Genomic DNA, 57,671 nt, shown 5'->3' with positions numbered 1-57,671 from the left:
GTTGGGCTAAGTCTATCCTGTTTAACGCACAAGCTCGTGAACAGTTCCAAGCCTTCTTCAACCGTGAAGAGACGTTCTCTTTAGGTGTATGTAACGGTTGTCAGATGCTATCAAACCTGAAAGAGCTGATCCCAGGTGCAGACTTGTGGCCACGTTTTGTGCGCAACGAATCTGAGCGTTTTGAAGCGCGCTTTAGTCTAGTTGAAGTTCAGAAATCTGATTCTGTATTCTTCGACGGAATGGCTGGTTCGCGCATGCCAATCGCGGTTTCCCACGGTGAAGGGCGTGTAGAAGTACGTGATGCAGAGCACCTAGCAGCGATTGAAGCATCAGGTACGGTTGCGGTTCGTTACGTGGATAACCTCGGTAACCCAACACAACAATACCCGAACAACCCGAATGGTTCGCCAAATGCGATTACCGGTTTAACAACAGCAGACGGTCGCGTAACTATCATGATGCCTCACCCAGAGCGCGTATTCCGCACAGTTGCAAATTCTTGGGCTCCGGAAGGTTGGGGTGAAAATGGCGCTTGGATGCGTATGTTCCAAAATGCCCGTAAGAATATCGGTTAATTAACCAAAGGTTAATCTAGCTTAAGTAAAGCGTTGGTTGAGAGACCAGCGCTTTCTTTTTTCTTATCACTCTTTTTTCTTCGTCGCTCTTTCTAGTGACTTGGCGAAACGTTGCTTTGTTCTGCCTCTTCTTTGTCATCTATTATCTAGCGTAAAAAACTTGCAGCGTTTAGATTACTTTTATGCTCTAATACCGCGCTTACCAAGGGATGGTGTTAAACAGCTCAGCTTAGATGGAGTTATCAAGTTGACCGAATCCCTGATTGATCCCTAAATCCCTTAGGAAATGAAAGAAATGTCTAAGAATCCAAAATTTGCTATCCGCGTCACTGAAAAACGTAACGGCTGGAGCGCAGAAATCACTCGCCAAGTGACATCTCGTAAGACTGTAGTATCAAAGCGTGAAACAGGCTTTGACAGCGAAGAGAAAGCACAAGCTTGGGCTGAACAAGAACTGGCTGGATTTATCCAAAACCAAGTGGTTCGTAACGAGCGTAAAGCAGCGCAACGTCAAGAGCGTGAAGCAGAACAACTAGCGGCAAAAGTTCGTAAAGAAGAAGCCCGCAAAGCACGTGAAACCGAAGTAGACACTGACGAAGAATAAGTTTAAATCGGTGAGATGGTGACGTTACCCATCAAACAAATAGTGAAAATGCCCTGAGTTTTGTCTCAGGGCATTTTTTATTTATATCGGCTAAAAACAATCCGACGATACGGACAAGCTAAACGTGCCGTCTTCAGGGGCTGCAAATTGTTTATTGCCAGGAAGAAGGTGAGGGTTATTAGCATAAGTGCGATGTGTCGATTTGACCTTTGCAGAATGTCTTTCCGGTAAATCAAAGTGTTGTAAGCCGTCAGATAGATCGTTTGCTTCACCGTAGTCGAAATGTGTTGCGACGTCTTTGGGCTGCTTGGCGTAACGACAGTGATCCGGCTTACCATCTTCGTGCCAAGTTAAAGAGTTAGTTTTTGCATCTAGATTCAGGTTATTTGCTGTTGGCTGTGCGTAAAAATCTTCTGAAACTTGGTGCTTGCTTTGCTCTTGTAAGTAGTCTGCAATGTTCTCAGAAGCTTGCGCTAGGCTACCTACAGGGAAGAAGCAAATCAGAAGAAGCCGTGTTTTTAGATTGTTCATAATGTGTATACAAGCAAAAGGAAATGATAATACTGATAAATAAAACGGCGTGCAATTATAGCCATTGGATACGATATAACAGGGCAGTTAATGTCTGCCCTGCATCTTTTAGGTATGGTTAGTATTGATAAGTGAGGTGCAGTTTGACTTCACGACCAGGCGAAGGCACGCCATTAGATAGGTATGCTTCGTAGTAACGATCGGTTAAGTTTTTCACAACCGCGCCAACGCTCAAGCCTTCGACTTGTTGTATCTCCCAAACCACGTAAGCGTTTTGTAGCGTGTATTGCTCACTTGGCGATTTCACTTTTAAATTGTTACCGCTTGCCTTGGTTTTGGTTTGCGCATCATACCAACGGACTTCCCAGCCCGTACGTAAACCAGGAATCCATTCGTAACCTAAACCCAGATTAATGTTTAATGGCGGTACATCAGGATGATCATCATCTGAACCTGTAGAGTCAGATAGGCTACCTTTGTTTTTGCCGCGAATGTAACTTGCTGAGAAATTACTGTAGAAATCTTCAATCCGGTATTGTGAAATTAGCTCAAAGCCATAGTTTTTAAAGCCATCTAGGTTTGTATTCCAGCTTTGTAACTCAGTAGTATTTTTGTCGAGGTTTTCGCCCGTTCGTATATCAACTGTGTCGCTAACATCGTTATAGAACATAGTTAACTCTGTTGCGAGGTTATCGCGAGAGTTCACCAGCCCTTCCGTTAAGTTGATAACGCTTGCTTGATAAGCATGGATACGAGACACGTCCAGATTCAAAGCAGTAGCCGTAGCGGTAGCTCGCGCATATTGCACTGAGTAGATGTTATCAACGGTTGGTGCTTTTAAAGCGTAGGCGTAGGAGGCGTTTAAACGCGTATTATTGCTCGCATCAAAGTCGATATCCAAACGTGGGCTAAAGCCTTTATGCGTCGTTTCACCGTAGTTATGTCCGGCAGCTGGATCATTATAATCCGGCGCTGCGTTCCCTTTTCCTTCACTCTTGATGTATTCGTAACGCAGAGAAGGTGTGATTGTTAGGCGGTCTGTTGCTTGATAGTGATCAGCAATGTAAGCGGCATAAATTGACTGCGTGCCAGATGGTTCGTAGTAAGGGGTGTACCAACCGTAATTTTTTGCTTCATTACTGTCGTATGATGCGTTGAATACTAACGAGTCTCTATCGGTTTTTTGATATTGAAGCCCAGTGATTAGAGTGTGGTCTCCGAATTGTGCTTGGTTAAACACATCAACGTAGTCACGCTCGTAACTCAGCCATGACTCATGACCGTAACTGCCAACAGAAACGAACATTTTCTCGAATGCTACGTCAGGGCGAACCCAATGACGATCGTTTTCGGAACGTGCCATTTTGATATTGAAATCAATATACGGGTTAGTCGGCATGTAGTGGTAAGAGATGGTCGTGGTGTTGTCCGTGTATTTGTTATCGACGGTGTAAGCGTATTGGGCTTTTTCTAATGAGCCGTATTTCTTGATATTGTATTCGGTGATGTTAGGCATTTTTCCGCGGCGGTTAGCCCAAGGTTTACGACCTTCATCTTTGTAGCGAGTGTGGCTAATTTCAAACTCGTGATCGTTGTTTTCATAACCGACCTTTACGAGCATGTTTTCTTGCTCATAACCTGAGTAATCCAGCGTTTCACCACCTCCGACTTTAATGTCATCAGAATCTTTTACCGAGCCATTCGCTAGAAAATAAAAACCAGTATCGTTTTTACCATAGAGTGTTAGCGTGTAGGCGTTCTCATCGCCGTTGGTGTTGTATGCACTTGAGATGCGAGCACCAAAGTTTCTGTCGCCGTACAGGAGATCATCGACACTTTTGGTTTTAATGCGAATGGAGCCACCAAACTTCCCGTTGAGTGCTCGATAGTCGTGCGCGCCCTTGATAATTTCTGCTTCGCCAATTAAGAACGGATCAAAAAAGAAGGTACCGTAGCGGTATTGTTGAAAGCCAATTGGAGCGCCATCGACAAACACGGCGATATCGCTTGGATCATCAAAACCACGAATGTTAATACGTTCGCCACCAGAACGACCGCCACCATCTATTGATGCACCGGGAACGGCATCGATCATTGAGGCAAAATTAGAGTACTGTTGCTCTTCAATCTCTGACCAATTAATGGTGGTTTGCGCAGGCTCAGCAATGGTAATAGGTTTGGCATAACGAACGCCTATGACTTCAAGCTCTTCATTTGGCGCTGTCTCGGCATATGAATAAAGAGGGAAGAGCAAAGCCAGTGAAATGAGATTTACTTTGAATGGATGACTTTTTAATCGTTTCATATTGATGATTTATAGTGTTTTTTATGAAGCTGGGATTATAAGAACATTATTACGATTAATAAATGATAATGAGATTAATTATCAAATGTGTTTTTGCGACGGATTGTAAAGTTTTTTATCCATTCTTGGAAACTACGATAAGTATCGTTAGCGTACGTAAAACAAAAAGCCCAGCATCATGGACGCTGAGCTTATTGGCTTTAAACAAGATAGTGCGAGCACTGTTGCTCCTTTTGAGCTAATCAGGCGCCTACTTGGTAGGAATTACTGAGTTTCTAACGGTATCTGTCCGGTTGTCAGCGGCTCGGCATCGAATTCAGTGAGGCCTTCAATATAGCTTTCGACTGCTTGCTCTAAAGCATTATCACCTTGGTTAAAATAGGCAAGGTGGAAAATTGCATCGCCTTCGTTCACCAATGGTAATGTTTGTTGACCGATAACTAAACCACGCTTCGGGGCTTTTAGTTCTATCTCATCATGACCAAGAGGAGAGCTAATATAAGCGAGCGTTTCACCCTGTTCTACTTTGTCTCCCAGATTAACGACAGTACGCAAAATGCCGTTACCTGACGCGCGAACCCAGCTGGTGGACTTCGCTATGATAGGCTCAGGCAGCTTTTTCCTGCTCGCACGCAACATACCAATGGCTTGCATTACGCGCCGAACCCCGAGTACACCAGCGCTTATCGAAAGTGGATCAAAACGCAATGCTTCGCCAGCCTCGTAGGTGAGCACTGGAATATCGCATTTTTCTGCTTCACTGCGTAAAGAGCCATCACGCAATGCTGAATCAACAATCACTGGCGTTGCAAATGCTTGAGCAATACGCAGAGTTTCTGGGTTGCTTAAGTTTGCGCGGATCTGTGGCAAGTTCGTGCGATGAATTGCCCCTGTGTGTAGATCCAAAATGTAGTCACAACGCTTGGCAATGTTGTTAAAGAACCCGTGTGCCATACGAGATGCAAGTGCGCCTTTTTCACTGCCAGGAAAGCAACGGTTGAGATCTCGTCGGTCGGGCAAGTAACGAGATTTATGGATGAAACCAAAAACGTTAACGATAGGTACTGCAATGACAGTGCCTTTCAGTTTTTGTGGATCCAGTTGGTTAATGATCTGACGAACGATTTCTACGCCATTAAGCTCATCACCATGGATAGCAGCATTCACCATTAACACTGGTCCTTCTTGTTTCCCATGGATGATTTCCACAGGAATAGATAAAGGCGAATGTGTATATAGCTTCGCTGCTTCAAATTCGATCTCTAATCGTTGCCCTGGTTGTATTTGATGTCCTAAGAGCTCAAACACTTTGCTTTTTTTACTTCTGGCCATAAACCATCTCTGTCAAATGCGTCATCAGCAATGTAACAATTGCTGCAAAATCGCACTAATCATTCTCATTAAGGACACGACAAATTACTTTAATCGTCATGCGTGAAATTTTGGTATGTGTGAAGTTTTTGTTTTCAATATGATCTTTTCTATCAGTTTAATACATAACAAGACATAGAGAAGAGAGCGCAATAATAGCCTTAAAAAATGTGACTGTACTAAAAATAATACTGTTCATGAGGACAAAAAAACGGACTTTTAACCCTACTTTTTATCCGATAATATCCGCGCCGAATTTGAGGTTTCACACTTTCTAACTAGAGGTTTTGATGAAAAAGGCAATTGCTAAAATTGGTGCATTGACTGCGGTAGCAGTTTCACTTTCAGGTTGCGTAGGTAGTAATGCCGTGACAGGTTATGTCATGGGGTTTAACTTGAAAGCTGTTGACAACCGTTACGCTCGAGGTGGCCTAAATATGCTTTTAGCGCCTGTTTATGGTGTCGCGATCGCAGCGGATTATATCGTGTTTAACTCTCTAGAATTTTGGACGGGTAAGAACCCGTTAAATGGTAAGCCACATATCTTCGATACAAAGGTAGATACTTACATTGATGTCAATCACCAGTTAGATAAATCGTTAACGACGGCACCAATTGCACCATTAGCGTATAACCGTGTCATTGAGCAGGGGCGAATGCAGCAAATCGATGAGAACACTGTTCAAATGGATATTACTTACAGCAACGGTGAAAAGGCGACACTCATGGGTGTACGCGATGGTGAGTTTGTTACTTACTACATTGATGGTGAAGTTGCTGCACAAACCTCAATGGATGAGTTAGCCGCTTACGCGCAAAACCGTGTGTAGTTGGGTTCAACTAAACCAAAAAAAGGGTGCCGTATGGCACCCTTTGTCGTTTTTCGTGATTGAATTATGCTTTCTCTGGAATCGCTTCTAAAAGCGCGACCATCTGTTCCCAGTACAACTGAACAGTATCAATCTTCACTTTCTCATCTGGAGAGTGAGGGAATTTTATTGTTGGACCGAAAGAAACCATATCCATGTGTGGGTATGGTTCTTTAAATAGGCCACACTCAAGACCAGCATGGATGACCATGATGTTCGGCTTATGACCGTAAATGCCTTCATACATATCACGGAAAATTGCCATGATCTCGGAATCTGCATCTGGCTTCCAGCCAGGGTAAGCGCCTGAGAACTGAATTTGTGCGCCAGCTAGCTCAGTAATCGAGCGCAGCATGCTTTCCACTTGGCTACGGCCAGAGTCAATGAGAGAACGAATCAAGCAAAGCACGGTGACTTTATTTTCTTCTGTGCTGATCACACCAACGTTTAGAGAAGTTTCAACAACGCCTTCCACCTCATCACTCATACGGATTACACCGTTTGGACAAGCGTTAAGTGCCGCAATGAATCGTTGCTGATCGGCGATTGAAAATACTTGCGCGTCAGTCGTGATCACTTCATTAAAGGTTACGATACCTGTTTCGATTTTACCCAATTCAGTTTTAAGCAGCTCAGTGTAGTGGTTGAACAGCTCAGCAAGCTTGTCTTGGTTTTCGACAGGAAGCGCGACAGTAACAAACGCTTCGCGAGGGATTGCATTACGTAAGCTACCGCCACGGAATTCGACTAAACGTAAATCAAGCTCTTGAGCATGACCGGCAAGGAAACGACCAAGTAATTTGTTGGCATTACCGCGACCTGTGTGAATGTCACAACCTGAGTGACCACCTTTTAGGCCTTTCAGCGTCAGTTGGCGTGTTACAAAACCTGCAGGCGTTGATTCTCGAGAAATATCGAAAGTCATGGTGCCATCAACGCCACCTGCACAACCCATGTAGACTTCGCCTTCTTGCTCAGAGTCTGTATTTAGAAGAATCTCACCCTCTAACCAACCAGCTTCAAGGCCAAATGCGCCAGTCATGCCTGCTTCTTCATCAATCGTCAGCAGAACTTCGAGTGGACCGTGCTTAATATCTTTAGATGCCAATACAGCAAGGCAAGAAGCCATACCAATACCGTTATCTGCACCAAGCGTCGTGCCTTTCGCAGTTACCCATTCGCCATCGATGTAAGGTTGGATTGGATCTTTGGTGAAGTCGTGTTCAGTGTCTTCGTTTTTCTGCGGCACCATGTCGATGTGTGCTTGAAGTACAACAGCCTTCTTATTTTCCATTCCTGGTGTCGCGGGCTTTTTGATGAACACGTTACCGGTTGGATCACGGCGAACGTCAAAGCCTTGCTCTGTTGCCCAGTTGATAATGTACTGTGCTAATGCTTCTTCATGTTTCGATGGATGAGGGATAGAACAAATCTTATCGAAAAACTGCCAAAGTGGAGCAGGTGATAAGGTACTGATCTCAGAATGGAACTCAGACACGGAGGACTCCTTTTGATGTGCTTTGCCAAATATATACCGTAAAAATGTTGTCAAGGTAGCATTAAATGCTAGACGATTTGGCCTTCAAATTGCCGTTAGCATACCACCAGATATGGAGTACGAGTAGTCGCGATCACAAGGATTTCTCTCAGAACTGTCACAGTTTGTGAATACAATAACAAGCACTATGTGTTCTCTATCATACATTCTGAAAGTGGCTTTATTTTTTAATTCATAAAATTGTAATTTAATTACATATAAACTTTGATAAAGGTCAATTTATGTATTTTTTGTGATTCCAATCACTAAAATGCTTGTAATTAAATTTCTTGGTGGTATATTTGTAACCAGCTTCTGAGAGAAGAATGAAATGCTCAAAGGATGAGTCCGTTTTATCGCCTCCAAGGAACCGAGAAATCAACGAATGTTTAATTGATTTAAAAGGTGATAGTTATGAAAGGTTTACCAAGTACAATGTTCTGGAATAGCAAGTCTGTTTACACCGGTAACTTTGTATACCCAACAAGCTTTGGCTACTAAGTGAAGTCAACGCATGTGACTCGAACAGTTTGTTCACCCCTATAAATTGGAATTTTTTTTCAGTGATAGTGCTGACATGATTCACCGCCACCCAAATTGGGTGGCGTTTTTTTATCTCTATTTTCTCTTCCTGACTCACTTATTGCCATCAAAGCCTTCTTCTATTCCCCATTCTTCGGTTTTATCGACTTTTCCATCAAATCTGTTAGATACCATGTTTAAAATGGGCCATTTTCATCTGAAAGTTTAGTACATTGCTCAGTTTTTATTCTCTTTTAGAGAACTGTGTTATCTGGGTTACCTATTGTTTTATAAGAATATATTTCTTTACTTGCTTTGATAGATTAGAGAATGTGTTTCATATCCAAAGAAAAAAAACGCATTAGAGTGAAGATTCTATCTAGAATTTGCTATTTGATAACTTTATAATTCCCGCCAATCGATTACGCAACCGTTTACTTTTTACCTTTACAGGATTCGATCATGCTCGAGAGGCTTTTTAAACTCAGTGAAAATGGCACAAATGTGCGCACTGAGATCATTGCAGGTGTTACGACCTTCCTAACTATGGCTTACATTATTTTTGTAAACCCAGCGATCCTGTCGGATACCGGTATGGACCGTGGCGCCATTTTTGTCGCGACTTGTCTTGCTGCCGCAATCGGCTGTTTTATCATGGGATTTGTTGCCAATTACCCAATCGCACAGGCACCAGGAATGGGCCTGAACGCATTTTTTACTTACTCTGTTGTATTGGGAATGGGTTATACGTGGCAAGTTGCGTTGGCGGCTGTATTTGTTTCTGGCCTTCTGTTCATTCTTTTAAGCGTATTTAAGATCCGTGAGTGGATTATTAACTCGATCCCGCATTCTCTACGAACAGGTATTTCAGCTGGTATTGGTCTTTTCTTAGCGTTTATCGCATTAAAAAATGCAGGTATCGTCGTTGATAACCCAGCGACATTAGTTTCTATGGGAGAGATCACATCATTGCCATCTGTATTGGCCGCGATTGGCTTCTTTCTTACGATTGCACTGGTTCACCGTGGTGTGAAAGGTGCGGTGATGATCGCCATTCTTGGCGTTACAGCGCTTGGTCTTCTATTTGGTGATGTGCAGTGGGGCGGTATTATGTCAACGCCACCAAGCATTGCGCCAACTTTCATGCAACTGGATTTCTCTGGTTTGTTTGAAGTAGGCATGATTTCCGTCGTATTTGCTTTCCTATTTGTCGATTTATTTGACACCGCAGGGACGCTCGTTGGCGTTTCTCAAAAAGCTGGTCTAACTGATGAGAATGGTAACATCCCTCGTTTAAACAAAGCGTTACTTGCAGACTCAACAGCAACGTCAGTAGGTGCATTACTTGGTACCTCCAACACGACATCTTATATTGAAAGCGTTTCTGGTGTAGCTGCGGGTGGGCGTACTGGTCTAACAGCCGTGGTTGTTGGTGTACTCTTCCTACTTGCTCTATTGTTCTCACCACTTGCGGGCATGATCCCTGCTTATGCAACGTCAGGTGCGCTATTCTATGTGGCGATCTTGATGCTGTCTGGGCTAGTAAGCATTGATTGGCGTGACCTAACTGAAGCGTCCCCAGTTGTTGTGACTTGTTTAGTTATGCCGCTAACATTCTCGATTGCAGAAGGTATCACGTTAGGCTTTATCGCATACGCGGCGATCAAGTTATTCAGCGGTAAGGGCCGTGAAGTGTCGATGAGTGTATGGGTGATGTCAGCCATCTTCATCGTTAAATACCTCGTCGGTTAATTTCTCGAGCAAAAAGCCAGTGTGGATTTATTCACGCTGGCTTTTTCTTTTTTTACGTTGTTCACAGAAGACGGTTTTTCTGCGGAATAGGCAGAGAATTTTGATATCACCGTTGGTATTAGCGGTGTGTTTCGGTAGAATAATCGTTTGCGCAGCTTGAAATCCTCGTCTCCAAACATTTTGGAGAAGTTAGTGAGCATTCCGCTTTTGAGTGACTTCGCTAGATTTTGAGGATGCATATTTTCAAATTATTAGGTTATTACAATGAGTAAAAAATTCATTATCACTTGGGATGCAATGCAGACTTACTGCCGTGAACTGGCTGAAAAACAAATGCCAGCTGAGCAATGGAAAGGAATTTGGGCGGTAAGCCGCGGCGGTTTGGTTCCTGGCGCTATTTTGGCTCGTGAACTGGGTATTCGTTACGTTGATACAATCTGTATTTCAAGCTACGACCATGATCATCAGCGCGACATGACGGTACTAAAAGCACCTGAAGGTGATGGCGAAGGTTACCTAATCGTTGAAGACCTAGTAGACAGTGGTGATACAGCGCGCAAACTACGTGAGATGTATCCAAAAGCGAAAATGATCGCTGTGTGTGCGAAACCATCAGGCAAAGAGCTGCTGGATGATTACGTTGTAGATATTGCTCAAGACACTTGGATCGAGCAGCCTTGGGATATGTCAATCCAGTATGCTGAGCCAGTAAACCGCAAGCAAAAATAAGCGCGGTTAAAGAATATTGAGAAATGCCCCTTTATAGGGGCATTTTTTTTATTATGATATTAAATCATGCTAATAGCCTAGGGTTCTTCCTATGTCTGAAGACGTCAGTAAAAATCTTTCCGAAACTTTGTTCGTGAAACATAAGCAAGCAAAAGAAACCTCCGCACTTACCCAGTACATGCCGACCAGTAAAAAAATACTTGATGAACGAGAAGCGCAGGGTGATCGTGCTTGGTATCGTCATTTGCGTCGCTTGCAATGGGCTTGGCAAGGATTGTCTCCGATCGAAATGGAAGGCGTACTGTCCAAAATTGCTTCATCTTCTCACTCGCGAACCAATGATGATTGGTTAGACACTGTAATGGGTTATCACAGTGGTAACTGGACATTTGAGTGGATCAAGCTTGGTATGGATCATCAGAAGCGAGCAAATGAAATGCAAGGAGAAGAGGCAGCGGATGAACTCTTCACTGCTTCTTTGTGTTTTAGTATTGCAGGCTACCCACATTTAAAAAATGACAACTTGGCATCGCAAGCTCAAGTTCTGGCAAACAAAGCGTATTCTGACGGCGCAGAAAAAACTAAGTACACCATCAAGCAAATTGAAGTGCCTTACCAAAATCGCAAAATCATCGCGAACCTCCATTTACCAAGAACGGATAAACAGTTGCCTGTGGTCATGGTGAGCGCTGGTTTGGATACTCTACAAACCGACATGTGGCGTTTGTTCCGTAATCGTCTTGCACCGCGAGATATTGCGATGTTAACCGTAGACATGCCTTCAGTAGGGCATAGCTCTCATTGGCCCTTGACCGAGAATTCAAGTTGCCTACATCAAGCAGTATTGAATGAGCTTTACTCGCTACCTTGGGTTGATCATCACAAAGTGGGGTTAGTTGGGTTTCGTTTTGGTGGTAATGCCATGATCAGACTCTCTTTTGTCGAGCAGGAAAAGATCAAAGCTTGTGTCGCTTTAGGCGCACCCGTACATGATATTTTTACTTCCCCTCAGAAGTTACAAAAAATGCCGAAGATGTATTTAGATCTTTTGGCTTCCCGTTTGGGGAAAAATGCGGTTGATATTAATAGCATGGCTGGTCAGATGATGGCGTGGTCATTGAAGGTTCAGGGCTTCCTGAGCAGTCGAAAAACCAAAGTGCCTATTTTGGCTTTGAGTCTTGAGGGCGATCCAGTGTCGCCACACAGTGATAATCAACTTGTTGCTCTATTTAGCCAGTATGGTAGAGCGAAAAAAATCAGTTCCAAAACAATTACAAAAGGATATGAGCAATCCCTCGATTTAGCCATAAAGTGGCTAGAAGATGAATTATTAGGGTGACAATTCTCCTAAATTAGTTAAGAGTGATATATCTGAGCAAAAAATAAGCTCATGATAATTAAAAATAATAATCATTCTTGGGTGTTTACTTTTAACTATGAAAACGGAGATTCATATGTCAGAGACGACTCAGGGCCCGACTCACTTTCGCTTGATGTCTAAGTTGAAGGCGATAGGGCCTTACCTGCGCGAACCACAATCGCAAGAAGGGCGCTATTATTTTGATTGTTTATCTGTATGTGTAGACGACAAAAAATCGCCTGAGAAGCGTGAATTTTGGGGCTGGTGGATGGATTTGGAATCCATCGAGGGAGGCTTTACTGCTAAATATCATATTGGCAAGTACAACAAAGAAGGGCAATGGGTATCTGAAGCCCTTCCCAAAAAAGTGGTAGAGGAAGTGTATCTAACGCAGAGCACATTCCATCAAAAGCTGGTTGATACTTTAGAAGAACACTTCAAATTAGAAGTCGAATATCACACGGAGTCTTTCGATTTCGCTTAATTTGGTTGTTTTCATTTAATACCAAACAAAAAGGTGCGAAAACGCACCTTTTCTCTTGTTAATTCCCTATTTGATTGTTAAAACATCCTCTCTTTATTTGTTTTTCACTTCAGAAGACATCATGACAACGAATCAACAAAATGCAGTTGTTTCACAACCACAAACTGTCGTTGTGAAACTGGGTACAAGTGTGCTGACAGGCGGCACTCTGGCACTCGACCGTGCACACATGGTTGAGTTAGCACGCCAGTGTGCTGAGCTTAAAAAACAAGGCCATTCAATCGTAATGGTTTCGTCTGGTGCTATTGCAGCAGGCCGTGAGCATCTTGGTTACCCCGCATTGCCCAACGAGATGGCGAGTAAGCAGTTACTTGCCGCGGTGGGGCAGAGCCGCTTGATTCAAACATGGGAGTCTTTGTTTGGTATTTATGGTATCAAGATCGGCCAAATGTTACTAACCCGTGCCGATTTAGAAGATCGTGAGCGATTCCTTAACGCGCGTGACACTATTAATGCGCTCGTTGCGAACGATATTGTTCCTATCGTAAACGAAAATGATGCCGTTGCGACTAGCGAGATTAAAGTTGGCGATAACGACAACCTTTCCGCTTTGGTAGGCATTTTATGTGGTGCAGATAAGCTCTTGCTTTTAACGGACCAAAAAGGTCTGTTTACTGCTGACCCTCGTAAAGATCCGAACGCAGAGCTTATCAAGGAAGTAAAAACCATCGACGACACGCTGCGTAAAATCGCAGGTGGAAGCGGTACAACATTGGGTACTGGTGGTATGGCAACGAAGCTGCAAGCCGCAGACATCGCTCGCCGCGCAGGTATCGAGGTTATTATTGCTGCTGGTAGTGCGCCGAATGTTATCTTTGACTCTTTAAGTGCTGAACCTCAGGGCACGCGCTTCCTACCTTGCGCTGAAGCCTTAGAGAACCGTAAACGCTGGATTCTAGCGGGACCTGCGGCATCGGGCGACATCGTTATTGATGATGGTGCAGTCAATGCTGTGGTCGGCAAGGGGAGTAGCCTACTTGCTAAAGGGGTCATCAAAGTTAGTGGTGACTTCGCACGAGGCGAAGTGGCGCGTGTAACAAACGCTCACGGTAAGTTGGTGGCTCGTGGCATCAGCGCCTACTCAAGTGATGACCTAATTAAAATTACGGGCAAACACAGTAAAGATATCATCTCTATTTTGGGGCATGATTATGGCTCTGAGGTGATTCACCGCGATGATCTGGTCGTCATTCAGGAATAGAATTAGAGGGAAGCAAAGTGGATTTAACGAATATGGGTAAAGCTGCTAAAGATGCAGCTTTCGAATTAGCGACAGCGTCAACTGCGCAAAAGAACCAAGCATTAGCCATCATCGCTGATGAGCTAGAAGCAAACTCCGCTGCTATTTTGGCGGCAAACGCTAAAGACATCGAACTTGGCCGTGAAGCGGGTTTAACCGATGCGCTGCTCGATCGCCTTTTGCTTAATGAAGAACGATTGACTGCAATTGCGAATGATGTTCGCAACGTCATTAGCTTGAACGATCCTGTAGGCAGCGAAATAGACAGTAAGGTACTGGAAAATGGGATGTCACTGTCTCGTCGTCGTGTGCCGCTTGGTGTCGTAGGCGTAATTTATGAAGCGCGTCCAAACGTAACCATTGATATTGCAGCGTTGTGCTTGAAAACCGGCAACGCAAGCATTTTACGTGGTGGCAAAGAGACATTTTTCTCGAATATGGAATTAGTGAAGGTTATTCAGTCTGCGCTCGCAAAGGCGAACCTTCCAGCCGCTTCTGTGCAATACATTGAAAAACCAGAGCGTGAGCTTGTTTCTCAATTGCTTAAGTTGGACGATTACGTCGACATGATCATTCCACGCGGTGGTGCTGGCCTACACAAAATGTGTAAAGAAAACAGCACGATTCCGGTGATTATTGGTGGCTTTGGTATCAGCCATATCTTTGTCGACGAATCCGCTGATCTAGAGAAATCCCTGAATGTGGTTGAGAACTCTAAAGTTCAACGTCCATCTGCGTGTAACTCATTAGATACGCTGCTCGTGCATGAAAAAATTGCAGCGCAATTCCTACCAATGATCGTAGAGCGCATGAACGATAAAGTGACCTTCGTGACAGAGCCTAAGGCAAAAGCACTGATGGCTCAAGCAACACAAATTCGCGATGCTGTTGAAGGTGACTTTGATACGGAATGGTTGAGCTACACTCTTGGTGTAAAAGTTGTGTCTGATGTGAAAGATGCCATTGATCATATGCGTGTCCATAACGCGAGCCACTCAGATGCGATCATGACCAATAGTTTGGAAAACTCAGAACTGTTCATCAATTCTGTCGGTTCGGCGGCGGTTTATGTGAATGCTTCAACGCGCTTTACAGACGGTGCGCAATTTGGCCTTGGCGCAGAAGTCGCAGTATCTACGCAAAAGCTACATGCACGCGGTCCGATGGGCTTAGAAGAGCTAACTAGCTACAAGTGGGTTGGTAAAGCGAACTACTTAGCACGCAGTTAACACATTCGACGAGATCTTGAGTGAAAAAGGGGCCTTTGCGCCCCTTTTTGTTTTGTCTAACATACCAATTCCGCTACACTACATGAGCTTTTATTTCGGTTTGAAAGCGTTATACCCAAATAGCTTTAATAGAGTCCGTATAACCATGAACGCGTGGTTATCCGTGATTGCTCATGAGGTTATTTTGGTATAGATATGGAGGTGATATGCATTGTCCTTTTTGTTCCGAGAACGATACCAAAGTTATTGATTCCCGCTTAGTGGCTGATGGCCATCAAGTTCGACGTCGCCGTCAGTGCTTGGCGTGTAGCGAGCGTTTCACTACGTTTGAAAGCGCAGAGTTAGTGATGCCTAAAGTGATCAAATCGAATGGCAACCGTGAACCATTTGATGAAGATAAAATGGTTGGCGGTATTCAACGCGCTTTAGAGAAACGCCCAGTGAGTGCCGATTCTATAGAGTTAGCGATCAGTATGATCAAATCACAACTGCGTGCGACGGGTGAGCGAGAGGTTCCGAGTGAAATGATTGGTAATTTAGTCATGGACCAGCTCAAAGAGCTCGATAAGGTGGCTTACATTCGTTTCGCTTCCGTTTACCGCAGCTTTGAAGATATTCGCGAGTTTGGCGAAGAGATTGCCCGCCTAGAAGACTGAGTAGCTCATGACTCAACACTCTCCTGAAAGAGCGTTTTCTGATTTAGATTTCGCCATGATGTCACGAGCTATTAAGTTAGCGAAACGTGGCATTTATACCACCGCCCCTAATCCAAATGTAGGGTGTGTCATCGTTCGTGATGAAGAAATTGTCGGTGAAGGCTATCACCATCGTGCTGGTGAGCCGCATGCCGAAGTGCACGCGATGCGCATGGCGGGTGAAAAAGCAGTTGGTGCAACCGCTTATGTGACGCTAGAACCTTGCTCTCATTACGGCCGTACACCGCCATGTGCCGAAGGGCTGATTAAAGCCAAAGTGGCACGTGTGGTTTGCGCCATGGTAGACCCAAACCCGAAAGTTGCAGGTCGCGGCATCCAGATGTTACGTGATGCCGGAATTGAAGTACAAATCGGCTTGTTAGAGCAAGATGCCCTTGCCCTTAACCCTGGTTTTATAAAGTACATGCGCACAGGCATGCCGTTTGTTCAATTAAAAATGGCAGCCAGTTTGGATGGGCAAAGCGCACTCAATAATGGTCAGAGCCAATGGATCACCTCCCCTGCGGCCCGCCAAGATGTGCAGCGTTATCGAGCGATGAGTGGTGGTATTCTCTCTACCAGCAAAACGGTGATTGATGATAATGCGTCACTCAATGTGCGTTGGGATGACTTACCTACCAGTGTTCAAGCGCAGTATTTACGAGAAGAACTTCGTCAACCAGTACGTGTAATCTTAGACCGTCAGAACCATTTAACGGGTGCGCTCAAGCTGTTCCACACCGATGGAGAGCGAGTTATTATTCGCTCTGATGGAGACTGTATCCCTCTATTGGACAGCGCTGACCAAATTGACTTATCAACGACATTAAAACGTATCTCGGATGAGCACCACATCAATCACTTATGGGTTGAAGCTGGAGCTACGCTAGCGAGTGCGATGATAAAGGCTAATCTTGTAGATGAGCTCATTGTTTACCTTGCGCCAAAACTCATGGGCAGCGATGGTCGGGGGCTTATCGGTGCTTTAGGGTTAAGCGCTATGGCTGACGTCATAGATTTAAACATTACAGACGTTCGTATGGTTGGGGTAGACATTCGCATCACCGCCACCATAAAACGTAATGAAATTAGATAAGAAATAGTATGTTTACAGGAATAGTAGAAGCAGTTGGCAAGTTAGCTGCGATTACGCCGAAGGGCGAAGACATCACCGTCACGGTTGAAACGGGTACGCTTGATATGTCAGACGTTAAGTTAGGCGATAGCATTGCGACCAATGGTGTTTGCTTAACGGTAGTTGACTTCGGAAGCCACTATTACAGTGCTGATCTGTCATTAGAAACCTTGAAGAAAACTGGGTTTGCTGATTACCAAGTAGGCGATAAGGTGAATCTAGAAAAAGCCATGTTGCCAACAACGCGATTGGGTGGACATATCGTTTCTGGCCATGTCGATGGGGTTGGTGAAATTGTCGAACGCAATTCAGTTGGCCGTGCGATAGAGTTTTGGGTTGCAATGCCTGCGGAAATTAGCAAGTACGTTGCAGAGAAAGGCTCGATTACTGTTGATGGTATTAGCCTAACCGTCAACGACTTACGTAAAAATGCTTTTAAGCTGACGATCGTTCCTCATACGAGTGAAGAAACTACGATTGACCAGTTTCAAGTGGGGCGCAAAGTCAACTTAGAAGTTGATGTACTTGCGCGTTATATGGAGCGTTTACTGCAAGGACAACAAGAAGATAAGGCCGAGTCTCGTATCACGATGGACTTTTTACAGCAAAACGGTTTTGCATAAGTCTTGGGAGTGGCTGCGTGAGGCATGCGATAAAGAGCAGACTCACAGAACACCGCGAGATTCATTGACTTGCTTAATGCAAAGCTCAAACTATTGACCTAACTAGCATTCACTGCAACGTAATTTTTCATTGCTGTCGCAATAACAAATTTAGAATAACGGGATAACAGACTATGCCAATCAGTACGCCACAAGAAATTATTGATGATATTCGCGCAGGCAAAATGGTCATCCTAATGGATGATGAAGACCGCGAGAATGAAGGTGACTTGATCATGGCTGCCGAGCATATTACGCCGGAAGCCATCAACTTTATGGCAACCTATGGCCGTGGCCTGATTTGTTTAACCATGACCAAAGATCGTTGCGAAAGTCTAGGTCTGCCACCAATGGTGCAAGACAATAATGCGCAATACACCACCAACTTTACTGTTTCGATTGAGGCAGCAGAAGGGGTAACGACTGGTATTTCAGCCGCAGATCGCGCACGTACCGTTCAAGCAGCAGTCGCGCCAAACGCTAAAGCTGCGGATTTGGTGCAGCCTGGTCACATCTTCCCTCTCGCAGCTCAAGACGGCGGTGTACTGACTCGCGCAGGTCACACTGAAGCTGGCTGTGATTTGGCTCGTCTTGCTGGTTTAGAGCCAGCATCGGTGATTGTTGAGATCTTAAATGACGACGGCACGATGGCTCGTCGCCCAGATCTAGAGATCTTTGCAGAGAAGCACGGTATTAAATTGGGCACTATTGCCGACCTAATTGAGTACCGCAATAACACTGAGACAACGATTGAACGTGTGGCAGAGTGCAAGTTACCGACAGAGTTTGGTGAGTTCACGTTAGTCACTTACAAAGACACCATTGATAACCAAGTGCACTACGCAATGTGCAAGGGCGATTTGAAAGAAAAAGCGCCACTGGTTCGCGTACATCTTCAAGACGTTTTTACCGACTTACTACGTAGCGATCGTAATGCAGAGCGCAGCTGGACACTAGATAAGGCAATGAAACGCATTGGTGAAGAGGGCGGTGTGTTGGTTGTTCTTGGCCATGAAGAATCGACTGATCTACTTATTCATCGCGTGAAGATGTTCGAAGCGCAAGACAAAGGTGAAGCACCAACGCTTGCTAAAAAACAAGGCACGTCTCGCCGTGTTGGCGTTGGTTCACAGATTCTTGCGGATCTCGGTGTACATGATATGCGTCTTCTGTCATCGACCAACAAAAAGTACCACGCGTTAGGTGGTTTTGGTCTGAACGTTGTTGAGTACGTCTGCGAGTAACAACCGAACAATAAGTTCCTAGTCTTTGACGTGCTTAACTCGTCAATGGCTAGGAACCGGTGATTTGCCTCCAATTTCCATTAGATATTGCTCACAAATTTGTGCTAGAATCCGGCGATTCTCACTTGATGAACATATTTCACTTATAAATAGAGTTAAAGGAAAGCTTATGAAAGTGATCGAGGGTGGCTTCCCAGCGCCAAATGCAAAAATTGCTATCGTTATTTCTCGTTTCAACAGTTTTATTAACGAAAGCCTACTTTCTGGTGCGATCGATACACTAAAGCGTCACGGACAAGTAAGCGAAGACAACATCACGGTTGTGCGTTGTCCAGGTGCCGTAGAACTACCTCTAGTAGCTCAGCGTGTTGCTAAAACTGGCAAATTCGACGCTATTGTTTCTCTAGGGTCTGTTATTCGCGGTGGAACGCCTCACTTTGACTATGTTTGTAGTGAAATGAACAAAGGTCTAGCACAAGTGTCTATGGAATTCAGCATTCCAGTAGCATTTGGTGTTTTGACTGTTGATACGATCGATCAAGCGATTGAACGCGCAGGAACCAAGGCTGGTAATAAAGGTGCAGAGGCTGCACTAAGCGCACTTGAAATGATTAATGTACTATCTGAAATTGATTCCTAATGGGGGCCAGTGTGAAACCAGCCGCACGTCGTAACGCACGTCAATTCGCTCTACAGGCGATCTACTCATGGCAAATTACTAAAGAGAATGTTGCCAAGATTGAAGAACAGTTTTTGTCTGGCGACAAATACGATGAAGAAGAACTTCATGCATCTGAGCCAGCGCTTGCTGCTCCAGAGACAGACGTAGCTTACTTCCGTGAACTATTAAGCGGTGTTGTACTTAGCCACGCTGAGCTAGATAGCAAAATTCGTCCATACATCTCTCGTCCTATGCAGGATTTAGATATGATGGAACTTGCTCTTCTTCGCCTTGCTATGTACGAGATGACTCGTCGCGAAGATGTTCCTTACAAAGTTGTTATCAATGAAGCGATTGAACTTGCAAAAGTTTTCGCAGCAGAAGATAGCCACAAGTTTGTGAATGGTGTACTTGATAAAGCAGCACCTCACATTCGTAAGAAATAACGATTTCTTCAATGAAAAGGTCAGCACATGCTGACCTTTTTTGTATCAAAAGCTTTTACATCAAAAAGTAAGTGAATTATGTCTGGTGAATTTAATCTGATAGACAAGTACTTCGTCGGTCGTCAGAGCCAACGTAAAGATGTCCATCTAGCCGCTGGTGATGATTGCGCTTTGGTCAAAGCGCCAGCTAATGTTCAGATTGCGATTAGCACGGATACATTGGTAGCTGGAACGCATTTCTTAGCCGACGCGAACCCAGCATGGGTCGCACACAAAGCATTGGCTTCTAACATTAGTGATTTGGCGGCGATGGGCGCAACGCCTGCGTGGGTGAGCTTTGCATTAACGATGCCTGAGCCAGATGAAGAATGGCTTGCTCCTTTCTGTGATGCATTTTTCGAACTGGCTGATTACTATGGTATTCAGTTAATAGGCGGTGATACCACCAAAGGGCCATTGTGTCTGACACTCACGGTGCAAGGTTTTGTACCTGAAGACAAAGCGCTCACGCGATCCGGAGCCAAGCCTGGGGATTGGGTATACGTAACGGGAAACCTTGGCGATGCAAAAGCTGGCTTGGATGTGATTCTAGATGACTCTCTGCGCAGCAGAGCCGGCGCGGAAGCACTAGAGCGAGCTCATTACCTTAGTTCTCCGCGTGTGCTTGCTGGACAAGCTCTTGTTGGCTTAGCCTCGTCGGCGATAGATATTTCAGATGGTTTAATCTCTGATATTAAGCACATTTTACAGCGATCTCAGGTTGGGGTTAGTATTGATGTCTCTCAGCTACCGATCTCTTCAGAATTAGTTCAGTTTTTAGATGATAAGATCAGCGCGCAGCAGTATGCTTTAGCAAGTGGCGAAGAATACGAGTTGTGTTTTACCGTGCCGGAGCAAAATCGAGGCTCGTTACAAAGCGCTTTATCTCATACTGGCTGTAAGGTCACATGTATTGGTCAAATCCGACCAAATGGAACCTTCGAGCTGCATGATAACAATCAACCACTTGATTGGGACTTAAGTGGCTTCGACCACTTTAAATGATCTAAGCTAAGCTCTAGCCAAGAGCCTGTTACTATTGAGCAACTCACAGGCATGACGATTGAAACCAAACTAGCAGTATAGGTTTAAGGATATGACCAACCCTCTTTCTCTGATTTCATTAAAGAACCCGTGGCATCTATTGGCGACGGGTTTTGGCAGTGGATTATCCCCGTTTATCCCTGGAACAATGGGCACACTGGCGGCCGTGCCTTTCTTTTTGTTGTTGGCACAATTACCATTTACGGCGTATGTCATTGTTGTTCTGATTTCGTGTGTGATCGGCATTCAAATATGCCAAGTGACCTCTGCAGACATGAAAGTTCATGATCATGGTTCAATCGTATGGGATGAGTTTGCAGGCTTTTGGATTACGATGAGCATTGTACCTGCACTGAATATTCCACTCACTGAATGGAAGTGGTTGATCACTGGCTTCATCTTATTTCGTTTTTTCGATATGGTAAAACCTTGGCCAATTGGGTGGCTAGATAAGCGAGTTCACGGTGGGCTGGGTATTATGGTTGATGATATCGTGGCGGGAGTTATGGCCGGTGTTGCCCTGTTTCTAGTCGCAAAATATGCGGGCTGGATGAATTAAACGTTGACCGTAAAAAAAGGGATGCTATGAGCATCCCTTTTTACATTCTATTTTGCTAAATAATCCAAGATGGATTTTTCAATTCCTTTTGCATCGAGACCAAGCTCTTCATGCAGTTCATCTTGTGTTCCCTGATGAATAAACTCATCTGGTAAACCTAGGTTCAACACAGGTTTAATGATTTTATCTTTCATCATGAACTCAACGACACCAGCACCAGCACCACCCGCGATAACATTTTCTTCTAACGTCACGAGCACGTCATGATCTGCGGCTAGTTGACGAATCAATGCCTCATCGAGCGGCTTCACAAAGCGCATATCAGCAACAGTGGCGTTAAGGTATTCTGCCGCTTCTAGCGCGTTGCCCAAGAAAGTACCAAAGTTCAGAATAGCAACTTTTTCACCTTGGCGAACCATGCGCCCTTTACCGATTTCTAACGCCGTAAACTCAGTTTCGATTTCTACGCCCATCCCGCTACCACGAGGGTATCGAACCGCACTCGGGCCAGAATGCTTATGACCAGTGTAAAGCATTTGTCGGCACTCGTTTTCGTCGCTTGGCGCCATGATCACCATGTTCGGAATACAGCGCATAAAGCTCAAATCGAACGCACCTTGGTGAGTTTGACCATCTGCGCCAACGAGACCTGCGCGGTCGATCGCAAACATTACTGGTAAATCCATGATCGCGATATCGTGGATCAGCTGGTCATAACCACGTTGCAAGAAAGTCGAATAGATAGCAACGATTGGATGATCGCCCGCAATTGCCATGCCTGTTGCCAGTGTCACAGCGTGCTGCTCAGCAATCGCCACATCAAAGTATTGGTCTGGGTACTCTTTTGAGAAACGCACCATACCCGAGCCTTCGCGCATTGCTGGCGTAATTGCCATTAGCTTAGGATCTTGGGCCGCCATGTCACATAAAAAGTCACCGAAGATCTTTGAGTAAGTTGGCTTACCGCCACTGCTCTTCGGCAGACAATTATGCGTTGGATCGAATTTAGGAACACCATGGTAGCCGATAGGATCTTTCTCGGCAGGCTCATAACCTTTGCCTTTCTTGGTCATGATGTGTAGGAACTGAGGACCTTTGAGCTCACGCATATTTTTCAGCGTTTTGACGAGTTCATTGACGTCGTGTCCATCAATCGGGCCAATGTAATTAAAGCCGAACTCTTCGAACAGAGTACCAGGCACTACCATGCCTTTTAGGTGCTCTTCCGTACGGCGAACCAACTCTTTAATAGGTGGGACACCAGACAGCACTTTCTTGCCGCCTTCACGGATAGAAGTGTACAAGCTGCCAGAAAGTACTTTCGCAAGGTGGTTATTCAGGGCGCCGACGTTTTCTGAAATCGACATTTCGTTGTCGTTCAAAATCACCAACATATCAGGATGAACGTCGCCAGCGTGGTTCATGGCTTCGAATGCCATGCCTGCTGTAATTGCGCCATCACCAATCACACTGACGATTTTGCGACCTTTACCTTCTTTTTGTGCGCTGATGGCCATGCCAAGACCTGCACTAATCGATGTCGAAGAGTGGCCGACAGATAAGGTGTCATATTCACTTTCTTCACGCCAAGGGAAAGGGTGTAGACCATCCTTTTGGCGAATTGTTGGCATTTTATCGCGACGTCCGGTGAGGATTTTATGCGGGTAAGCCTGATGACCAACATCCCAGATCAATTTGTCGATAGGGGTGTTGTAAACATAATGCAGAGCGACAGTTAGCTCCACGGTGCCTAAGCCAGACGCTAAGTGTCCGCTAGATTGGCTCACTGAATTTAGCAGATACGTTCGCAGTTCATCACACAGATTTGGTAATGTTTCTTTCGGAAGAAGACGTAATTCTTCCGGTGTATTTGCTAACGCCAGTGTTGGGTACTTTGAAATATCAAGAGTCATATAAATGCGCGCTTATAGTGTTAATTTTTGCGCTCGATGACATATCGGGCGAACTCTTCGAGTAACTGAGTATTGTATGGGATAGCTTCCAATGCTTGAAGTGCTTCCTGTAACAGAGTGTGAGCTTTCTCTATGGCTCCCTCTAAACCCAGCAGGGAAGGATAAGTGCTCTTATTCAGACCTTGGTCGGAACCTTGAGGCTTACCCAGTGTTTCTGTGTCACTGATGATATCAAGAATATCGTCTTGAACCTGAAACGCCAAACCAATTGCTTTTGAGTAGCGCTCCAAGTGAGGTAGAACCTCGATACCTTTCTCACCAGCAGCTAATGCACCTAATTTTACCGCACAATCAATCAGAGCTCCGGTTTTTTTACGGTGTATCTCTTCCATTTCTTCAAGAGAAACTTGGCGATTTTCCGCGCCTAAATCTAAGGCTTGCCCTACACACATGCCGCTGGCACCAGAGGAATGCGCTAAGGCTTTGATCATATTGATGCGTTGAGCTTCTGCCGCCGGGCTTAATTGACCATCAGCAATAATAGTGAAGGCAAGGGTTTGTAGTGCATCACCTGTCAGTATTGCGGTTGCTTCATCAAACTTAATATGACAAGTTGGTTGACCTCGACGCAGTTCATCATCGTCCATGGCTGGCAGATCATCATGAATGAGTGAGTAGGCATGTATACATTCGATAGCAGCGGCGGGGGTGTCTAAGTCTTCAGGTTTACAGCCGAGCATTTGACCTGTGATGTAAACAAGAAAAGGGCGAACGCGTTTTCCACCTAGCAAAAGGCCGTATTTCATTGCTTGAATCAATGGCTGCTCTTGATATGGAAGCTGATCGAGCCACAAATTCAATTGCTGATTGTTTCTTTGTTGAAAAGACGTCAATGTCTGTTGCATCACATTGCTCACTACTGATTGTTATTCTGAATCTGGTTTGAAGTCACTCAGTGGTGCTTCATCATCTTCACTAAGAAGAATACTCACGCGCTGTTCGGCGTCGCTTAATTTAGTTTGGCCTGCACGAGCTAAGGCAATGCCTCGTTCAAACTTACGCAGGGCATCATCTAGAGCAAGATCGCCATTTTCTAATTGATCAACCAAGCTATCAAGCTCTTCAATGGTTGCTTCAAAGGTCATGTTTTCTGGTTTCTTGACCGCCATCTTTTTTCTGCCTTAATCAAGCCTCGGGTAAGATGCACGAAAGTTACCTTAGCCTAGTAACTTGGTCAAATTTAACCTTATATAATTGTCACAAAATTAGCGTTCAACGAGTCTAAGCGGTGAAACCCCATATTTTGGTTGAGGTTGTTAGGTGTAATTTGTGATCCATTAGCTAAGATTTTTCTAAAAATTCTGCGCGAGTTGTCGATACAGGTAATAATCCGCCCAATGGCAGTATTTGAGTATAGCGTGAGGAGTGCTTTGTGGATTTAGCAACCCTATTAGGTTTGATTGGTGGTTTTGCATTCGTCATTATGGCGATGGTGCTTGGTGGCAGCATCGGCATGTTTGTCGATGTCACGTCGATCCTTATTGTCGTTGGTGGCTCAATATTCGTCGTGTTGATGAAGTTCACAATGGGACAGTTTTTTGGTGCGACAAAGATTGCTGGCAAAGCCTTCATGTTTAAAGCGGATGAACCCGAAGACCTGATCGCAAAAATTGTGGAAATGGCCGACGCGGCGCGTAAAGGTGGTTTTCTTGCTCTTGAAGAGATGGAAATAAACAACACATTCATGCAGAAAGGCATTGATCTACTGGTTGATGGCCATGATGCCGACGTTGTGAGAGCGGCACTCAAAAAAGACATCGCGCTTACGGATGAACGACATACGCAAGGGACTGGCGTATTTCGCGCCTTTGGCGACGTTGCTCCTGCGATGGGAATGATTGGCACCTTGGTTGGTCTTGTTGCGATGCTTTCAAACATGGATGACCCTAAAGCGATTGGACCAGCAATGGCCGTTGCACTCTTGACCACATTGTATGGCGCGATCCTGTCCAATATGGTGTTTTTCCCTATTGCGGATAAGCTTTCTCTTCGCCGTGACCAAGAAACGCTAAATCGCCGTTTGATCATGGATGGCGTATTAGCGATTCAAGATGGCCAAAACCCACGAGTGATCGATAGTTACTTGAAGAACTACCTCAATGAAGGTAAACGTGCCCTTGAGATTGACGAGTAACTTGGAGAGTCGTGATGGATGATGAAGATAACAAATGCGATTGTCCGCCACCTGGCCTCCCGTTATGGATGGGGACATTCGCAGACTTGATGTCGCTACTGATGTGTTTCTTTGTTCTTCTGCTCTCGTTTTCTGAGATGGATGTACTGAAGTTCAAACAAATTGCAGGATCAATGAAATTTGCCTTCGGTGTGCAAAATCAGCTTGAAGTGAAAGACATTCCCAAAGGCACTAGCATTATTGCCCAAGAGTTTCGACCGGGTCGGCCGGAACCAACTCCGATTGATGTCATCATGCAGCAAACCATGGACATCACTCAGCAGACGCTCGAATTTCATGAAGGGGAGTCTGATCGAGCTGGTGGCACAAAACGTGATGAAGGCAAGTTAACGGGTGGGCAATCGCCAGAAACGTCAACTCAAAACAATGAATCTGCTGAAGCGGACATGCAGCAACAGCAATCTAAAGAGATGTCGCAAGAGATGGAAACCTTGATGGAAAGCATCAAGAAAGCCTTAGAGCGAGAGATTGAACAAGGCGCCATTGAAGTTGAAAACCTCGGTCAGCAGATTGTTATACGTATGCGTGAAAAAGGTGCATTCCCAGAAGGTTCGGCCTTCTTGCAGCCTAAGTTTCGTCCTTTAGTTCGTCAGATTGCAGAGCTAGTAAAAGACGTGCCAGGCATTGTTCGAGTATCTGGCCATACAGACAATCGACCGCTAGACTCGGAACTTTATCGTTCTAACTGGGATCTCTCTTCTCAGCGTGCAGTATCAGTCGCGCAAGAGATGGAGAAAGTGAGAGGCTTCTCTCATCAACGTTTGAGAGTGCGGGGTATGGCGGATACGGAGCCCTTGCTACCGAATGATTCTGATGAAAATCGTGCGCTTAACCGACGGGTTGAAATCAGCATTATGCAAGGCGAGCCTCTCTACAGTGAAGAAGTGCCAGTAATTCAATAACTAGGCTTTAGTTTTAAGTCAGTAAAGAGATAAGAAAGCGAGCAGATTGCTCGCTTTTTTTGTTTTTCCAATCCGCTTGGGTGTATAATCTTGCGCCTTAAAAGTGAGCTCAGACTACTTTTTGTGACTGAAACGCGGTTTTACTGCGTATGAAGTATTGAAGTTGAGTGTCACTCTTTGTTGATTGCGAAACTAACCTGCGAATTAGACTATGAAATTTATTGTAAAGCCCCATCCAGAAATTTTTGTAAAAAGTGAATCTGTGCGTAAGCGCTTCACAAAGATTTTAGAGTGCAACATTCGTAACATCATTAAGAGCCGCACGGAGTCTGTCGCGGTATTTAACCGTCGTGATCACATTGAAGTGACCTCTGAGAGTAACGAATTCCACGCTGAAGTTCTTGAGGTTTTGACTCATACACCAGGCATTCACCACGTACTGGAAGTGAAGCAAACTGAATTTAAAGACTTGCACGATATCTTCGAGCAAGTGCTAGAACTCAACCGTGCTGCACTCGAAAATAAAACCTTTGTTGTACGTGCGAAGCGTCGTGGCAAGCATGACTTTACCTCCATTGAACTAGAGCGTTATGTAGGCGGTGGTTTAAATCAAGCGATTGAAAGCGCTAGTGTTAAGCTACGAAACCCAGACGTGACGATCAAGGTGGAAGTCTCGAACGACAAGCTAAACCAAGTATTGTCTCGTCATAAAGGCCTAGGTGGTTTCCCACTGGGTACGCAAGAGGACGTGTTAAGCCTGATCTCGGGTGGTTTCGACTCTGGTGTTTCAAGCTATCTTCATATCAAGCGTGGTTCAAAAGTACATTACTGCTTCTTTAACTTAGGTGGTCCAGCACACGAAATCGGCGTTAAGCAGGTTTCTCACTACCTATGGAACAAATACGGTTCTTCAGCAAAAGTACGTTTTATCTCAGTTGATTTCGAGCCTGTGGTTGCGGAAATCCTAGAGAAAGTCGATGACGGCCAAATGGGCGTGATCTTGAAGCGTATGTTTATGCGTGCAGCAGGCATGATCGCTCAGAAGATGAAGATCGAAGCATTGGTAACAGGTGAAGCGCTAGGTCAAGTATCGAGCCAAACGCTAACCAATCTACGCCATATCGACAACGTAACAGACACGCTGATTCTGCGTCCGCTTATCAACTGGGATAAAGAAGACATCATCAATCTAGCACGTGAAATCGGCACAGAAGATTTCGCGAAGACAATGCCAGAATACTGTGGTGTTATCTCTAAGAAGCCAACCGTGAAAGCGGTGAAAGGCAAGCTAGAAGCTGAAGAAGAGAAATTCGACTTTAGTATCCTTGAGCAAGTGGTTCAAGAAGCTCGCATGATGGACATTCGTGATATCGCGAAAGAGTCTGAGCAAGCCGCACCAGAAGTAGAGCAAGTTCAAGCGGTAGAAGAGCACGCGGTTGTGCTAGATATTCGTAGTCCTGAAGAGGAAGACGATAACCCACTTGAAATCGAAGGTGTGGATGTGAAACATATCCCTTTCTACAAGCTGGGTACACAGTTTGGTGACTTAGACCAGTCTAAGACATACCTACTTTACTGTGACCGCGGTGTGATGAGCCGTCTGCAAGCGCTTTACTTGCAAGAGCAAGGCTTCAGCAACGTAAAAGTTTACCGTCCATAGCTGACTGTTAAAATACGTTAAAAGGCGCAAATTGAGACATCAATTTGCGCCTTTTTTGTTTTTGATCGCGTTACAGACAACCATTACTTAGCATAATGTTGAGGCTTATCGCAAAGCCATACACTTTGTGTTGATATAACGATAATTAATCCGAAAGAAGAGTAATAAAGTGATATTGCTGCCAGATATGCGGATGAGATTTTTGATAGATAAAAAAACACCGCCTAATTTAGGCGGTGTAACAAATTTGACAGACAGGTCAAAAATAAATACAGGAAGTATATGTTTTGTCACAGGGAGTGTGGACAAAACATTATGGTAGAAATCTACCTAACTCGAAATACGAGTTTGCAAACACAACATCGCAACAACGAAGCCAATTGATTTCCAAAGAAATCAAGCCGTTCAGGCCCGTGTTGCGGGGTGAAATATAGAATTTATCTGGCTGTTCGACAACGGACATTTTATAATGTTTCAGATTAAAAAAACTAATCCTATTAGAGGTCCCATATGTCTCGCAGATTGCCTCCATTAAATTCGCTTCGAGTCTTCGAAGCGGCTGCTCGTCATCTCAGTTTTACACGCGCAGCAGAAGAGTTATTTGTTACTCAAGCCGCGGTCAGTCACCAGATTAAAGCGCTTGAAGAGTTCTTATCATTGAAGCTCTTCCGTCGACGTAATCGTTCTTTGTTGTTAACAGAAGAAGGCCAAAGTTACTTTCTCGATATCAAAGATATTTTCACCTCGATTGCGGAAGCGACAGATAAGGTGTTGGAACGTAGTGAAAAAGGGGCATTGACGATTAGCCTACCGCCGAGTTTTGCTATCCAATGGCTTGTACCTCGTTTGGCCGATTTTAATGCTCAAGAGCCCGATATCGATGTACGTATTAAAGCCGTAGATATGGATGAAGGCTCACTGACTGATGATGTTGATGTGGCGATCTACTATGGCCGTGGGAACTGGCCAGGTTTGCGAGCAGATAAATTGTACCAAGAGTTTTTGATCCCACTTTGTTCACCTTCATTACTTTTGGGTAACAAACCATTAGAATCTTTAAGTGACCTCAAATTACATACTTTGTTACACGATACTTCGCGTAAAGACTGGAAGCAGTTTGCTCGTCATTACAACATTGAAGGCATCAACGTAAACCACGGTCCTATTTTTAGTCACTCAACGATGGTGCTACAGGCTGCTGCGCACGGTCAGGGGGTCGCGCTCGGTAACAACGTACTCGCCAAACCTGAAATGGAAGCCGGACGACTCATTGCACCATTCGACGAGGTGTTGATATCTAAGAATGCATTCTATGTGGTGTGTCATGAACAGCAGGCAGATATGGGCCGAATCGCAACGTTTAGAGACTGGATGTTAGCAACCGCGAGAAAAGAACAAGAGGAAGTATTGGATGAATCACTGGATAGCTGAGGGGCCTGAAAACGGACCGCTGTTTATTTTTGCTCACGGCGCAGGTGCGGGGATGGAGCATGACTTCATGACAGCTGTCGCCAAAGGATTAGTGGAGCAAGGTATTCGTGTAGTGCGTTTTAATTTCCCTTACATGGTGAAACGTTCGGAAGATGGCAAAAAGCGTCCGCCCGATCGAGCGCCAAAGTTGCTCGAAGCATACAGCGAAGTGATCGCTCACTTTACTTCTTCTCCCGTGGTTATTGGTGGTAAGTCAATGGGCGGTCGTATGTCGAGCTTGTTGGCTGAAAATGAGCTGGTGGCGGGCATTGCCTGTTTAGGGTTTCCATTTCACCCGCCGGGAAAGCCAGAGAAATACAAAGGCGAGCACTTAGCAACCATTGAGAAACCTACGCTGATTCTGCAAGGGGAACGAGACACCTTTGGTAAGCGTGAGGAATTCGATGATTTCGTCCTTTCGTCACAAGTAACGGTGAGCTTTTTACCTGATGGTGACCACAGCTTCAAACCGCGCAAGATCTCAGGTCATACTGAAGTGGGTAACATTGCACTCGTGATAGAGCAGTTAGCGGCGTTTATAAAAGAGGTGTACAGTGAAAAGTAAGTGGTTACTCTCATTCTCTGGTTTTTCTGGGCTGCTTTCGGTCGCTCTTGGAGCATTTGCTGCTCATGGGCTAAAAGCGACACTGGCCCCTTATTTGCTCGGTGTATTTGAGACCGGAGTTCTGTATCAATTTATTCACACGTTGGCGATTGTGTTTTGTGCCATTCTGCTTCTGCTCAATTTGGGACAAAAAGCACAAAAATATTTTTTCATTGCGGCGATTTGCTTTATTATCGGCATCTTTTGTTTTAGCGGCAGTCTTTACGCGCTGGCGCTGACGGGCATTAAGTGGTTTGGGCCAATTACTCCTGTGGGAGGATTACTGTTCATGATTGGTTGGTGTCTGTTCTTTTTTGCTGCGTTCAATATCAAAGAGGTCTCCAAGTGAAACAACTAATGCTCTATTGCCGTTCTGGCTTTGAGAAAGAGTGTGCTGGTGAAATTCAGGACAAAGCGACACAGTTGGAAGTGTATGGCTTCCCTCGTGTGAAGAGAAACTCAGGTTATGTTGTCTTCGAGTGTTACCAAGATGGAGATGCCGACAAACTTGCGAGAGGTTTAGACTTTAAGTCTTTAATTTTTGCTCGACAAATGTTTGCGGTAGCAGCTGAGTTTCAATCGTTGCCAAGTGATGACCGCATTAGTCCAATTTTGAATGAACTAGCAGACATTGAAGCATTCCCTCGTTGTGGTGATTTGAGAATTGAAACGCCAGATACAAATGAAGCGAAAGAGCTACTGAAATTCTGCCGTAAGTTTACCGTCCCAATGCGTCAAGCGTTGCGCGGCAAAGGCTTAATGCTGAACAAAGATAACGCCAAAAAACCAGTACTGCACATTTGCTTTGTTGAGCCTGGTCACTGTTACGTTGGTTACTCTTACACTGACAACAACTCACAGTTCTTCATGGGTATCCCTCGCCTTAAATTCCCAGCAGACGCTCCAAGTCGTTCAACACTTAAACTGGAAGAAGCATTTCATGTCTTTATTCCACGTGAAGAGTGGGATGAGCGTTTGGCACCAGGTATGTGGGGTGTGGATTTAGGTGCATGTCCAGGCGGTTGGACGTACCAATTAGTGAAGCGCTCAATGTTCGTTCACTGCGTTGATAACGGCATGATGGCAGACAGTTTGATGGAAACTGGCCAGATCAAACACCATATGGTGGATGGCTTTAAGTTCGAACCAGACCGCAAGAACGTAACATGGATTGTTTGTGACATGGTGGAAAAGCCAGCTCGTGTTGCTCACCTGATGGGACAGTGGCTGTTAAAAGGTTGGGCAAAAGAGGCCATCTTTAACCTTAAGCTGCCAATGAAAGGGCGTTATGACGAAGTGCTGCAAGACCTTGAAAATCTGAAGCAGTTCCTCATTGATAATAAGGTAAAGTTCAAGCTACAAGCTAAACATTTGTATCATGATCGTGAAGAGATCACGATTCATATCCAGTGTCTGTCGAATATTTCACCTTACTAACTTTATTCCCTGAGTCTTTTGGGGATAGTGATTAGAATAGAAAAAGCGCCTTCAAATGGCGCTTTTTTAATATCTGAGGGTTTCATGGTGTGAAACTACCATCGGGCACTACTCCGCTTTGTTTGGCCCTAAAAAGCGAATATCTTGCAAGTTAAAGCCTAGTTCTATATCGCACTTTAAAGCGGCGACGCGTTTACATAAACGAGCAGACTCAATGTGCTCATCCAATTTTTTACGGTATTTCGGTACGAGATCTTCACTAGCGTAGGCAGCTTCAATACTCTCAAACTGAGTGAGAATCTCTTTCGCTGCTTTCGGGCCAATTCCAGGTACGCCCGGAACCTGGCTAGAGCTTATCCCTGTCAATCCCCAGTAATCCGCTAGTTGACTTGGTTTTACGCCGAACTCTTTTTCGATAAATGGTTCATCTAACCAACGATGTTGGAAATAATCACGGATTTGTAGGGTAGGGGAAAGTAGCTGGCAGTAACCTTTGTCAGTCGAAACGATGGTGACTTTTTCACCATGGCTGGCCACTTTCGTTGCGAGTGTAGCAACCAAATCATCTGCTTCATCGCCTTCAGACAGCAATGAATCAATACCTTGCTCCCACCACGCTTGTTGAATCGCATCTAACCCTTGCAGTAGTGGCAGAGGCATTGGTTTTCGGTTTTGCTTATAGTCAGGGAGAATTTCAGCGCGCCAACCTCTGTCTTGTTCGTGGTGATCAAAAACTGCGATGATGTGTGTCGGGTTGGCCTCTGACAGAATGCGAGTGAGGGTTCTTTGCGTTGTGGTTATGGTTCTTGCTATGTCGGTTGGATCTGGTTGTGCTGAGTGCACTCGGCGGATCAGGTTTAGGGCATCAATGATAACAAGATGAATAGACATAATGACTTAGCAATAAAAAAGGGGCGTAATGCCCCTAGTGTAACGAATGCTAGCCTGACTATCGACCACCAATTTCCGGGTGAGCGATTCGATAACACGGTTCGTAGTCTGAACCGCCAGGTAATTTCATTCGGTGCTGTTCGACAAAGTCTTTTAGCAACTTATCGAGTTTTTTCATGAGGACTGCGTCGCCATGAATGGTGAAAGGCCCTCTACGTTCTATTTCTCGAATGCCTTCAGCCTTTACGTTACCTGCCACTATGCCAGAGAAGGCTTGACGCAAGTTGGCCGCTAAAACTTGCGGTTCTTGATCTAGGCTTAAATCCAATTGTTCCATCGACTCATGAGTAGGCTCGAATGGCAGTTGGAAGTTTGGCTCAATTTTCAATGACCAGTTAAAGCTGTACGCATCGCCTTTCTCTTTTCGGTGAAGGCGTACCGAGTCCATGGAGCGTTTCATAATACGAGCGACTTCTGCCGGGTCGTCAATGATGATCTCGTAGTGCTTTTGCCCTTCCTCACCAAGTGTGTCGCGAATGAACTCATCAATAGAGCGGAAGTACTCTTCACTCTCTTTTGGTCCTGTTAATACGATAGGCATTGGTTGATCGGCGTTATCCGGGTGCATCATGATGCCAAGAATGTACAGTAGCTCTTCCGCTGTGCCCGGGCCTCCTGGGAAAATAACGATACCATGAGCCATACGGACGAAAGCTTCCAAGCGCTTTTCGATGTCGGGCATGATGACCAGTTCATTTACTATTGGGTTTGGTGGCTCGGCCGCAATAATCGAGGGTTCGGTTAAACCAAGATAACGTTGCTGAGTATAACGTTGCTTTGCGTGCCCAATTGCTGCACCTTTCATCGGCCCTTCCATTGCGCCAGGGCCGCAACCTGTACAGATGTTAAGTTCACGCAGGCCCAGTTCGTTACCCACTTCACGTGTGTACTGATACTCCACTCCATTGATAGAGTGACCACCCCAACATACGACAAGATTCGGTGCGATACCTGGAGTTAATGCTCTGGCATTACGAAGAATGCCGAACACGAGGTTCGTAATGTGAATTGGGTTAGTAAGGTTGAGCCGTTGGGCGTCTGCCAAATGCATGTTTACGTAAACGATATCACGCAATACGGAGAACAGATGCTCTTGGATACCTTTAATTATTTCGCCGTCAACAAAAGCGTGCTCTGGTGGATTAGTCAGCTCAAGCTTAATACCACGCTCACGACGCACGACGTTGACATCAAACGATTGGTATTTATCGAGCAGTTCTTTCGAGTTATCGGTATGGCTACCGGAGTTCAACACCGCTAATGTGCAATTACGGTACAGCTGATAAAGTTCACTCGAGGCTGTGTTCTTTAAGCGCTCTACTTCTAGTTGAGATAGCAAGTCCATGCTACCAGCGGGGCTTATATGGGTAATCATAACGCCTCCTTGTGTTGCATTAATTTGAGGGAAAGTACCAACTTACCTTTTTGGTGTTATACGTATGGTTTGATGAAAGGTAGTTGGCCGATTTGGTTTTATGGTTATCAACTCCCAAGCAACCTCAAGATGATACATTTGCCTTTTATAAATACATCATCTTGAAGTGACTTGGGTTTTTACAGCTTAGCAGACTAAAAGGGAAGAAATGTGATAACTCGTTGAAAATGGGTGGTTATAAAGCGCAGATTGCACCAAATTTGGTTTGTTTGCTCGCTTTTTGTACGAATCTTAGCTCCAGTTAAGCTGGTTTGTTCCACGTTTTTTAGCGTCCGCAAGCATCTTGCCAAGACGATCGAGCACATACTCTGGCGTATCGGACTCTTTGAAAGACGTCGATACAGCAGCTAAGGTAATCATGATATTTTGCTCACGGAACTTAAAGGGTAATTGGCTAATATCACGCTGGATATGCTTAATCAGATCCAGTGTGTATTCTTCAGATTGTTCCGGGACGAGTAGAATGAACTCCTCGCCACCAAAGCGAGCCACTGTTTCCGTTTCTGATACGCGCTTGTTAATAGTACGAGCGATAATCTTCAGCGCTTTATCGCCAGCCGTATAACCATAGCTATCATTCACCGCTTTGAAATTGTCTACATCAAACAGCACAACACGAAGGTTTTGCTGAGAGCGAATCCAACGGCGATACTCTAGCTCTAGTCGATCGTTAAATGCAGTGCGGTTATAAACTTTAGTCAGCGGGTCGAGCAACATACGCTGAGCTTGGTCATCTAAGCGTCGACGATAATCTTGCGTAGTTTCAAATACCGCTTCGAGTTGGTTCTTACTGTAACTTAACCGCTCTTGCAGCGCTTGCTCTCGCTCTTCCGTCATTTTCAGTCGCTCTGTCAGCGACGCCATTTTTTCGAGAAGAGGCGTGATTTCTTTTTTCACAACCGCGATATCTTGAGCTTGATTAAGTGACTTTTGGCTTAATTCAACCAAGCTGTTCATTTCTGTGTTGAGCTCTTGGCGGTGTTCAAAGTAGGTATGATGCTGGTCGACGTTCTGATGAACGGTTTTTAGGTTACTTGCGAGAGAAGTGTTCAGCTGATCAAGGAATTGGCTAGACGCCTCGCGCTCGAACTTTGTTGCTTCGACAACCAATTTCAGCGTTGAGAGCGTAAGCTCAATGAGAGACTCGGCACTCACGCCAAGGAGCAACTTAGCGCGAATATCCAGCAATCTATCGCCTGATTCTCCCTCGAAATCCAGCTCTGTAATAGTATGTTGGAGGTCGCTGGCTAAGCACTCAAGCTGAGATCTGTCGGGATTGTTTTCAAATTCGCTAAGATGTAGACGTGAATTAGACGTGATGATTTTCAGAGCGCGTTCGTAAATACTCAGTAGCTTAGTGGCTTGATCAGCTTTATTGCTGGCGTGAACTTCAGAGAAACTCATCAGGTTCCGTAGTTCACGTTTTAACTGCGCAGGTAAGCCCGTGACACGTTGCAGTGTTTCACCACTGTGCTTGATTTGTTCGTCAAGGTAACCGTTCTGTTTATCCATCGTCTTCGACTGCTGTTTGAGCATCCTCTCTAATACCGCTAAACGCGGGATAAGAGTGCTGATATCTTTTTGATGTTGCAGCTCTTGTTGGATTTCAAATAGGTAGTTGGATACCTGAGTATTCGAACCCTGGCAAGCTGAAGACAATGATGCCACAACGCGTTTAAGAACTTGTTGTTCACGTTTGAATTTGAGTGAAGTATCACGATGAGTCAGTCTGAGTTGGTCAAGTTGACAACTCAGCTGATGCAGCTGCGACTGAATATCGGATTCCAAGATTCCCATGAAGTGACTACGGTTAAGTCCATGTACTACTGACAATTATCTGATAATAACAAAAAACTTTATAGCGTCATTAGTTATTACGTTCAACAGGCGTTTAATTATCCATTTTTTAATATTTTCTTGATGTCGTCCTCATTCTTGTAGGACGAATGGATCTTGATCAGGCCTTGGCTAATGGCATGTTGACAGGCAGTTCTTATGTTACCTGTTGCAAAGCTAGCAGCAGGCGCATTATCGATGGCTTTTAAGAACACCCAGTGGCTTTGCTTATCCTTCAAGCTGACTTCTCGTGCGATGTGAGTCGCAAGCAACAACAGATCGAGTAATTCCTCATCGTTAATTGCAGTGTAGGCTCGGGGTAAGAACGGATAATCGCTGATGCCCATACGAATAATACGATTGACGTTGTGCTGCTGTGCGAACTCATCCACCCAAGTCTGGAATTTTTCGAACATGACTTCGGCAGAAGCATCACGGTCAGCGTTCGGTTCTATGTAGAGTAAGTTCGCATCTGAGAAATGGTAAAGACGCGACGGTTTTTCTATTTTTTCCGCAAGGAAGTCGCCAAATGCACGTTCTAGTTCTAGACCTGCCTTATAGCCGTTATGGACGTACATGCTTCGTAAGAATGGCAAATCGATCATAACAAAGCGTAGGCGATCATTAAGTGGTTCGTGGATCAATTCACCCATTTGCCATTGCTCGAAAGTTTCGCTCGACTTTTTCAATGAGCGAGAAAGCTTAACATTCAGCATACGCAAGTTACGTAAACGAGAGCGAGAGTGGGTGAAGAGGTCGTTACGCAGTTTTTCGATTTCACTTGCTTGGCGCTGCATAATGACACCACGGCGCATAATGAACAAAAACATGACCAAGACAGTAATAAACAATGCAAATGAGATTTTCTGGAATTTACGATGCTCTCTTTCCACTTGCTCTAAGCGTTCTGATTGACCGATGTAATGGATGGTTTGTTCGGCAAATTCTTTTTGCTGACGGAACGCATCCTCACTGATTTGGTTAAGCTGCTTTTGTTCTAGACGAACGAGGTTGGTGTATTTTTTATAAGCTTGCAGAGAAAGTTTGTATTCGCCTGCCTGCTCGTAACCCAACCCAAGTAAACGGTATGACTGCTGCTTAATGAAGTTGTTATTTTCAGGTGACTTTTCAGCAAGCGCTAACGCCAGCTTAGCATTAGTAATGACGTCTTTACTGTCATTTTGATGATAAGCCAGACCTGACTGAAGCAGGGCAGCCTTTGCTTCAAGCTTAGGAATATTGGTGTATTCTAAAAGCTCTTTAGAGCGGTCTAAGTACTGCTCTGCTAGCGCGTAGTTATAGAGTTGTAGGTAGGTAGCCGCCAAGCTTAAGCGAATTTTAATGATTCTATTGATGTTCTTACTGGTACTTTCATGGTCAAGCACGTTGAAGTAATGCACTAACGCAAGGTTAAACTTACCCTGATAAAAGTAGATGTCGCCCATTTGCTCTAGGACGTCCGCTAGGATCGGAGAGCTAGGGTAAGAGTCATAAAAATCTGCGGCTTGAGATAAGTATTCGATCGCTTTGTCGTACACTCGTCGCTCCTGGAAGAGCCTAGCCAAAAGGCGATTCACTTTTGCTAATCTTGCACCACTGTTACTTTCAATAGATTGCCAATAACCGTATAGCAGTTCTGACAAAGCCAAATTGTATTTCTTGCTATTGAGGTAAAACTCGCCGACGGCTGTGTAGTAGTCGATCAAGGCTAACTCAGAGCGGCTATCGTCAAGCATGGTCTTTGCTTCAGAGTACAAGTTTTCCGCTTTAATGATATCGCCACTATGTGAAGCGAGGAGTGCTCTTTGCATCACTAGTCGGTAGCGAACGCTGTCGGTGCGTTGTAATACGGCATCGGCTTCATCGAGCTGTTGTTCAATTTGGTTAAGCGTGTCTTCCGCTTTTGAGTAGTTTTCGTCGTACATCCAAATCATTTGGTTGCGCATCAGCTGGAGATCTAAGTCCATGTACGGCAATTGATATTCTTGCGCTAAGCGTTCCGCTTTATTTAGGTGCTCGATAGCCGAACGAACATTACCCATGGCGTAATCTGCCTGAGCGATAATCTTGTGCGCTTCGATGGTGCTGCTTGGTGTGCGAACGCTACGATCTGTTTCGTCGCGAGACATGGCTGAAGGGCTGTCACTTTCTTTGCGTTCTGTTAGCTCACGCTGTGACAAATAGTTGGTTGCCGCTTGTTTTGCTTGTGATGGTTCTATTTCCGCCAATTGTTGTGCTTCGTTGAGTAACGCGGACGATAAAATGGTTGCATGAAGTGGCTGTACAAACAGCAAGCAAAGAAAGCCAATCAATTTGAATAGACGCGAACTGTCCCAAAACATCCTTTCGTTCCCTCGAACTGTTTTTAGATATGGCGATAACGGCGAAAAGCCTCAATTAGCCGTTTAAATGCGGGTTGAAGCCATTTGATATAGTAACATGCTTGGACAATAAAAACGTCCGGCAACCCTTTAGATTGCCGAACTTATTTCTGTTGCCTATGCGCTTACTGACGAGCCATACGGTGATTGTGAGCTGGCTTATCTTGTTCCGTTGAGCGGTAAGGGTTGATATCCAAGCCACCACGACGCGTATAGCGGGCAAATACGGTCAGTTTGCTTGGTTGGCAGTATTTCATTAGATCCGTAAAAATACGCTCTACACACTGCTCGTGGAACTCATTGTGCTCGCGGAAAGACACTAAGTAACGTAACAGCTTCTCACGTTCTATTTTTGCGCCTTGGTAGCGAATTTCTACACTGCCCCAGTCGGGTTGGTTAGTGATCAAACAGTTTGATTTCAATAGGTGGCTATGTAGCACCTCTTCAACTTGTACTTCACCTGCTGCACCTTCAAGCAAATCGGCATCGAAATCGTAACTGGTGATGTCAATGTCTTGGTCATCAATACATTCACCGTCCATTGTCACGATAGGTTGATTGGTATAGTGAGTCACTGGATTCACCTCAACCAGCACCTTTTCACCTGCGCATTCAGACAGGTCTTGTGTTAAACGCTCAGTCACTTCTTCCCAGCTTGCAAAGCGGGTTTGGTTGTAGCTGTTTAAGTACAGTTTGAAAGACTTCGATTCAATCAAGTTTGCGCTGGTGGCTGGAATGTATACTTCGCCAACGGCCACTTGTGGTAAACCTTTACTATTTAACCAAGACAGTTCATACAGCGTCCAAATGTCGTGCCCCATGAAAGGCAGAGTATCGCCTAACTGAAGGTCATCTCGGTTCAGGCTGCGAGGGACTGGTTGCAGCAAGCTTGGGTCATACTGGTTCGCATACTCGGTCGTTTTACCTAGTGTTAGGCCAGCAAGCTCTTTAGCGTCAGAATATTTGCTCATACTTTGTGGTCGTTTTCGATTAGAATGGCGAGAATTTTACTGAATCCGCTGGTCAATTGCCATCAGGCAAGTACGGCTATCTGATAAATAAGGAATGAGGAGACCTTCATGACCCAAAACGTTACTCAGGCGCTACAAGAGTTCAGCCTGCGCTACCAACAAGCTTGGCAAGCTAAGCACAATGAGTTGCCAAGCAGTGAAGAGCTTGCAGAGCTTGTTTCTCCTTGTGTCGAAGAGAAGCGTGATGGAAAGGTGCTTTGGAAAGCGGTCGCACGTGATGAAATGGCCGATTTCACCAATGTGGAAAATGCGATTGAGTTGTCACTGCAAGATGATGTTAAAGCCTTTTATGGTTCTCAATACTGCGCCGATATGGAGGCAACTTGGCAAGGTAATTCGTTGACGCTGCTGCAAGTCTGGAGCGATGATGATTTCGTGCGTCTACAAGAAAATATTCTTGGTCATTTGGTGACGCAGCGCCGCTTGAAACTTAAACCAACAGTATTTATCGCAGCGACAGGTGAGGAAATGGATGTGATTTCTATTTGTAACCTCACTGGCAATGTGATTCTAGAGCGTTTGGGCACCTCTAAACGTGATGTATTGGCAGATTCATTGGTTGAGTTCTTGAATAAGTTAGAGGCTGCCGTCTAAGTATGTATGTTGTTGAGTTGCAGTTTGAGTGTTTTGATAACACCACCGTCAGCGCGGTAGACAAAGCCATTAATGGCTTGATGGATGCTCTGCGTTACAACGGCCAAGTATTAGGTCGTGAATTTCCGATAGTGATGGGAGAAGGTGAATTTTTCGTTCGTGTTGTTTGCCCAGAACAAGACAGCTTGCATCCACGTTATCACTCAGATTTCGTCAAAGTGTGCATGAACCGTTTGTCGGATGCGTCTTTGCTTGCACCGAAAATGCGTATGCTGGGGCGTGATTTGAATTCAGAACAAGCAGCCGAAGAAGAGACACCTAGCTGGCAAGTGTTGTACACGACTTATGTTCATACGTGTTCGCCTTTGCGAAGTGGTGAAACCCTGTTGCCAATTCCTTTGTATCGTAATGAGCCAACACTTAATGGAGACCATAAAGCTGTCATTAAGTGGCAGACTGAGTGGCAAGCGTGTGATGAAATCCAAATGGCAGGGGGCTGCCGAGCGGAACATGCGGCGCTGCACGAAATTTGCGATGTGGATAGTGTGCTGTTTCGCCGAGGTTGGGACTTACGTGGCCGTATCGAATACATCACGAAGATCCCTACGTACTATTACCAGTATCGTGTCGGTGGTCAGTCGCTGGAGAGCGAGAAAGCGCGCAAGTGTCCAAAATGCGATGGCGAGTGGCTACTCGATGAGCCACTACATGACATATTTCATTTTAAGTGTGATGACTGCCGAATCGTGTCGAATATCTCTTGGGACCATCTTAAGTAGCGAATTGAAGCTACTTAAATGGGCAGATAGACAAATAGAAAGGGCTGATGTTTTCACATCAGCCCTTTTGTGTTTAGAACGTTTATGTTTAGAACGTTGTTTTCAGTCATGTTTTGAAAAGTGGGATTACCAACCTTTCACAACACCGCCTTTGAACAGCTCTTTTGCCGCTTCGTAAACTTCTTCCGTTTGGTAAGCTTTTACGAAGTTTTGTACGTTTTGCGCATTAACATTTTCTTCGCGAGCGACAATTAGGTTTACGTATGGTGAGTCTTTATCTTCAACGAACACGCCGTCACGCTCTGGCGATAGGTCGATAGAGCTTGCGTAAGTGGTGTTGATGATAGATAGCGTTACGTCATCCAGTGAACGTGGAAGCTGTGGGGCTTCTAGTTCAATGATTTCGATATTTTTAGGGTTGCCTACGATGTCACGTACTGTAGCGAGTAGACCAACGCCATCACGTAGCGTAATCAAACCTTGTTGCTCAAGAAGCAGTAGTGAGCGACCTAGGTTCGTTGGGTCGTTTGGTACTGCGATGCGTGCGCCATCTTGAATTTCATCAATTGATTTTACTTGCTTTGAGTAACCAGCAATAGGGTAAACGAATGAGTTACCCGCGATAGCCAGTTTGTAGCCGCGGTCTTTCACTTGTTGGTCTAGGTATGGTTTGTGCTGGAACGCATTCGCGTCTACTGAACCATCATCCAGAGCGGCGTTTGGTGTTACGTAATCGGTAAATGTTACTAGCTCAACATCTAGGTTGTATTTCTCTTTTGCTACTTTAGCGGCAACTTCGGCTACTTGTGCTTCAGCACCAGCAATAACGCCAACTTTTACTTTGTTTACGTCTACTTCTTTGTCGCCGCAACCCGCTAGAGCAAGAGCAGAGGCGGCCGTTGCTACAGTCAAAAGACCTTTAAGGCTAAATTTCATCTTTATCTCCTTATAATTTGTATTTTTGATGCTTATCTGTGGTCTACACGGCGCACCACTGCGTCGCCGATAGACTGAATAATCTGTACTAGAACAATCAACATCACGACAGTCACGGCCATGATAGTTACATCGTAGCGGTGGAAACCGTAACGGATGGCTACGTCACCTAGGCCGCCGCCGCCTACCGTACCCGCCATAGCTGAGTAGCTAACGAGAGTGACCAAGGTAATCGTTACTGAGTTAACAATAGTCGGCATTGCTTCAGGTAGTAGAACTTTTGTGATGATCTGTGTTGGAGTCGCCCCCATTGACTGCGCTGCTTCCACCAAGCCTGTCGGTACTTCTAATAAAGCACCTTCAATAAGACGAGCGACAAAAGGAATGGCGCCAATAGTCAGTGGGACGATTGCTGCGGTTGTACCGATAAAGGTTCCAACCAGCATTTTTGTCACTGGAATAATCGCAACCATCAGTACGAGGAATGGCACAGAACGACCAATGTTAACGATAGCGCCTAAGCCGCTATTTAGTTTGGTGTTTTCAAGTAGGCCGCCTTTCTTAGTAATATGGAGGATTACGCCTAATGGAATACCCACAGCAAAGCCGACTAATCCGGCAACCGCAACCATGTAAAGCGTTTCCCACGTTGCACCTAAAAGTAGTTTGCTGTTTAAACTCAGCCATTCAGAAATCGTATTAAAGGACATAACCAAGTACCTCTACTTTTACGTTGTGCTTACGCAGGTATTCAAGAGCTGCGTTGTCATCTTCTTCGTTACCAAATAGCTCTGCGACCATCATGCCGAATTTCACGCCACCAGCGTAATCAAGGTCGGAACTCAAAATACTCACATCAATATTGTATTTACGAGAAATTTGCGACATTAACGGTGCATCGACGGTTGCGCCAGTAAACTCTAAGCGAACCAACGGGTAGCTGCCATCAACACGCTCTGCTTGCAGACGTGCTTGGTAATCTTCAGGAATGGAAAGATCCAGCGTTGAGCGAATGAATTGGTGTGCCAGCTCTGTCTTAGGGTGCGCAAAAATATCGCCAACGGTGCCTTTTTCCACCAGCTCACCACCACCGATGATTGCTACTTCGTGACAGATACTTTTTACGACTTCCATTTCGTGAGTGATAAGTAAAATCGTGATGTTGAGTTTGCGGTTGATCTCTTTCAATAACTCAAGGATAGATTGAGTTGTTGCCGGGTCTAGCGCACTAGTGGCCTCATCACAAAGCAGCACGCTAGGATCGGATGCCAATGCACGAGCAATTGCCACACGCTGTTTTTGTCCGCCACTTAAGTTAGATGGGTAGCTCTCGTGTTTGTCGGCTAAGCCCACAAGCTTTAGCAACTCAGTTACTTTTGTTGTGATTTGCGATTTGTCTTTACCTGCCAGTTCTAGTGGCAGTGCTACATTATCAAACACAGTACGAGACGAAAGCAGGTTAAAGTGCTGGAAGATCATGCCAATGTTACGGCGTGTTTCGACTAGTTGTTTTTTGCTGAGTTTGGTTAGATCCACACCATCAACGATGATGGAACCAGAGGTCGGCGCTTCTAACATGTTGACACAGCGGATCAGCGTACTTTTACCAGCACCTGATGAACCGATAACACCAAAGATAGTGCCTTTGTCGATGTGTAGGTTAATGTCTTTCAGGGCAAGGATTTCCTTACTGCCTTGGTAGAACACTTTATTGACGTTTTTTATTTCTATCATGTTTCAACCTGCCCAAAGATACGGGGAACTTCGCTGTCAAAAACGGCCTTTGACAGAACTTAATGTTGAGCTTTATCTCAATTTTCAGTTGATGCTATGGGTTAAGCAGAATGAAGTCAATAGATATTTTTACGTCTAGACGTCTAAATGTATGGATGTTCTGTTTTGAAGCGAAGATGTATAGATAACAAGCAGGAGGTAGATGGCGGGGCACCCTCAGATTTACCGATTCTTGCCCAACAAATCAACTGTTTTGTCGAGGCCTAGAATGAATTAGATAGTGTTGAAGTTTATAAGGTATGTAATAATCTGATTAAACCGAGTTAATAGAGAAATACGTTTTGGCAAAACCTGCTGTTTTTATCGATCGTGATGGCGTGATAAACGTTGACCACGGCTACGTTCATGACGAACATGATTTTGAGTACATTGATGGTGTATTTGAAGCGACGAAAGCGCTAAAAGATAAAGGCTACCTTCTAGTGTTAGTGACGAATCAATCGGGCATCGCACGCGGTAAATTCAGTGAAGACCGTTTCTTGTCTCTGACTCAATGGATGGATTGGAACTTTGCTGATAATGGTGTTGAGTTCGATGGTATCTATTACTGTCCACATCATCCAGAACATGGCATTGGCGAGTACAAGCAAGATTGTGAGTGCCGTAAGCCAAAACCAGGTATGTTCATTTCTGCGCGTGACTTCTTGAAGATCGACATGGAGAAATCTGTGATGATCGGCGATAAAGCTGAAGACATGATGGCAGCAGAAGCGGCAGGCGTTGGCACTAAGATTTTGGTTCGCACTGGTAAGCCAGTAACGGAACAGGGCGAAGCCATTGCAACGGTAGTATTAGATAGCATTGCAGATGTGCCTGCGTACTTAAACAAGTAATCTTCATTACTGACTGAGATAAGGGAAGCCACTGCTTCCCTTTTGTTTGATTCCTTCTTTTAATCTGAACACTTATGAGCAAAAAACTCACCATTCTTGATATCGCAAAATTGGCAGGCGTGGGCAAATCAACAGTAAGCCGTGTGCTTACTAACGATCCCAAGGTAAAACCGCAAACGCGTGAGAAGGTAGAGCAAATCATTCGTGAATCAGGCTACGTCCCATCAAAGTCGGCGCAGTCGATGCGTGGTGGCAGCCAAAAAGTCATTGGGGTTATCATCTCCCGTTTAGACTCACCATCAGAAAATCGCGCCGTTGGTACCATGCTCAATGCTTTGTATTCCGCTGGTTATGATGCGGTGATCATGGAGAGCCAATTCGATCGCGATAAAACCAATGAGCATTTGGATGTGCTTAAACGTCGCAACGTCGATGGGGTGATCGTGTTTGGTTTTACTGGATGTGATGAGCGAGCATTGGCGGAGTGGGGTAATCGTATCGTCGTGATCGCGATGGACACGCAAATGGTTTCCTCGATCAACTACGATAACCAAGGTGTGATAGACATGGCTTTGTCTCACCTTGAGCAGCAATCTTTATCTCGCATTGCTTATATTGGTGTTGACCCTGAAGACAAAACCACTGGCTTAGCTCGTCTAAATGCTTATAAAGCTTGGTGTCAACGCAAGCAAATTGCACCTTGTTTCCAAACGGGTAAGTTGAGCCATGAAAGTGCTTATCAGTTGGTAGACAAAGTCCTTCAATCTGATACTCAGGCCATCGTGTGCGCCAGTGACACTATCGCGTTGGGCGTGATTAAGCGTCTTCAAGAGTTAGGACGTGAAGACGTGGTTGTGACAGGTGTTGGTGGTAATGAATTGCTCTCTTTCCTTTTCCCTAAAGTATTTAGTGTCGACCCAGGTTATACCCTTGCAGGTGAGAAGTCCGCTAACATGCTGATCAATCAATTAAATGGCGATGAGGAAGTGGTTCACTTTACTCAACAGCCTATCGTTTATTGACCCACACTAAAACGATCTGCTCTAAAATTATACTGTGATCACTCTCAATTAATGGGACTGTTCCCATTTTGTTTTTTGCCTTCGGATGGCAATATTAAAATTAAGAAATGGGAATGTTCCCATTTATAAAAACAAAATGATGAATCGAATGTATCCAATACAGGGTGGACAAAGTTATGAGTAAGATTGCGCGTAAAGACGTGGAGCGTCTTATTGAGCTGGTCGGGGGGCCGGACAACATTGCCAGTGTAAGTCACTGTTTAACTCGCTTGCGTTTTGTTCTAAATGATACGGACAAAGCAGATACGAAACAGTTAGAAGCATTACCGATGGTGAAGGGCTGCTTTACCAACGCAGGCCAGTTCCAAGTGGTTATCGGTACTGAAGTGGATGAAGTTTACAAGGTACTGATCGGACTGACGGGTAAAAGTGAAGCCAGCAAAGACGAAGCGAAGAACGCTGCTCGTCAAAACATGAATATCGTTGAGCGTGGTATTTCCCACCTTGCAGAAATCTTTGTACCACTGCTACCTGCGATCATTACCGGTGGTCTGATCCTTGGTTTCCGTAACGTGATTGGCGACATCAAGATGTTTGATGGTCAAACGCTAACGGAAATCAGCCAGTTTTGGGCAACGGTACACTCTTTCTTATGGCTGATTGGTGAGGCGATCTTCTTCTTCCTACCGGTTGGCGTGTGTTGGTCGACAGTGAAAAAGCTCGGCGGTACTCCGATTCTGGGTATCACGCTTGGTGTAACATTGGTTTCGCCACAGTTGATGAACGCCTACCTGATTGGTAAGCAAGTACCCGAAGTGTGGGACTTTGGCTTATTTGCCATCGAGAAAGTGGGCTATCAGGCGCAAGTGATTCCAGCAATGCTTGCTGGTATGGCTCTGGCGTTTATTGAAACCAACTTAAAACGCATCATTCCGTCTTACCTTTACCTAGTGGTTGTGCCGTTTGTCTCTATCATTGTGTCTGTGATTCTTGCGCACTCTATCATTGGCCCATTCGGTCGTATGTTGGGTGATGGTGTTGCTTTCGCAGCAAAAGCAGCCATGACAGGTGACTTCGCAATGATTGGCTCAACCATCTTCGGCTTCCTATACGCGCCATTGGTCATTACTGGTATTCACCACACCACCAACGCGGTTGACCTTCAATTAATGCAAGAGCTAGGCGGCACGCCAATTTGGCCTCTGATTGCGCTTTCAAATATTGCTCAAGCGTCTGCGGTCGTCGGCATCATTATCATCAGTAAAAAACACGGCGAGCGTGATATCTCAGTGCCTGCGGCTATCTCTGCTTACCTTGGCGTGACTGAACCGGCGATGTACGGCATCAACTTGAAATACAAGTTCCCAATGTTGAGCGCGATGATCGGTAGTGCGTGTGCTGCTGCTATTTGTGGTAGTGCGGGCGTAATGGCGAACGGTATCGGTGTGGGCGGTTTGCCGGGCATCTTGTCTATCCAACCGCAGTTCTGGGGCATTTTTGCTTTGGCTATGTTAGTCGCAATGCTGGTACCTGCTGCATTAACGTTAATTCTTTATAAGCGTGCACAAGCCAAAGGTGAGCTTGAGCCTGCAAACGCGTAATTCTATTTGAGGCAGTGACTTGGCTGCCTCCTCCTATTTTTCTTTTCAAATTTTAAGTTTCCGATTACTGGTAAGTGAGTGTTAGAAATGGCTATGACCAAGCATGATGAGAGCTGGTGGAAAACCGCAACCATCTATCAAATTTACCCAAAAAGCTTTTGTGACAGTGGCAGTAAAGGCACGGGCGACATCAAAGGGATCATTTCTAAGCTGGATTATCTTAAGCATCTTGGTGTGGATGCGATTTGGCTGACGCCGGTTTACCAATCGCCAATGATCGACAACGGTTATGACATCTCCGATTACTACTCGATCAACCCTGAGTTCGGCACGATGCAAGACTTTGATACTTTGCTAGCAGAAGCGCATCAGTTGGGTATTCGTATCATCATGGACATTGTAGTGAACCACACGTCGACAGAACACAAGTGGTTCCAATCCGCACTGGGTGATAAAAACAGCCCATACCGTGATTACTACATCTGGAAAGATCCGGTAGATGGTGCTGAACCAAACAACTGGCAATCAAAGTTTGGTGGCAACGCTTGGGCGCTGGATGAAAAAACAGGCCAGTACTATTTGCACCTTTTTGCTAAAGAGCAAGCGGACTTAAACTGGGAAAACCCAGTAGTGCGTGAAGAAGTGAAAGAAGTCATCAGCTTCTGGGCAGAAAAAGGAGTGGATGGTTTCCGTCTCGACGTTATCAACCTGATTTCCAAGCAGCAAGATTTTCCAAGTGACGATATTGGTGATGGTCGTCGTTTCTACACGGATGGTCCACGTGTGCACGAATACCTTCAAGAGATTAGCGAATCTGTGTTTCAAAAATACGGCAGCGTGACGGTGGGTGAAATGTCTTCCACTACGCTAGAGCACTGCCAGCAATATTCTTCGCTAGACGGCAAAGAGCTATCCATGGTGTTCAACTTCCATCATCTGAAAGTCGATTATCCAAATGGTGAAAAATGGACCAAAGCGCCGTTTGATTTCATTCAGTTAAAACAGATCTTCAATCATTGGCAAACGGGCTTAAATGGCAAAGGGTGGGGGGCGCTGTTCTGGTGTAACCACGACCAGCCACGCGTTGTGAGCCGATTAGGTAACGACGAGCAATACCGTGTTGAATCTGCCAAGATGCTTGCGGCATCAGTGCACATGATGCAAGGCACACCTTATGTTTACCAGGGGGAAGAGATCGGCATGACCAACCCGGATTATACCGAAATCAGCCAATATCGTGATGTTGAAAGTACTAACATGTACGACATTATGGTCAACCGTGATGGTGTATCTCATGACGATATGATGGCGATCTTGGCACAGAAGTCGCGTGATAATTCACGTACACCAATGCAATGGAACAGTGCAAAACACGCGGGCTTTACTGAGGGAACGCCGTGGCTTGAAGTGGCGCAGAATTACTCTGAAATCAATGCTGAAGCTGCGGTTGCCGATTTGAACTCGGTGTTCTACTTTTACAAGCGTCTGATTGAACTGCGTAAACAGGTTCCAGTCATCACCGATGGCCGTTATGAAGATTTACTGCCAGAGCACAAACGTATTTTCGCTTACGCTCGTCAGAACGATAAGCAAACGCTGCTGTGTATCAATAACTACTACGCTGAAGAGGTGGAATGCGTTCTGCCAGAACGTTTTGATATGAGTAAAGCGAAAAACTTGCTATCTAACTATCAAAACTCAGCGAGCGCAGTCGCGTCAAACCATCAAGTGTTACGACCTTACGAAACTCGTATTTTGTTGATAGAAGAATAAACTCGGGTGTCATCACCCCTAAGATTGATATTCGAGATGAAGGCTTTGGTGTGCTCCCCAAAGCCTTCTTTTATTGAGATATCTCTAGCTTATTTTGTTTCAATCGCTGTTAGCTGCACTTTCTCTTCGTTGATTTGTACTTGTTGTACTTTCTGCAGTTCAATTTGTTCTATCAGACCTAAGCTCGGATTAAACCAACGTTCTGCCGAAGTGGCGAACTCCATTGAGTCCATGTCATCACAGTTTAGGTTGTAGATGTTCTCTTCCATCAGGTATGCCGCTTCAATTTTCTTGCCTGAGATCGAGAACGATTTACGCACGCCAGTTTCTCGGATTTGCTGTTGCCAAACCACTTGGCAAGATGCTGTCATAGGAAGGTTTTGTACCCACTCATGCTCTTCAAAACGGTCTAGAAGGTTGTGAACTGCGTAGCCTGTAAGAATGGTTTGCAGAGACATAGTTTCTTCACCGATGTCAATATTCGGGCTTTTCTCTTTTACGTCGTCACCGTTTAGGCGGAAAATCGGACCGCTGTGCATAAGCATGGCAATAAACTGATGACCAATGAAATAAGCGTCAGTGATTTCATGGAGTGCACCATCTGATCCTGCAAAGTAAAGCGTATTGCTCTCTTCGTCGTCGTTGTACTGCTCGTCTGAATAGTAGAACTGTTCGGCGCCGTAGTTCACCAAGTCATTAACCAACTGGACCATTGCCTCGCTGTTTGGGATTTGTGCCAATGCTGCCAATATTTGCTCGCGACCCATCGCTTGGAAGCTCAGTTTCATGTCGCCTTCTGGTTGGCCATCCAAGCTAAATGCGTAGTTTAGCTGTGTGCTTGGCGTGGGAGCGAAGATTGAGTTGTGAATCGAGACGTCGAAACTTTCTTGAGGCACTTTGTTTGGATTCGCACTGCCAGAAGACGAACCTCCGCCACAGCCGTAAAGAGCCAGAGTTGCTGCCGCGATAAGCGTCATTTTGTTTAGCATGGTTTACATTCCTGATTGATAAGGCCGCTTCATGTTGGGCCGTTGCTTGAATGCGAGCATGCTAAGTTCAGCGAGAGAAAAAGGGCAAAAAACAAAAGCTAACAGGGGTTAACGAAAGCTTAATTTTATATTTAGGTCTTTGTTTTATTGGTGGTTATTTCGTTGGCCACATTAGTGCAATACTCGTTAATGAGCGCTTTCCATCGGCTTATGATTTCTTGATCGGTCACACTAACATGCAACGTTTTCCACGGTTGGAGGCAAGTCTCTTTTGATTCAGATTGAGAAAGACGCTCAAACAAGGTTTCGGAAGGTAAAACGCGCAGCAGCGCCACCAGTGATTCCATGTAGTTGAGACGGAACTGTTCAAGTTTGTTCTGCTTGTGAGCAATGTGAGACACAAAGGTATAAATCAGTGCGTTTTGGATACGTGAGTCGCCATCTGGTGTCGTTAACAGAGCTTTTGCCCTGTCTAAGTTACCTAATTTGAAATGCAATAGACCTAACCAGAGGCTCAGCTCATCTGGCAAAACATCAAACGACGATTGTACTTGAGTTAAATACGCTTCCAGCTTTTGATGTTCGTGCTCGTATAAGGCTAGATGTCTTGCCGTTGTGATAGCCGCAAACTCATCAGATTGTCGGAGAGGTTGGCTAGAAAAGGCATTCTCGAATAACATTTTTTTGTGAATATCCGAAAGCTGCCACGTACTTGCCGAAGGTGCAGGCAGATTGAAGTATTGCGCGACATCCGAATGCATTTGGAAAATATCCGATTGTAAGTCAGATAAACGCAGTGTGTACTCATTGCGAAACGCCAACTTGCCCGTCGCAGGATAAATAAGGTTCATCTGCGCTTTCAAGATGCCCTGTTTTGTGCCGTCTTTTAACTCGATATTGAGCTCGTAGTCGCTGGTCTGCATGTTTCGTGCGCCAGGGAAATATGGCGTATGACCGATAGGATCAAGAAAGTAACTAGGAGCATCTTGGTTGGCGATGTCGGTGTATGGATATTCAACCTGTTGTTGCAGCAAGATGGCTTTGACCAGTATGCGGTATTTTCGCGCCTGAGAGCCGATTGAATCGACACGGTTGAGTAGTAGCTCGACTTTGGGAATCAGTAGTTGATGACGTGTTTGCTGTGTTGAGATTTCTTGGCGTTGCCATAACAAGCTTGCGAGTGTCATGCTACATACCGCAAGTATGGCACATAAGCTGTAAGCAAAAATCAGCTTGAAGCTCTTATTACTCGCCACCTGGGTTGAGATAACGCGCCGATGGTTTTTCGCTGGTGGCACTAAACGAATATTGGCAGGGTTAAGAAAGTAGCCTTTGCGGGGGTAAGTGACTAAAAGCTTAGCGGCATCGTATTCGGGTAAGTACTGCTGTAGCAGTGCACGTAAGGTGCTAATGCGGTTCGTGAGCACATTCTTAGAGATGAACTTGCTCTGCCAAATGGTTTCAATAATGGTGTCAGCAGAGAGTGGGTGGCCAACGCTTGTTAACAGCAGTTCTAATAATTCAATGGTGCGAGGTTCAAGATCAATCGCGATAGCATCTTGATGAAGGTTCTGTGTCTTCGGGTTATAGATCAGCTCTCCAATCGCAATACAACTGTGAGTCTGTTTAGCTTGTTGCAGAAAGTCGCGCATACCGTACCGATCTATTTGGAAATCGCGAAGTATTATATAGCGATTGGAGCGCGAAATCTTATAAATCGCGCTTCAATCATTATCAAAAATTTATGAACCGTAGGTCACGGAATAGCGGTGCGGTTTGTGGTTCATCGCTAACACGACATTGAGTGCAAACGCCCCCAAAATTGAAAGGCCAATCACTTCTGGTGTGACAAAGAAGAATGAAGCAAACAGGATACATGCATCGATTGCCATTTGGCTTTTGCCAACTGAAATGCCAAATTTGTCTTGGATAAACAAACACAGCACGTTAAAGCCACCCAAGCTGGAGCGATGTCGGAATAGGATCAGCATACCGAGCCCCATTAAAAGTCCGCCTGCGACGGCGCAATAAACTTCATTTACCGATTCGAGCGAGATTAGCAAATAAAGATGATCGGCAAAGATAGAAACCAACGCACCAGAAATGGCACTATTAATGGCGAAATGACGGCCGAAGCGTTTCCATGCTAGTAAGTAAAAAGGACTGTTTGTTAAAAAGTACAGCACACCAAAGGTAAAAGGTGTAAATTGGCTAATAAGCAGAGCCAATCCAGTCGTGCCTCCCGTTAGAAGGTTCGCGGATTGGAGAAAGAAAACGCCTTGAGCTACTAAAAAGGTACCCGTGAGAATCGCTATCCAGTCTTCTTTTAATGAGTGTTTTTCCATCAATGTTGCAGTCATTAGTGATAAATAAGGCGTGCATAGTAGTAAAAAGATGATCTTTTCGGTAGCTAGAGGGTAAAATTTACGGTAAACCTATGTAATTGCTGTTTTACAGGGTGTAAAGCACAAATTTGACAGGCAATAGATTGTCGTTATGCGATTGCAATGCTGGCATGATAAACATTGCTTGTCATCATGAAAAAACTGCATGAGAAAAATTGTAAATTTCTCTTTATGACCTAAATCAAATTATGTAGAATGCGCGCCATTAGGGTGACGAAAACGTTTGCGTCGGGTCATTCAACAGTTTTTTTGCAACTTTCAGTACTAATCTGAGTCAGGAGATACAGATGCTTAAGCGTGATATGAACATCGCAGATTACGATGCGGAACTGTTCGCAGCTATCCAGGAAGAAACTCTTCGCCAGGAAGAACACATTGAACTTATCGCTTCTGAAAACTACACAAGCCCACGTGTAATGGAAGCGCAAGGTTCTCAGCTAACGAACAAATACGCTGAAGGCTACCCAGGTAAGCGTTACTACGGCGGTTGTGAGTACGTAGATAAAGCTGAAGCACTAGCAATTGAGCGTGCATGCCAACTATTTGGTTGTGAGTACGCTAACGTACAGCCTCACTCAGGTTCTCAAGCAAACAGCGCAGTTTACATGGCGCTTCTTAACCCTGGCGATACAGTTTTAGGCATGAGCCTAGCGCACGGTGGTCACCTAACTCACGGTTCACCAGTAAACTTCTCGGGTAAGCACTACAACGTTATCCCTTACGGTATCGATGAAGCTGGTCAAATCAACTACGACGAGATGGAACAGCTAGCACTTGAACACAAACCTAAGATGATCATCGGTGGTTTCTCTGCTTACTCGCAAATCGTTGATTGGAAACGCATGCGTGAAATCGCTGACAAAGCAGGTGCTTACTTATTTGTTGATATGGCGCACGTAGCTGGTCTTATCGCCGCCGGTGAATACCCAACACCAGTACCGCATGCTCACGTGGTAACAACAACGACGCACAAAACACTAGCAGGTCCTCGCGGTGGTCTTATCTTGTCAAATGCTGGCGAAGATATGTACAAGAAATTGAACTCAGCAGTGTTCCCTGGTGGTCAAGGTGGCCCTCTAATGCACGTTATCGCTGGTAAAGCAGTAGCGTTCAAAGAAGCGATGGAGCCAGAGTTCAAAGCTTATCAAGCTCGCGTAGTGAAAAACGCAAAAGCAATGGTTGGTCAGTTCCAAGAGCGTGGCTACAAAATCGTATCTAACGGTACAGAAAACCACTTGTTCCTTGTTGACCTAATCGACAAAGATATCACTGGTAAAGACGCAGACGCGGCACTAGGTGCAGCAAACATCACTGTAAACAAGAACTCAGTACCAAATGACCCACGCAGCCCATTCGTAACGTCTGGTATCCGTGTAGGTACGCCAGCGATCACTCGCCGTGGCTTCACTGAAGAAGATGCAAAAGAGCTAGCAAACTGGATGTGTGACGTTCTAGATAACATCGGCAACGAAGAAGTTATCGAAGCGACTAAACAGAAAGTGCTCGAAATTTGTAAGCGTCTACCGGTTTACGCCTAACTATTCTTCATAGAATGAGTCAATTTCGGTGTCGAACATACTCACTTGCTCGCGCAAACTCCGTGTGTTCTCCTAGAACTCGACTCATCTATTTTGAACATTGATATACTAAAGGTCCTCAATTGAGGGCCTTTTTGTTTGTCTGGCGTTTGGAATGAGATATAGCGAAGAGTGTGTGATAAGGAGATGGCTACCAACACTGTCCCTTTCAATATATCCAAACCGCGTCATTCCGACGAGCCTAGGCGAGAGCAGGAATCTTGTTGAGGCACACTCTTTTACTCAGCGTTTCCCAAAAAATCATCAGTACGTTGGAAACTGATTCTCAATCACGCTCGTTCCTCGCTGTTCAGAATGACGGAGGTAGAATGGCTTTTTATCATCATTTGACAGATACAAAAAAGGTTGGCACTGAGCCAACCTTTTCTCTTCAAAACAAGCTTTTCAAAACAAGCGAGAGCTTATTTAATCTCGATACCTTGAGCTTGCATATCGGCATGGTAAGAAGAGCGAACAAATGGACCACACGCTGCGTGCGTGAAGCCAAGCTCTAGTGCAACTTCTTTTAGCTCGTCAAACTCTGATGGCGGAACGTAACGTTCTACTGGCAAGTGGTGACGGCTTGGCGCTAAGTACTGACCTAGAGTCAGCATCGTTACGCCGTGTGCGCGTAGATCTTTCAGTACTTCGATGATTTCTTCTTTGGTTTCACCAAGACCCATCATCAAACCAGATTTGGTCGGTACATTTGGATGCTGCTCTTTGAACTTCTTAAGAAGCTCCAGCGACCACTTGTAGTTTGCACCTGGGCGAGCTTTACGGTAAAGACGTGGCGCTGTTTCTAGGTTGTGGTTGAAGACATCTGGCGGGTTATCTTTCATTAGATCAAGCGCTACGTCCATACGACCACGGAAGTCAGGAACCAGAGTTTCAATCTTAATATGCGGGTTCAACGCACGGATCTCGCGGTTACAGTCGGCAAAGTGCTGTGCACCACCATCACGCAGATCGTCACGGTCTACAGAAGTGATTACTACGTATTTCAGCTTCATATCGGCGATGGTTTTCGCCAGTTTTTGAGGCTCTTCTGCTTCCGGTGGCAATGGGCGGCCATGAGCAACGTCACAGAAAGGACAACGACGAGTACAAATAGCACCTAGGATCATGAAGGTAGCTGTACCGTGGTTAAAACATTCCGCTAGGTTAGGGCAAGATGCTTCTTCACATACGGAGTGAAGTTTATTCTTGCGCATCGCCGCCTTGATGTCTTGAATTCGTTGGCTGTCGGCTGGTAGCTTGATCTTCATCCAATCAGGCTTACGTAGCACTTCTTTCTGCTCTGTAGGCATGTTCTTTACGGGAATCAATGCCATTTTATCGGCGTCACGATATTTAACGCCTTTTTCCATCTGGATTGGTTTGCTCATGCTTTATTACCTTGAGAAGGTGCTTCTGTGCTGAATTCTACTTGCTCATAATCGAGCAAAGTAACGAGTTCTTCTATTAATTGTTTTTCTACGGCTTCTACATTGTCTGGGCCGCCAAATTGGCTGACCTGAACCATTTCCATACCTTCATAACCACAAGGGTTAATACGCAGAAACGGTGTTAAATCCATATTTACGTTCAAGGCTAAACCATGAAACGAGCATCCTTTACGAATGCGTAAACCGAGAGAGCATATTTTCTTACCGGCAACGTAGACACCTGGTGCGTCAGGTCGCGCGGCTGAGTCAATATTGTATGCTTTTAGCGTGTTGATCACGAGGTTCTCGATTGTGGTAACGAGATCTCGTACACCTAATTTTTTGCGGCGTAGGTTGATCAAGAAGTAGGCGACCAACTGACCAGGGCCATGATACGTAACCTGACCTCCGCGATCACTTTGTACAACAGGAATATCGCCAGTGTTAATCAAGTGCTCAGCTTTACCTGCCTGTCCTTGCGTAAATACTGGGTTATGTTCTACCAACCAGACTTCATCACGGGTTTCTTCTGTGCGTTGGTCGGTGAACTCATGCATCGCCTTCCATACAGGCTCATAGTCTTGGCGGCCAAGTCGTTTTACAACAAGTTGGTGTTGCATGGGAATTCCTGTTGCTAATATATAAAGTTTTTGGATTATAAACCGGATAACCCTGATGCTCTACCGCTGCGTAACAGATTTTTAACTGAAAGCGATGTAAAGCCTCGTTATCTCTTTGATAAATAAAAAGAAAGCAGCCAAAGCTGCTTTCAAAAAAAATTTAATCTATCAAAAAATTATAGAACCATGCGTACGATGTCAATTTCACCTAACTCTTTGTACAGTGTCTCAACCTGCTCGATAGAGGTTGCAGTAATGTTGATTGACACAGAGTGGTAGTTGCCCTTAGCACTTGGTTTAACGGTCGGGCTGTAGTCACCTGGAGCATGGCGCTGAATAACTTCAAGAACAAGCTCTGGAAGTTCAGGCTTTGCATGACCCATTACCTTGTAAGTAAATGAACAAGGGAACTCAAGCAGGTCTTTTAATTTTGCATCAGAGTTGATGGTTAGCATATCGATAACTCCAGTAGATATTCGTTGCGGTGCGAAATAGTACAGTCAAATTAGGGGGAACTCAAGACGAGGAGCTCAAACTTAAAAAGCCGCCCATTCAGGCGGCTTTGCGAATAAGTTTGCTACTCTAACGTTCTTTTTAGAAGAAGCTCTTGAATAACAATACGATGTAATCCCACATGCGGCTAAATAGACTACCTTGCTCTACGGTTTCTAGTGCCATTAGTGGGTACTCGGCAATATCTTCACCATCGATCTGATAGTATAGCTTACCAACTACATCACCTTTATTAATTGGGGCTTCTAGCTCTTTTTCAAGGACGAAGCTTGCTTTTAAGTTTTTCGCTTCACCACGCGGTAGTGTTACGTAAGTATCTTGGTCAAGACCCAGTGCTACGGTGTCTTTGTTACCCATCCACACTTTTTCTTCTACGAACGTTTCACCTGCTTTGTGCGGTGCCACTGTTTCGAAGAAACGGAAGCCGTAGCTTAGCAGCTTTTTGCTTTCTGACTTACGAGCATTGGCATCTTTAGTACCCATAACGACCGCAACCAAGCGCATTTGACCTTCAGTTGCTGAACTTACTAGGCTGTAACCCGCATTACTTGTGTGACCCGTTTTGATGCCGTCAACGTTCATGCTCTTATCCCAAAGTAGACCGTTACGGTTGTATTGGGTGATGCCGTTGTAAGTAAATTTCTTCTCTGAATACACTCGGTACTCATTTGGTACGTCACGGATAAGTGCTTTACCTAGCAGTGCCATGTCGTATGGTGTTGAGTACAATTCTGCGTTATCTAAGCCATGAACGTTGGCAAAGTGCGAGTTAGTCATACCCAATGTGTTGGCCCAAGCGTTCATTAGGTCAACAAATGCATCTTCTGAACCTGCAATATGTTCTGCCATCGCAACACAGGCATCGTTACCTGACTGGACGATGATACCTCGGTTCAGGTCACGTACTTTAACTGTTGTGCCTACTTCAATGAACATCTTTGATGAATCAGGGAAGTTTTTCGCCCACGCATTTTTACTGATGGTGACATCATCATCTTCTGAGATATTACCACGCGCTAGCTCTTGGCCGATTACATAGCTGGTCATCATCTTAGTCAGACTAGCTGGAGACAATTTTGTGTTCATCTCTTTCTCTGCCAGTACTTTACCTGAATGGTAATCCATCAGCACGTAGCCCTTCGCCGCGATTTGAGGGGCATCTGGAACAACGATAGGTGATGCAAGAGCAGATTGAGCGAAAGTTGCAGAAAGGGCAACCGAAGAAACGAGAATAGATTTCACAAACTTATTTTTATTCATGGTAATTCAAATTTTTGGGTT

At 45.0% G+C, this 57,671-nt stretch carries 53 protein-coding genes (1 of these 53 running past the window's edge); 31 read left to right on the top strand and 22 right to left on the bottom strand.

Features of this window, described 5'->3' with window-relative positions:
- On the top strand, positions 1 to 575 hold the 3' portion of the coding sequence (purL, locus tag R7P67_RS12920; protein ID WP_137281754.1) for a phosphoribosylformylglycinamidine synthase. 3,319 nt of this gene lie to the left of the window's left edge; the window shows 575 of its 3,894 coding nt (coding positions 3,320-3,894); its start codon lies off the left edge, out of view; its stop codon occupies positions 573 to 575.
- A gap of 295 nt (positions 576 to 870) precedes the next feature.
- The gene (locus R7P67_RS12915) at positions 871 to 1,179 is read left to right on the top strand and encodes a DUF3622 domain-containing protein (protein ID WP_025998700.1); all 309 of its coding nucleotides are present in this window, start codon (positions 871 to 873) and stop codon (positions 1,177 to 1,179) included.
- Between the two features lie 90 nt (positions 1,180 to 1,269).
- Here the strand turns inward: R7P67_RS12915 and R7P67_RS12910 are convergent, their stop codons facing one another.
- The 3 genes from R7P67_RS12910 to R7P67_RS12900 form a co-directional block, all read right to left on the bottom strand.
- Positions 1,270 to 1,710, bottom strand: a complete 441-nt coding sequence (locus R7P67_RS12910) for a hypothetical protein (RefSeq protein WP_005381599.1) — start codon at positions 1,708 to 1,710, stop codon at positions 1,270 to 1,272.
- 118 nt (positions 1,711 to 1,828) lie between these two features.
- On the bottom strand, positions 1,829 to 4,015 hold the full coding sequence (locus R7P67_RS12905) for a TonB-dependent receptor domain-containing protein (protein ID WP_213874905.1): 2,187 nt from the start codon (positions 4,013 to 4,015) through the stop codon (positions 1,829 to 1,831).
- A gap of 264 nt (positions 4,016 to 4,279) precedes the next feature.
- Positions 4,280 to 5,347, bottom strand: coding sequence for a succinylglutamate desuccinylase/aspartoacylase family protein (locus R7P67_RS12900; RefSeq protein WP_017820600.1), 1,068 nt, complete (start codon positions 5,345 to 5,347; stop codon positions 4,280 to 4,282).
- Between the two features lie 329 nt (positions 5,348 to 5,676).
- On the opposite strand from R7P67_RS12900, the gene R7P67_RS12895 reads away from it, so the two are divergent.
- A complete protein-coding gene (locus tag R7P67_RS12895) occupies positions 5,677 to 6,216 on the top strand; it encodes a DUF3332 domain-containing protein (RefSeq protein ID WP_054576938.1) in 540 nt (179 codons plus the stop codon).
- 64 nt (positions 6,217 to 6,280) lie between these two features.
- On the opposite strand, the gene R7P67_RS12890 is transcribed toward R7P67_RS12895, so the two are convergent.
- Positions 6,281 to 7,753 (bottom strand): aminoacyl-histidine dipeptidase, encoded by a 1,473-nt coding sequence (locus R7P67_RS12890; RefSeq protein ID WP_053350265.1) that lies wholly within the window; start codon positions 7,751 to 7,753, stop codon positions 6,281 to 6,283.
- 1,023 nt (positions 7,754 to 8,776) lie between these two features.
- Between R7P67_RS12890 and R7P67_RS12885 the strand changes: the two genes are divergently transcribed.
- The 14 genes from R7P67_RS12885 to pgpA all read left to right on the top strand — a co-directional run bounded on the left by R7P67_RS12885 (position 8,777) and on the right by pgpA (position 21,653).
- Positions 8,777 to 10,066, top strand: coding sequence for an NCS2 family permease (locus R7P67_RS12885; protein WP_005381592.1), 1,290 nt, complete (start codon positions 8,777 to 8,779; stop codon positions 10,064 to 10,066).
- Positions 10,067 to 10,330: 264 nt separating this feature from the next.
- On the top strand, positions 10,331 to 10,795 hold the full coding sequence (gene tet(34) / locus R7P67_RS12880) for an oxytetracycline resistance phosphoribosyltransferase domain-containing protein Tet(34) (RefSeq protein WP_005381590.1): 465 nt from the start codon (positions 10,331 to 10,333) through the stop codon (positions 10,793 to 10,795).
- Positions 10,796 to 10,886: 91 nt separating this feature from the next.
- Positions 10,887 to 12,134, top strand: coding sequence for an esterase FrsA (gene frsA, locus R7P67_RS12875; RefSeq protein ID WP_005381586.1), 1,248 nt, complete (start codon positions 10,887 to 10,889; stop codon positions 12,132 to 12,134).
- 115 nt (positions 12,135 to 12,249) lie between these two features.
- Positions 12,250 to 12,639: a sigma factor-binding protein Crl gene (crl, locus tag R7P67_RS12870; protein WP_005381584.1), complete on the top strand. Its 390-nt coding sequence runs from the start codon at positions 12,250 to 12,252 to the stop codon at positions 12,637 to 12,639.
- Positions 12,640 to 12,760: 121 nt separating this feature from the next.
- A complete protein-coding gene (gene proB, locus R7P67_RS12865; RefSeq protein WP_206958396.1) occupies positions 12,761 to 13,900 on the top strand; it encodes a glutamate 5-kinase in 1,140 nt (379 codons plus the stop codon).
- A gap of 17 nt (positions 13,901 to 13,917) precedes the next feature.
- The gene (locus tag R7P67_RS12860) at positions 13,918 to 15,168 is read left to right on the top strand and encodes a glutamate-5-semialdehyde dehydrogenase (RefSeq protein WP_262653821.1); all 1,251 of its coding nucleotides are present in this window, start codon (positions 13,918 to 13,920) and stop codon (positions 15,166 to 15,168) included.
- Between the two features lie 206 nt (positions 15,169 to 15,374).
- Positions 15,375 to 15,824 (top strand): transcriptional regulator NrdR, encoded by a 450-nt coding sequence (nrdR, locus tag R7P67_RS12855; protein WP_005381578.1) that lies wholly within the window; start codon positions 15,375 to 15,377, stop codon positions 15,822 to 15,824.
- A 7-nt stretch (positions 15,825 to 15,831) separates the two neighbouring features.
- A complete protein-coding gene (gene ribD / locus R7P67_RS12850) occupies positions 15,832 to 16,959 on the top strand; it encodes a bifunctional diaminohydroxyphosphoribosylaminopyrimidine deaminase/5-amino-6-(5-phosphoribosylamino)uracil reductase RibD (protein WP_005383627.1) in 1,128 nt (375 codons plus the stop codon).
- Positions 16,960 to 16,967: 8 nt separating this feature from the next.
- Complete coding sequence (locus R7P67_RS12845; protein ID WP_005383626.1) at positions 16,968 to 17,621, top strand: riboflavin synthase; 654 nt, start codon at positions 16,968 to 16,970, stop codon at positions 17,619 to 17,621.
- 173 nt (positions 17,622 to 17,794) lie between these two features.
- Positions 17,795 to 18,904, top strand: coding sequence for a bifunctional 3,4-dihydroxy-2-butanone-4-phosphate synthase/GTP cyclohydrolase II (gene ribBA, locus R7P67_RS12840; protein WP_005381573.1), 1,110 nt, complete (start codon positions 17,795 to 17,797; stop codon positions 18,902 to 18,904).
- Between the two features lie 169 nt (positions 18,905 to 19,073).
- Entirely contained in the window at positions 19,074 to 19,544 is a 471-nt protein-coding gene (gene ribE / locus R7P67_RS12835; RefSeq protein WP_005381572.1) for a 6,7-dimethyl-8-ribityllumazine synthase, read from the top strand.
- Positions 19,544 to 20,011: a transcription antitermination factor NusB gene (gene nusB / locus R7P67_RS12830; RefSeq protein WP_005381571.1), complete on the top strand. Its 468-nt coding sequence runs from the start codon at positions 19,544 to 19,546 to the stop codon at positions 20,009 to 20,011. The genes ribE and nusB overlap by 1 nt, the downstream gene beginning before the upstream one ends.
- A gap of 78 nt (positions 20,012 to 20,089) precedes the next feature.
- Positions 20,090 to 21,055 (top strand): thiamine-phosphate kinase, encoded by a 966-nt coding sequence (thiL, locus tag R7P67_RS12825; protein ID WP_005381570.1) that lies wholly within the window; start codon positions 20,090 to 20,092, stop codon positions 21,053 to 21,055.
- Between the two features lie 91 nt (positions 21,056 to 21,146).
- Positions 21,147 to 21,653 carry a phosphatidylglycerophosphatase A gene (gene pgpA, locus R7P67_RS12820; protein ID WP_031780838.1) on the top strand — a complete coding sequence of 169 codons (507 nt, stop codon included), beginning with the start codon at positions 21,147 to 21,149 and terminating at the stop codon, positions 21,651 to 21,653.
- Between the two features lie 47 nt (positions 21,654 to 21,700).
- Here pgpA and dxs read toward each other — a convergent pair whose 3' ends face one another.
- Genes dxs through xseB form a run of 3 tightly spaced genes read right to left on the bottom strand, consistent with a single transcriptional unit; the run spans position 21,701 to position 24,735 of the window.
- Positions 21,701 to 23,566, bottom strand: a complete 1,866-nt coding sequence (gene dxs / locus R7P67_RS12815) for a 1-deoxy-D-xylulose-5-phosphate synthase (protein ID WP_005383623.1) — start codon at positions 23,564 to 23,566, stop codon at positions 21,701 to 21,703.
- A gap of 20 nt (positions 23,567 to 23,586) precedes the next feature.
- Positions 23,587 to 24,471 carry a (2E,6E)-farnesyl diphosphate synthase gene (ispA, locus tag R7P67_RS12810; protein WP_005383621.1) on the bottom strand — a complete coding sequence of 295 codons (885 nt, stop codon included), beginning with the start codon at positions 24,469 to 24,471 and terminating at the stop codon, positions 23,587 to 23,589.
- Positions 24,472 to 24,492: 21 nt separating this feature from the next.
- The gene (xseB, locus tag R7P67_RS12805) at positions 24,493 to 24,735 is read right to left on the bottom strand and encodes an exodeoxyribonuclease VII small subunit (protein WP_005381566.1); all 243 of its coding nucleotides are present in this window, start codon (positions 24,733 to 24,735) and stop codon (positions 24,493 to 24,495) included.
- A 263-nt stretch (positions 24,736 to 24,998) separates the two neighbouring features.
- Here xseB and pomA point away from each other — a divergent pair, with 263 nt between their 5' ends.
- The 7 genes from pomA (at position 24,999) to rlmM (ending at position 31,893) form a co-directional block, all read left to right on the top strand.
- A complete protein-coding gene (gene pomA, locus R7P67_RS12800; protein ID WP_005381564.1) occupies positions 24,999 to 25,760 on the top strand; it encodes a flagellar motor protein PomA in 762 nt (253 codons plus the stop codon).
- Positions 25,761 to 25,774: 14 nt separating this feature from the next.
- Positions 25,775 to 26,722, top strand: a complete 948-nt coding sequence (locus R7P67_RS12795; RefSeq protein WP_042521210.1) for a flagellar motor protein MotB — start codon at positions 25,775 to 25,777, stop codon at positions 26,720 to 26,722.
- A gap of 211 nt (positions 26,723 to 26,933) precedes the next feature.
- Entirely contained in the window at positions 26,934 to 28,382 is a 1,449-nt protein-coding gene (thiI, locus tag R7P67_RS12790; RefSeq protein WP_005383617.1) for a tRNA uracil 4-sulfurtransferase ThiI, read from the top strand.
- A gap of 510 nt (positions 28,383 to 28,892) precedes the next feature.
- A complete protein-coding gene (locus tag R7P67_RS12785) occupies positions 28,893 to 29,813 on the top strand; it encodes a transcriptional regulator GcvA (protein WP_005383616.1) in 921 nt (306 codons plus the stop codon).
- Positions 29,794 to 30,417, top strand: coding sequence for an alpha/beta fold hydrolase (locus R7P67_RS12780; protein ID WP_154204797.1), 624 nt, complete (start codon positions 29,794 to 29,796; stop codon positions 30,415 to 30,417). Before R7P67_RS12785 ends, R7P67_RS12780 begins: the two co-directional genes overlap by 20 nt.
- Positions 30,407 to 30,805: a DUF423 domain-containing protein gene (locus R7P67_RS12775; RefSeq protein ID WP_154204796.1), complete on the top strand. Its 399-nt coding sequence runs from the start codon at positions 30,407 to 30,409 to the stop codon at positions 30,803 to 30,805. The genes R7P67_RS12780 and R7P67_RS12775 overlap by 11 nt, the downstream gene beginning before the upstream one ends.
- Positions 30,802 to 31,893: a 23S rRNA (cytidine(2498)-2'-O)-methyltransferase RlmM gene (gene rlmM / locus R7P67_RS12770; protein WP_017820611.1), complete on the top strand. Its 1,092-nt coding sequence runs from the start codon at positions 30,802 to 30,804 to the stop codon at positions 31,891 to 31,893. Before R7P67_RS12775 ends, rlmM begins: the two co-directional genes overlap by 4 nt.
- Before the next feature lie 108 nt (positions 31,894 to 32,001).
- Here the strand turns inward: rlmM and xni are convergent, their stop codons facing one another.
- The 5 genes from xni to queF form a co-directional block, all read right to left on the bottom strand.
- Positions 32,002 to 32,784 (bottom strand): flap endonuclease Xni, encoded by a 783-nt coding sequence (xni, locus tag R7P67_RS12765; RefSeq protein WP_005381982.1) that lies wholly within the window; start codon positions 32,782 to 32,784, stop codon positions 32,002 to 32,004.
- Positions 32,785 to 32,842: 58 nt separating this feature from the next.
- Positions 32,843 to 34,219, bottom strand: coding sequence for a nucleotide 5'-monophosphate nucleosidase PpnN (ppnN, locus tag R7P67_RS12760; RefSeq protein ID WP_005383611.1), 1,377 nt, complete (start codon positions 34,217 to 34,219; stop codon positions 32,843 to 32,845).
- Positions 34,220 to 34,510: 291 nt separating this feature from the next.
- On the bottom strand, positions 34,511 to 36,076 hold the full coding sequence (locus tag R7P67_RS12755; protein WP_005381978.1) for a sensor domain-containing diguanylate cyclase: 1,566 nt from the start codon (positions 36,074 to 36,076) through the stop codon (positions 34,511 to 34,513).
- Between the two features lie 98 nt (positions 36,077 to 36,174).
- Positions 36,175 to 38,457 (bottom strand): tetratricopeptide repeat protein, encoded by a 2,283-nt coding sequence (locus R7P67_RS12750; RefSeq protein WP_017635678.1) that lies wholly within the window; start codon positions 38,455 to 38,457, stop codon positions 36,175 to 36,177.
- Positions 38,458 to 38,621: 164 nt separating this feature from the next.
- Complete coding sequence (gene queF / locus R7P67_RS12745; protein WP_104975931.1) at positions 38,622 to 39,467, bottom strand: NADPH-dependent 7-cyano-7-deazaguanine reductase QueF; 846 nt, start codon at positions 39,465 to 39,467, stop codon at positions 38,622 to 38,624.
- A gap of 108 nt (positions 39,468 to 39,575) precedes the next feature.
- Here queF and syd point away from each other — a divergent pair, with 108 nt between their 5' ends.
- Positions 39,576 to 40,121, top strand: coding sequence for a SecY-interacting protein (gene syd / locus R7P67_RS12740; protein WP_005383606.1), 546 nt, complete (start codon positions 39,576 to 39,578; stop codon positions 40,119 to 40,121).
- 2 nt (positions 40,122 to 40,123) lie between these two features.
- Positions 40,124 to 40,900, top strand: a complete 777-nt coding sequence (locus tag R7P67_RS12735; RefSeq protein ID WP_005383605.1) for a Zn-ribbon-containing protein — start codon at positions 40,124 to 40,126, stop codon at positions 40,898 to 40,900.
- A gap of 126 nt (positions 40,901 to 41,026) precedes the next feature.
- Here the strand turns inward: R7P67_RS12735 and R7P67_RS12730 are convergent, their stop codons facing one another.
- The 3 genes from R7P67_RS12730 to metN are packed head-to-tail and all read right to left on the bottom strand — an operon-like array spanning position 41,027 to position 43,570.
- Positions 41,027 to 41,836: a MetQ/NlpA family lipoprotein gene (locus R7P67_RS12730; RefSeq protein WP_005381966.1), complete on the bottom strand. Its 810-nt coding sequence runs from the start codon at positions 41,834 to 41,836 to the stop codon at positions 41,027 to 41,029.
- Positions 41,837 to 41,868: 32 nt separating this feature from the next.
- Positions 41,869 to 42,546, bottom strand: a complete 678-nt coding sequence (locus R7P67_RS12725) for a methionine ABC transporter permease (RefSeq protein ID WP_005383604.1) — start codon at positions 42,544 to 42,546, stop codon at positions 41,869 to 41,871.
- Positions 42,536 to 43,570 carry a methionine ABC transporter ATP-binding protein MetN gene (metN, locus tag R7P67_RS12720; protein ID WP_005381962.1) on the bottom strand — a complete coding sequence of 345 codons (1,035 nt, stop codon included), beginning with the start codon at positions 43,568 to 43,570 and terminating at the stop codon, positions 42,536 to 42,538. Before metN ends, R7P67_RS12725 begins: the two co-directional genes overlap by 11 nt.
- 341 nt (positions 43,571 to 43,911) lie before the next feature.
- Between metN and gmhB the strand changes: the two genes are divergently transcribed.
- From gmhB to treC, 4 genes are all read left to right on the top strand, one after another.
- A complete protein-coding gene (gmhB, locus tag R7P67_RS12715) occupies positions 43,912 to 44,463 on the top strand; it encodes a D-glycero-beta-D-manno-heptose 1,7-bisphosphate 7-phosphatase (protein ID WP_005381961.1) in 552 nt (183 codons plus the stop codon).
- 74 nt (positions 44,464 to 44,537) lie between these two features.
- Complete coding sequence (gene treR / locus R7P67_RS12710; protein ID WP_025768901.1) at positions 44,538 to 45,485, top strand: trehalose operon repressor TreR; 948 nt, start codon at positions 44,538 to 44,540, stop codon at positions 45,483 to 45,485.
- Between the two features lie 176 nt (positions 45,486 to 45,661).
- Positions 45,662 to 47,086 carry a PTS trehalose transporter subunit IIBC gene (treB, locus tag R7P67_RS12705; protein WP_005381959.1) on the top strand — a complete coding sequence of 475 codons (1,425 nt, stop codon included), beginning with the start codon at positions 45,662 to 45,664 and terminating at the stop codon, positions 47,084 to 47,086.
- Between the two features lie 87 nt (positions 47,087 to 47,173).
- Positions 47,174 to 48,859 (top strand): alpha,alpha-phosphotrehalase, encoded by a 1,686-nt coding sequence (gene treC, locus R7P67_RS12700; RefSeq protein ID WP_262653813.1) that lies wholly within the window; start codon positions 47,174 to 47,176, stop codon positions 48,857 to 48,859.
- A gap of 89 nt (positions 48,860 to 48,948) precedes the next feature.
- On the opposite strand, the gene R7P67_RS12695 is transcribed toward treC, so the two are convergent.
- The 3 genes from R7P67_RS12695 to R7P67_RS12685 form a co-directional block, all read right to left on the bottom strand.
- Positions 48,949 to 49,848 (bottom strand): hypothetical protein, encoded by a 900-nt coding sequence (locus R7P67_RS12695; RefSeq protein ID WP_213889558.1) that lies wholly within the window; start codon positions 49,846 to 49,848, stop codon positions 48,949 to 48,951.
- A 131-nt stretch (positions 49,849 to 49,979) separates the two neighbouring features.
- Positions 49,980 to 51,500 (bottom strand): transcriptional regulator, encoded by a 1,521-nt coding sequence (locus tag R7P67_RS12690; protein WP_213889556.1) that lies wholly within the window; start codon positions 51,498 to 51,500, stop codon positions 49,980 to 49,982.
- A 90-nt stretch (positions 51,501 to 51,590) separates the two neighbouring features.
- Entirely contained in the window at positions 51,591 to 52,193 is a 603-nt protein-coding gene (locus R7P67_RS12685) for a YitT family protein (protein ID WP_213889554.1), read from the bottom strand.
- Between the two features lie 347 nt (positions 52,194 to 52,540).
- Here R7P67_RS12685 and glyA point away from each other — a divergent pair, with 347 nt between their 5' ends.
- Complete coding sequence (glyA, locus tag R7P67_RS12680) at positions 52,541 to 53,791, top strand: serine hydroxymethyltransferase (RefSeq protein ID WP_005381985.1); 1,251 nt, start codon at positions 52,541 to 52,543, stop codon at positions 53,789 to 53,791.
- A gap of 461 nt (positions 53,792 to 54,252) precedes the next feature.
- Here glyA and lipA read toward each other — a convergent pair whose 3' ends face one another.
- From lipA to R7P67_RS12660, 4 genes are all read right to left on the bottom strand, one after another.
- The gene (gene lipA / locus R7P67_RS12675; protein ID WP_005384139.1) at positions 54,253 to 55,218 is read right to left on the bottom strand and encodes a lipoyl synthase; all 966 of its coding nucleotides are present in this window, start codon (positions 55,216 to 55,218) and stop codon (positions 54,253 to 54,255) included.
- Positions 55,215 to 55,877: a lipoyl(octanoyl) transferase LipB gene (gene lipB, locus R7P67_RS12670; protein WP_005384137.1), complete on the bottom strand. Its 663-nt coding sequence runs from the start codon at positions 55,875 to 55,877 to the stop codon at positions 55,215 to 55,217. The genes lipA and lipB overlap by 4 nt, the downstream gene beginning before the upstream one ends.
- Before the next feature lie 176 nt (positions 55,878 to 56,053).
- On the bottom strand, positions 56,054 to 56,332 hold the full coding sequence (gene ybeD, locus R7P67_RS12665; RefSeq protein WP_005384135.1) for a DUF493 family protein YbeD: 279 nt from the start codon (positions 56,330 to 56,332) through the stop codon (positions 56,054 to 56,056).
- A gap of 139 nt (positions 56,333 to 56,471) precedes the next feature.
- Positions 56,472 to 57,650, bottom strand: coding sequence for a serine hydrolase (locus R7P67_RS12660; RefSeq protein WP_005384132.1), 1,179 nt, complete (start codon positions 57,648 to 57,650; stop codon positions 56,472 to 56,474).
- Between the last annotated feature and the right edge of the window lie 21 nt (positions 57,651 to 57,671).

The sequence above is a fragment of the Vibrio sp. Vb0937 genome (assembly GCF_033338855.1).
This window is presented reverse-complemented; position numbering and strand designations above follow the sequence as displayed.

Excerpts from the sequence above, each read along its gene's own strand:
- R7P67_RS12735 (WP_005383605.1), top strand. The coding sequence starts at position 40,124 with ATGTATGTTGTTGAGTTGCAGTTTGAGTGTTTTGATAACACCACCGTC.
- nusB (WP_005381571.1), top strand. The coding sequence starts at position 19,544 with ATGGGGGCCAGTGTGAAACCAGCCGCACGTCGTAACGCACGTCAATTC.
- xni (WP_005381982.1), bottom strand. The coding sequence starts at position 32,784 with ATGTCTATTCATCTTGTTATCATTGATGCCCTAAACCTGATCCGCCGA.
- R7P67_RS12785 (WP_005383616.1), top strand. The coding sequence starts at position 28,893 with ATGTCTCGCAGATTGCCTCCATTAAATTCGCTTCGAGTCTTCGAAGCG.
- R7P67_RS12915 (WP_025998700.1), top strand. The coding sequence starts at position 871 with ATGTCTAAGAATCCAAAATTTGCTATCCGCGTCACTGAAAAACGTAAC.
- R7P67_RS12885 (WP_005381592.1), top strand. The coding sequence starts at position 8,777 with ATGCTCGAGAGGCTTTTTAAACTCAGTGAAAATGGCACAAATGTGCGC.
- dxs (WP_005383623.1), bottom strand. The coding sequence starts at position 23,566 with ATGACTCTTGATATTTCAAAGTACCCAACACTGGCGTTAGCAAATACA.
- thiL (WP_005381570.1), top strand. The coding sequence starts at position 20,090 with ATGTCTGGTGAATTTAATCTGATAGACAAGTACTTCGTCGGTCGTCAG.
- treC (WP_262653813.1), top strand. The coding sequence starts at position 47,174 with ATGGCTATGACCAAGCATGATGAGAGCTGGTGGAAAACCGCAACCATC.
- R7P67_RS12795 (WP_042521210.1), top strand. The coding sequence starts at position 25,775 with ATGGATGATGAAGATAACAAATGCGATTGTCCGCCACCTGGCCTCCCG.
- ribE (WP_005381572.1), top strand. The coding sequence starts at position 19,074 with ATGAAAGTGATCGAGGGTGGCTTCCCAGCGCCAAATGCAAAAATTGCT.
- R7P67_RS12895 (WP_054576938.1), top strand. The coding sequence starts at position 5,677 with ATGAAAAAGGCAATTGCTAAAATTGGTGCATTGACTGCGGTAGCAGTT.
- lipB (WP_005384137.1), bottom strand. The coding sequence starts at position 55,877 with ATGCAACACCAACTTGTTGTAAAACGACTTGGCCGCCAAGACTATGAG.
- R7P67_RS12845 (WP_005383626.1), top strand. The coding sequence starts at position 16,968 with ATGTTTACAGGAATAGTAGAAGCAGTTGGCAAGTTAGCTGCGATTACG.
- xseB (WP_005381566.1), bottom strand. The coding sequence starts at position 24,735 with ATGGCGGTCAAGAAACCAGAAAACATGACCTTTGAAGCAACCATTGAA.
- crl (WP_005381584.1), top strand. The coding sequence starts at position 12,250 with ATGTCAGAGACGACTCAGGGCCCGACTCACTTTCGCTTGATGTCTAAG.
- R7P67_RS12725 (WP_005383604.1), bottom strand. The coding sequence starts at position 42,546 with ATGTCCTTTAATACGATTTCTGAATGGCTGAGTTTAAACAGCAAACTA.
- syd (WP_005383606.1), top strand. The coding sequence starts at position 39,576 with ATGACCCAAAACGTTACTCAGGCGCTACAAGAGTTCAGCCTGCGCTAC.
- treR (WP_025768901.1), top strand. The coding sequence starts at position 44,538 with ATGAGCAAAAAACTCACCATTCTTGATATCGCAAAATTGGCAGGCGTG.
- pgpA (WP_031780838.1), top strand. The coding sequence starts at position 21,147 with ATGACCAACCCTCTTTCTCTGATTTCATTAAAGAACCCGTGGCATCTA.
- R7P67_RS12690 (WP_213889556.1), bottom strand. The coding sequence starts at position 51,500 with ATGCGCGACTTTCTGCAACAAGCTAAACAGACTCACAGTTGTATTGCG.
- ribD (WP_005383627.1), top strand. The coding sequence starts at position 15,832 with ATGACTCAACACTCTCCTGAAAGAGCGTTTTCTGATTTAGATTTCGCC.
- queF (WP_104975931.1), bottom strand. The coding sequence starts at position 39,467 with ATGAGCAAATATTCTGACGCTAAAGAGCTTGCTGGCCTAACACTAGGT.
- treB (WP_005381959.1), top strand. The coding sequence starts at position 45,662 with ATGAGTAAGATTGCGCGTAAAGACGTGGAGCGTCTTATTGAGCTGGTC.
- R7P67_RS12730 (WP_005381966.1), bottom strand. The coding sequence starts at position 41,836 with ATGAAATTTAGCCTTAAAGGTCTTTTGACTGTAGCAACGGCCGCCTCT.
- R7P67_RS12900 (WP_017820600.1), bottom strand. The coding sequence starts at position 5,347 with ATGGCCAGAAGTAAAAAAAGCAAAGTGTTTGAGCTCTTAGGACATCAA.
- glyA (WP_005381985.1), top strand. The coding sequence starts at position 52,541 with ATGCTTAAGCGTGATATGAACATCGCAGATTACGATGCGGAACTGTTC.
- R7P67_RS12660 (WP_005384132.1), bottom strand. The coding sequence starts at position 57,650 with ATGAATAAAAATAAGTTTGTGAAATCTATTCTCGTTTCTTCGGTTGCC.
- lipA (WP_005384139.1), bottom strand. The coding sequence starts at position 55,218 with ATGAGCAAACCAATCCAGATGGAAAAAGGCGTTAAATATCGTGACGCC.
- proB (WP_206958396.1), top strand. The coding sequence starts at position 12,761 with ATGACAACGAATCAACAAAATGCAGTTGTTTCACAACCACAAACTGTC.
- metN (WP_005381962.1), bottom strand. The coding sequence starts at position 43,570 with ATGATAGAAATAAAAAACGTCAATAAAGTGTTCTACCAAGGCAGTAAG.
- ribBA (WP_005381573.1), top strand. The coding sequence starts at position 17,795 with ATGCCAATCAGTACGCCACAAGAAATTATTGATGATATTCGCGCAGGC.
- thiI (WP_005383617.1), top strand. The coding sequence starts at position 26,934 with ATGAAATTTATTGTAAAGCCCCATCCAGAAATTTTTGTAAAAAGTGAA.
- R7P67_RS12695 (WP_213889558.1), bottom strand. The coding sequence starts at position 49,848 with ATGCTAAACAAAATGACGCTTATCGCGGCAGCAACTCTGGCTCTTTAC.
- frsA (WP_005381586.1), top strand. The coding sequence starts at position 10,887 with ATGTCTGAAGACGTCAGTAAAAATCTTTCCGAAACTTTGTTCGTGAAA.
- nrdR (WP_005381578.1), top strand. The coding sequence starts at position 15,375 with ATGCATTGTCCTTTTTGTTCCGAGAACGATACCAAAGTTATTGATTCC.
- R7P67_RS12910 (WP_005381599.1), bottom strand. The coding sequence starts at position 1,710 with ATGAACAATCTAAAAACACGGCTTCTTCTGATTTGCTTCTTCCCTGTA.
- R7P67_RS12780 (WP_154204797.1), top strand. The coding sequence starts at position 29,794 with ATGAATCACTGGATAGCTGAGGGGCCTGAAAACGGACCGCTGTTTATT.
- R7P67_RS12750 (WP_017635678.1), bottom strand. The coding sequence starts at position 38,457 with ATGTTTTGGGACAGTTCGCGTCTATTCAAATTGATTGGCTTTCTTTGC.
- ppnN (WP_005383611.1), bottom strand. The coding sequence starts at position 34,219 with ATGATTACCCATATAAGCCCCGCTGGTAGCATGGACTTGCTATCTCAA.
- R7P67_RS12685 (WP_213889554.1), bottom strand. The coding sequence starts at position 52,193 with ATGGAAAAACACTCATTAAAAGAAGACTGGATAGCGATTCTCACGGGT.
- ybeD (WP_005384135.1), bottom strand. The coding sequence starts at position 56,332 with ATGCTAACCATCAACTCTGATGCAAAATTAAAAGACCTGCTTGAGTTC.
- R7P67_RS12905 (WP_213874905.1), bottom strand. The coding sequence starts at position 4,015 with ATGAAACGATTAAAAAGTCATCCATTCAAAGTAAATCTCATTTCACTG.
- R7P67_RS12755 (WP_005381978.1), bottom strand. The coding sequence starts at position 36,076 with ATGGGAATCTTGGAATCCGATATTCAGTCGCAGCTGCATCAGCTGAGT.
- ispA (WP_005383621.1), bottom strand. The coding sequence starts at position 24,471 with ATGCAACAGACATTGACGTCTTTTCAACAAAGAAACAATCAGCAATTG.